We start from the raw sequence: 57,671 nt of genomic DNA on the forward strand, positions 1-57,671 counted from the left end.
AAAGCCAACAAGGCTTCCAAGCCTCCAGTTACCCACTTCATAATCGATGAACTATTCATAACCAATTCCCCCTTTCACCTGAATCCGGTGTGGGGCCTCCCTTCCAATCACCGGCCAGTGAACTCACGTGTGAAGCACCTAGCTTCACTTAGTATTCTACCATTATAATATGAATCATACATTCATTTTCTTTGTTCTTCTAGGGTAAAATATACAGTATAAGTAAGTAAATACTTATGAAAGGAATGGAACAATGCCTGAAGAACAACGACAGCAAGTAAAGGCATAGCCATTACTGCTCTTGTTTTGGGCACTATTAGTGTTGTCCTTCATTTCATTCCAGGCATTCCCTTTAGGTATTTTAGCTGTAATCTTTGGCATTGTTGGAATCATAAACAATCAAGATTGCAGGGGGTAGACTTGGAGGTGTTACACTTCTTCTAACATTTGCGTTTTGGTTATTTATTTTTGCCATAGGCGCAAGTGCTTAACACTGCCAGGAACACCAGTCCCGGCAGTGTTTTTCATCTTACAATTGTTGGATCGAGGCATTGAACCGAACATAGACAATCACATTTAACGAGAATACACTGCCCCGTTCTCGTTAAAATAAGGGGTGCTTTCGCACTGCCACTCACCTGCTCAAAGTGTACTTCTGAACTTCCTGAAGGTAAATGAATACCCCTCGAATGAACGGGTTTCAGAAGCTCTAGTGTTACACAATCCTTTCTTTCATCAACCTCCTCCACCCGAAAATAAATCGTTGTAAAACAATCCCGATCCTCAATATCCCCCAAAGCACAAAAAGGGGTCTGTAGATTCGTCGTAAAGACAACTGGAACTGTCTGGTATACTGGTTGCCTCGCGAGCATATGGTGATAACAGCTGTTTACGCAATTCCCTGCCTTATTTTGTTCCCGAACAATGTCAGCAAGTGTTGCGCAAATACAATCCAAATGTAGACGTGACGGTGATCTCGACCTTCTTCTTGTTGGTCCACAATTCATAGCAGTTCCCTCCCTTGCCAACAGTTTATGCTAAACAAGGAAGCATGTCTGGTTATTTATCTTGCTCTTCTAATAAATTGGGAATTTTATGTTTAATGAATGAATCATAGAGGTAAAGAATAAGTAAGTCAAAATGAAGAAAAGAGGAGATAACATGGCAGCTGAAATTGCTGCGATTATTGGTTTTTCCGGTTTAATGATCGGATTAAGTATCGTCATGGCACTTGCTTTCTTCGGATTTTCTTCTAAAAAAGATAGTTAAGATGTTTTTGTTTTGAACGTACCTTTTTTATTGAGGGTGCGTCTTTGCATGCAGAATGAGAACACTTGTCCCATAAGACTAAAAATCCGCTGTGATAACATCACAACGGATTTTTTATTCAAAGTACTGCTGAGCAATAGCCCGCATGTAGTTGCCTTTCATCTCTTTTTCGGTGTGCACACGATTATTCGGCGCTACGCGAATACATTCGGTGAAAATGGATTACTCTGGTATAAACATCAGATCCAGCTTTTGGAACAGCCCCTTCTATACTTATACTTTTTGAATATGGGTGTCATGTTTAACCTTTTCGTCCGTTAACGAGCTAAGAGCATCCAGAAACCGCTGCTGAAACGTACCGATCCCCTCTTTCATAGCAAGAGAATAGGCTTTTTCACTTGCTAATCCATAATGGGCGAGGGCAGCCGCTGATGCTTGCAATGCCCCTTCACGGGTTGAAGAAATGTAGGCGAGTAAAATAGCTCCTAACAAACATCCAGTTCCTACGACATTCGAAAGCCACTCATGACCGTTTTTTATCAGGTAGGTCGTTTTTCCATTGCTTACCGCATCAACTTCACCGGTGACACAGATGGCTGTCCCCAAGACGTTTGCAGCCTCTTTCGCAAGCGAACCTGGCTCTTGGTCACTTTTTCCTTCCACCCCTAACATTTCCGAATGAGCACCGATTAATGCCCCAATTTCTCCACCATTGCCACGAATGAGATTAGGTTTAACTTCCGATAACAGTTCCTTTACCACTTTGGTCCGGTAGGAAGTCGCACCGACAGCAACAGGATCCAGTACAATGGGAGTCCCGTTTTCGTTCGCTGCCCGTCCTGCAATGATCATTGCTTCATATTGTCCATCTGTTAATGTCCCTGTATTTAGCAGCAATCCGTGTGCGTTTTGCGCCATCTCCCCCACTTCTTTCGGATTGGCAGACATTACAGGTGCAGCCCCTATCGCTAGCAACCCATTAGCTGTAAAGTTCTGAACAACTCCATTTGTGATGCAATGAATTAAGGGATGCTTGGTTCTGACGTTATCAATCATATCAATTCTCCTTTCGTATCATTGTATAGCTCTCAGAATACAGAGTAAACCTAAAAAACGATCCAGTACAACCAAGCACTGGATCGCAGATCTCTAATGATTAAGAATTGTTAAACCTTCCTAAAAACGCTTGTAAGCGTTCCGTTTGCGGGTTTTCAATAACCTCACTAGGCGGGCCATGCTCTGCAATTTTCCCGTTATCTAGAAAAAGCACTCGATCCGCAACATCACGGGCAAATTCCATCTCGTGGGTAATGAGCATCATTGTCGTATCCCCTTCTGCTGCTATATCCTTAAGCACCTCAAGCACCTCTCCCACAAGCTCAGGGTCAAGGGCAGCCGTTACTTCGTCAAATAACATCACTTTCGGCTGCATGACAAGGGAACGGGCAATCGCCACACGTTGCTGCTGTCCCCCCGATAGCTGGGAGGGATAATTGTCGACTTTATCACCGAGACCAACTTTATCCAGCATTTCTTGTGCTCTTGTCTTCGCTTCATCCTTACTAATGCCGAGAACATTTACCGGCGCTGTCGTGCAATTCCGCATAATCGTCATATGAGGAAATAGGTTATATTGTTGGAAAACCATTCCAATCTTTCCCCGTACTTTACGCATATGCTTTTCATCTGCAGGGAGGAGTTCCCCATTGACTTCCTTATGCCAAAGCATTTCCCCATCGACTTCGATCGTCCCCTCCGTAGGCTGTTCCAGTGTCATCAGCATACGGATAATCGTTGTTTTTCCTGAACCAGAAGGCCCAATTAAGGCTACCTTTTCCCCCTGAGCTACATTCAGACTAAGATCGTTCAATACGACTGTGTCACCGAAAGCTTTCTTCACATCTTTATAGCTGACGACTATATTTTCATTCTCATTCTCTGATTCCTTTATTTCATTGTCTACAACTTCTTCAGTCATGTCTTCACTCCCTTTTCTGCACTTCCGTGTAACTTTCCAGACCGTTTTTCAAGATATCGAATGAATAATGCTGATGGATAACTGAGAACGAGGAATAAAAATCCAACAATAGCAATCGGCTCTAAAAAGCGATACGTATCTGCACCAATAATTCGTGCTACTTGCAACATTTCGGTAACAAAGATACCAGCCAGCAATGGTGTTTCTTTAAAAAGAACAATCAAATAATTGCCCAGCATCGGAATCACCGGCGGTATAGCCTGTGGCAGGATTACTTTCTGCCAAGTTTGCGCTTTGGAAAAATTCAATGCCTTGCTCGCTTCCCACTGACTCGTGGGGACAGCTTCAATACCAGAGCGATAAACTTCAGATACATACGTCGCATAATGAACCCCAAGTACAACAGCCCCCGTTGTAAATGGACTCATCGGAAAGGCGTAATATACAAAAAATAATTGGACAAGAGGAGGCGTTGTCCGGATAAATTCAATCACTCCTGCCATAAGGAGAGACAAAGGCTTAAAGCTAGACCTTCGTAAGAGGGTGAACACCAGACCTAAAACTAATGAAATGAGATAGGCAACTACGGTAGCACCGATCGTAACACCAATGGCTCCTACAATATCCGGAAACACTTCAAATGCAAACTCCCAATCCCAACTCATGCTGTACTCACCCCTTTAGAGGCTCGTTTTTCCAACCATCTCGTTAAGAAGATGAGCGGAAGTGCTAACACAAAATATGTGAACAATAAATACGTATAAATCTCAATCTGACTGCTCAAAGCCGTATTCGCCCCCCTCAATATATCAGCACGATATGTCATATCGGCGAGGGAAATAAAATAGACGAGCGACGTCCCTTTTAACAATTCAATGGAATTATTGCCGATCCCCGGAAGCATGATGCGAATCGCTTGTGGCAAAATGACAAACCGCATTCGTTGAACCTTGGACATGTTTAGGGATATTGCCGCTTCTTTTTGTCCTTCTGGGACAGACAGCACAGCCCCCCTCACAACCTCTGAAGCATAGGCACCATAATTAAATCCAAGGGCTAAACCGCCGGCTAAAAACAATGAAGGGGTGAACGGTGTAAGGGCTGGGAATACAAACGCAAAGAAAAACATTTGCACAAGTAAAGATGTCCCGCGGAAAAGCTCCACAAATATCGTAGCTACTATACGAACAACTGCGAGCTTGGATGTTCGCATAAGCCCTGCCACTATCGCGATAGAATAGGCGAGAACAGCGCCGAACAAGAAAGCTTGTACTGTGGTTGTTAATCCTCCCAATATGAAAGGCAAAAATTCTCCTATGTTCGTAAACACACGCATCTCTCCTAAGGTCTGACATAAAATCTCCTATGAAAAGAAGCACGGCGCTGACTGATCCCACCGTGCTCCTTTGTTCATCCCCTTTTAAGCTTCTTCTCCACAAAGTTCTTCAGTGGTCACGTCCACCTCTGCATTTTCCGGATCAAAACCAAACTCTTCTATAATTTCAGCAATTTCCCCTGATTCCCGTAATTCTTGTAACGATTCATTATAGGCTTCTCGTAATTCATCATCATCCTCACGAAAAACAGCGGCACCATAGGCGACTTGTTCTTCTCCGTCAATCACCGGATCTGTGAAGTCTTCAGGAAGTTCAATTGCATCCGTATCCGCGTTTTCATACGCTGCATTCATCGTTGCTCCTGTCATGACTGTTGCATCTACATCACCCGATTCAAGTGCTGCAATGTTACCTGGAATGTCATCGGCCAATTGAATGTTATCTTCATCAATTCCAAGTGCCTCAAACATATCTAACTGATTCGCCCCTGCCATTACAGATACGGAGGCATCTTGCTCTACAATATCTTCATAACTGTGTAAGTCCATCGGGTTTCCCGCTTGCACAGCCATTCCTTCACCGTAGCTGTACTCAACGTCTCCAAAAGCTGCATTTTCACAACGTTCTGGCTGTACATCCATTCCAGCTGTGACAACGTCATAGTTGCCCGCATTCAAGCTTGGAATCAGATTTCCAAATTCTGTTACTGTTGCTTCCACCTCTTCGATCCCCATGTTTTGAAACACCGCTCTGGCGACTTCAGCACTTGCCCCTGTAGCGGTTTCCCCATCAAGGTAACCGTATGGTTCTTCGTTCGCGACCCCTACTTGAACAACGCCATCATCCTGCAAGCTATCCACTGTAGTAGCACTTCCACATGCGGCAATCATCGCGGTTGTTCCTGCCAAAGCAGCAAAAAATCCTAACTTCTTCATAGATGTCCCCCCAAGATAATCTCTTTAATTAATATTAGTAATTATAAAAATTAGTAAAATACTACAGTACATAAATAATAATGAAGTACTGTAGTATTTTTATAATCATACCATACATCAAATCTAGTTCAAACTTACCGGAGATTGTAAAATTCTAATATTTGGACAGAATTGAAAATCTATACGCATGAGCTTCAATTAGATGTCTATTTCTTTTTATATAACTAATATTCTATCCATATCAGCTTATTGCAGGAAAATTTAACATTATTAATGGACATTCCCCCTCTCGTCCCCTGCTTCCATTCGTTTATGACGCGTGAAAACATTAATATTCACAACGATGAGAGCCAGCGGGTACACCATTGTAAAGGGAAACACTTCGGGTTCAGCGTCAATGATATGAACAAAGTCTAATAATCCGATGAGGACAAGGACCACACCAACGACCCATAAACTGCTTCTTAAACCTAAACGGTTCGATTCAAAAGTTTTAGGTGCTAAGTGCCTCTCTACCTTAAGCATCTTCCGGTAAAAAGGAAATAACCGTTCTACAACTGCCGGTTTTCCACGCCTTTCAATCAGCGCCCATACGATAAATAAAATTCCAAGGGCAGGTACAACAACGGAAAACGGAAAGTACACCGATACGTACATATAAGCAAAAAAGAGAATTGTAAAAAGAACACTAACGAGAAAGTGATCAATGAGTTTCATCTTGCGATATGTTGAATCGCCAGCTGCTGTCATTCTGTTATTCCCCATGATACCTGTACCAATCTTCTCGTAACAAACTAAATTGGACAAGGTCATGGTAATGGTCATACAACCATTCACCCTCCCGGACGATCCCTTCATATTGAAAACCTAGCCGTTTCGGTATTGCCTGACTATCATGATTATTGATTCCGCATTTAACCTCTACCCTGTTTAATTGATATTCCTCAAAGACAATCTTTAGTACAGTATAGACAGCTTTCGTCATAATCCCTTGTCCTGTAAAAGCATCTGACAGCCAATACCCCACTGATGTTTTCCGACTACCCCAGTCTATCTCATGGAGACCGACAACCCCTGCAAAAATATCATTTTTGCGAATAGCTGCCTGAAATCCCCTTCCATCCGCAAATTGCTGTAACCATGAATGGATGACAGGTTGATAATCCGTCACCGTCTGCATCGAATCCACCCAAGGCAGCCATAGTCTAAGATGGCCTCGTGCATGATGAACGGCTGTAAATAAATCATGGGCATGAGGCATTTCAATAAGATGTAAGTATAAACCTTCTTCAATGTCTACTTTAAACATACGTAATAACTCCTTTAAGTGTGTGTTCAAACAGGAGGACAAAAAGAGCCGTGAGGTCGAGGAGACGTAGCTTCGAGTACTGGAACACAAACTCGTCTCTACGTAAGCGATACCTCGCACGAAGAAAAAGTGGGTTTCTTTTTCGAGGATAGGTTTTCATACTGAGGAGCTTTAGAAGCAAGACGGCGAAGAGATAAAAAGCTATTTTTCCCGGACTTTTTGAACAACCTCTTTAATTTCACCTCGAGAAATTAGGTAAGGAGAGCTATATCCCACCCTCTTAATTAAAAAAGCGATCCCGTGGTAAAGTCAATACACGGAATCGCTCGTTTTGATAACGCTTTTCTATTTACGTACAACGTTAGCCGCTTGTGGGCCACGATCGCCTTCGACAATTTCAAATTCTACCGTTTCGCCGTCATCTAATGTTTTAAATCCTTCGGCTTGAATAGCAGAGAAATGTACGAACACATCGTCTCCATCTTCACGTTCGATAAAACCAAAACCTTTTTCTGCGTTAAACCATTTTACTGTGCCTTCCATTCTTTTAAAGGCCTCCTTAATCAAAAATACTAAAGTGATACACGATGAAACCATATTGGATCCACCACTTAAATGAAGCAGAGGCCTTGGTTCACTGGTCGTTCATCACTTTTACAATTTCAAGGTACCACGTTTAACAACCTATTGCAACTAAATTTCATTATGATATCGGAATTTTTTCAACGTTGGAATAACACACCTCTTTTATTTTTTGATTCATTTGAATTTTTTGTTGTTAAACCATTTGCCTGTCTATATAATATATAAGTACTATCATTTTAACGAAGGATGTGAAGGATGTATGCCAGGAATTGGTCTTGCTGTAATCGGAATTATCATATTTGCTTTAGGATACCTTTATTATTCCAAATTTATTGCTGAGCGTATTTACCGTCTCGATCCCAATTTCAGAACACCGGCCCACCAATTCAACGATGGTGTCGACTTTGTTCCAACGAAAAAAAGCGTCGTTTGGGCGCACCATTTCACTTCGATTGCGGGGGCAGCCCCCATATTAGGCCCTGCAATCGCTGTCTATTGGGGATGGCTGCCTGCATTTCTTTGGGTTGTACTTGGAACGGTATTTGCCGCCGGTGTCCATGATTTTGGAGCCCTTGTCTTATCGGTACGAAACAAAGGCCGATCCATAGGCACCCTTGCCGACCGTTTAATTGGACGGCGGGCGAAAATGTTGTTCTTATTCATTATCTTGATTCTTGTGTTAATGGTTAATGCTGTTTTCGCCTGGGTCATTGCTAATTTATTTGTCACCTTCCCCGCCAGTGTATTATCCATTTTTATTCAGATTCCTTTAGCGGTCATCATCGGAATATACTTTCTACGCCGGGGAAAAGGACTGCTTTTCCCTTCAATAATTGCCTTAGTCATCATGTACGGCACGGCTGTTCTTGCCAATGAAATACCAGCCCTGCAAATTGACCTTGTCAGCTACTTTGGCGGTGAAGGTGCTGAAGTCGCATTTGGACTCGATGCCGTATCAATGGCTTTTTTCGTTTGGATTGTTATCCTGATGGCTTACGTTTACATTGCTTCTACATTGCCCGTTTGGAAACTACTCCAGCCCCGGGACTATATCAATGCCCATCAGCTCGTCGTCGGGCTTGGCATTTTATATCTCGGGCTTTTGTTCACAAATCCGGAAGTAACAGCACCGGTCACACGATCCGTCGACGATGTTTCCTGGTTCCCGCTTCTATTTATCACGATAGCTTGTGGAGCCATTTCAGGATTTCACTCCCTCGTTTCTTCGGGGACAACTTCGAAGCAGTTAAATAAAGAAACAGACGCTCGCCAAGTTGGGTATTTAGGCGCTATCGGCGAAGGGACGTTAGCGATTATTGCGATTATTGCTGTCGTTACCTTGTTCTCGACACAAGATGAATTTTTGGCGAACTATTCAAGCTTTAATGCAGCCAATGAAATGGGTTTAAATAATTTCATTGAAGGGGCTGCTCAACTTTCGACAGGGCTCTTGATCCCAGAAACGATTGCGCAAACGATTGTTGCAGTCATTGTCGTTAGTTTTGCTGCAACCACCCTCGACACTGCCGTTCGGTTGATGCGCTACATTATCGCAGAGATTGCAACCGAGTATAAGGCTTATGCGATTACGAAAAAACATGTAGCTACTTCTATTGCTGTCGGTTCAAGTATGGCACTTGTCCTTATGCCTGGAGATGACAGAGGATTCGGGGCCGGCGGTTATCTACTATGGCCGCTATTTGGTACCTCCAATCAATTGCTGGCTGGGATTGCGCTTTTACTGATTACAATCTGGCTTCGTCGACAAGGACGTAATTTCTTGGTAACCTTTATCCCGATGATCTTTTTACTCTTCATGACATTGTGGGCAATGATCTCTCAAGTATGGCTCCAGTGGGCTTGGTATGGCGACCAAGCAAACCTGCTTCTCTTTACGCTCGGTGCAATTATTCTCGTCTTTGCGGTATGGATTTGTCTTGAAGCTTATCTCCTGTTTAAAAATGATCAGAATCAAGGACTTGAAGATGACAATGATAAGATCGGATAAGGAGGGTCAACATTGGGCTTGCAGGAAGCCATTTCACGTGCGCTTGCTTTCTATGATGAAGTGCTCAGCTTGCCGCACCGTGCCGAAATTAAACGGGAACTCAGGGATGAAGACGACATTTTCTACCTGCTCTGTTTTTCAGAAATGCTTGGGCTTCCAAACCCTGTATCCTATTACACGTTAGAATTATATCCTGAAATGATTGAACAGTTTCATGATTGGCACTTACGAATGGGAATGGAAAAATCACCCCTTGACGGTATTCGTTGCTGCTAATGTATTGAAATGAAAAGGGTTGTCCCAAAAGCTATAAGCAGTGGGCTTCATTCTAAAATAATCCCGTATCACTTTTAAAAGTGGTATGGGATTGCTTGTTGTGATGGGGTTTTAACGATCAAAGCGAATGTTGCAATTCCGAACAATGACTTTTAAATAATCTCCCTTTTCGTTCGATGAGAAGGATAGATTCTTATATTTTTCTATTTACATAAAATAATGTAGAACACTATAATAAAAACTATTAAAACGGTTTCAATATCTCGTAAAGGTGTGTACATATGCCAGGAATCATATTAGCCATAATCGGAATCATAACTCTAGCTTTTGGTTATTTTTACTATTCCAAGCTGATCGCTAAACGAATTTATCGTTTAGATCCTAATTTTCAAACGCCTGCTCATCAATTTAATGACGGGGTCGATTTTGTCCCTACGAAGAAAAGCGTTCTCTGGGCTCACCAGTTTACTTCGATTGCCGGGGCTGCACCGATTTTAGGACCAGCCATTGCCGTTTACTGGGGTTGGCTACCTGCTTTCCTCTGGGTTGTGCTCGGCACTGTTTTTGCTGCGGGCGTCCATGACTTCGGAGCCCTCGTTCTTTCCGTTCGAAACAAAGGGCAATCTATTGGCACACTTGCTGACCGCCTGATTGGACGACGGGCAAAGATGCTGTTTTTATTTATCATCCTCATTCTTGTTCTTATGGTTTCTGCAGTTTTTGCCTGGGTGATTTCCGATTTATTTATCAGTTATCCGGCAAGCATTATATCCATTTTTATCCTCTTGCCGTTCTTATCGGAGCCTACTTTCTTCGACGTGGAAAAGGATTGCTGATCCCGTCGATCATAGCATTAATCGTGATGTATGGCACTGCCGTGATCGCCAGTTACGTGCCGGCTTTACAAATTGATCTTGTGCAATATTTCGGTGGGGAAGACGCAACGACTGTTTTCGGTTTGGGTGCCGTATCTATGTCTTATCTCATTTGGATTATCATATTAATGGCCTATGTCTATATTGCTTCCACGCTTCCAGTGTGGAAATTACTTCAACCACGGGATTACATTAATGCTCACCAGCTTATTGTGGGGTTAGTGGTCCTCTATCTTGGCCTTTTGCTTACAAATCCTGAAGTAACGGCTCCAGCAACCCGTTCAGTAGATGATGTATCTTGGTTTCCCTTGCTGTTTATTACGATTGCCTGCGGGGCGGTATCAGGGTTTCACGCCCTCGTTTCCTCCGGAACGACTTCGAAGCAATTGAATAAAGAAACCGACGCTCGCCAAGTCGGGTATTTAGGTGCTGTTGGCGAAGGGGTATTAGCCCTTATTGCTATTATTGCTGTTGTTACCTTCTTTTCAACAACGGACGATTTTTTAGCTGCCTATTCAAGTTTTGATGTTGCAAACGCAGAAGGGCTTGGGAATTTTATTGAAGGCGCAGCGGCACTGGCGAGCGGCTTGCTTATACCAGAGGCAGCCGCTCAGACCCTTACATCCATCATCGTTATTAGCTTTGCTGCTACCACGTTGGACACTTCCGTTCGTCTCATGCGTTATATCATCTCCGAAATTGGCCGGGAATACAAAGCTTTCGCGCTGACGAAAAAACATGTGGCTACGTCCATTGCCGTAGGTGCAAGTTTAATGCTTGTCCTTTTACCCCAAGATGAAAGAGGTCTAGGAGCAGGCGGATACATTTTATGGCCGCTCTTTGGGACATCCAATCAACTACTCGCGGGAATTACCCTTTTACTCATTACGATTTGGGTGCAAAGACAGGGCAGGAACTTTCTCGTTCCACTCATCCCTATGGTATTCCTACTTGTGATGACGATGTGGGCTATGCTTTCACAACTTCGGAATGAATGGTGGATATTCGGTGAGACCGGCGGAGATGTACTTCTCTTTGTGCTCGGTTCGATTATTTTTGTGTTTGCCGTATGGATTTGCCTGGAAGCCTATCTGTTGTTTAAAAATGAGAGACAGCAACGATTAAATAACGACAAACGGGACGCAGGATAAGTCCGTTAAGGAAAGGTGAAATCATATGCACGATTATTCCATTTTATTTTTTGGGGGCAAAGGGGGGGTTGGCAAATCCACCTGCTCCTCTGCTTTTGCCCTTTCCGCTGCTCAGAAAGGAAAAAAAGTTTTGCTTGTCTCCACGGACCCAGCCCACAACCTTGAAGATTTGTTTGCCGTTACGATCGGCGATAAGATTTCTTGGTTACAGGAAAATCTATATGGACTGGAAATTGATTCCGAAAAAGAATCAAAACGTTACATTGCCGGAGTTAAAGAAAACCTGGATGGGCTTGTCCACTCCCATCGTATCAGCGAAGTGCATCGGCAAATTGATATGGCTGCCCACTCTCCGGGAGCCGAAGAATCTGCGCTTTTCGACGCTCTCGTTACGATTATTTTAGAAGAAACCGCCAACTTTGATCTGATCGTTTTTGATACTGCCCCCACCGGTCACACCCTCCGTCTCCTTTCACTGCCGGAGATGATGGAAGCATGGATCGACGGGATGTTGAAACGAAGGCGTACGGTGAATGAAAACTACAGTCAACTCTTAAACGATGGCGAACCTGTGGAAGACCCGATTTACCAAACCCTCATGAAAAGGAAACAAAAATTTTCAGAAGCCAGAAAATGGCTATTAGACAAGAAAAACACCGGCTTCATCTATGTACTTACTCCTGAGCGCTTACCTATTGAAGAAACCACACGTGCTGTAGAGCAGCTTTCTCAAGCAAAAATGAACGTCAATACACTCATCGTGAATAAATGCTTACCGCAAGAAACGGATCAATCTTCATTTTTTCAAAAAAGACGGCAACAAGAACAACAATATGTGCAAAGGATCCAGTATGATTTTAAAAAACAAAAGAAGGTGTTTCTCCCATTATTAGCTGAAGATATCTCTACACGTGAAAACCTCGAGGAAATCGCTTCTCACTTACAAGGATTATAGGTTCTTCATCAGGAAAAGACGGCTGCTTCATTGGGAGCGGCCGCCTTTTACGTTTAATGCATAGGTCCTTGATTGCTTTGTTGGATATTGGCTCGGGAAGGTGAAAACGCGTGCAGCAATTTATCCATATCTGCCTGTTGTAATTGTGGTACCTGATAATAGCCGTTTCGATTTTGATAAAGAAAAACCTCATATGCCATCTCAATAAAATCAGGAATACAATCAGCGATCACCCGGCGCAGTACTGGGTTCGTTACTTCTGGCGCTCCCATAGCAAACATGGAAGTCGCAGATTTTAACAACCCCTGCATTTGTGCGGACAGCCCTTCTTCAGACACTTCACTTAACGTACCGCTCGGCTTCTTTGGCTGCGAAGGCTTCATCCCATATGTGACATTATTGGACGCTGGCATCTCATAAGGCTGAATGGACATCGAAGGCTTTTGCCCTGTGCTTAACGCTTCAACCATACGGTTGTACTGAGTGGTCATGTAATCATATTGCCGATCCAAAATGCTAAGAAGCTCCTGATCATTCACATGGGGGCGAAAGATCATGTATTGGTCCAGTACATTAATGGTTGATGTTAACATTTCATGCGCATCAAACATTTCATGTCCGCCGTGGCTTTGCGCGGGCGGCATTTGTTCCGATTGCATCTGCTGTTGATTGTTGTTCGTTTGTCCTGGTTGCCTTGGTTGGTTTTGCACAAAAATGCCTCCTTCATTTTTCACTTCAATAGCTAGTATGAAAAAAGACTTTTTAAAAAATGCATGACCTTTTTAAAAAAGTCCTTAGGTCATTCAACAATTCAACCGTCCAAATCGATCACGAGTTTATCCTTTCCCTTCTATTTCAACTATAAGTTTAGCGATCAAGAATCATTATCTGGAACTTGATCGTTATTTATTTGTTGGTTCATTTTATCTATAAACTTTTTCAATCTTTTTTTCGCAATATTCGCAAGCACTCACTGTGTAATTATCAGTGCTTCTAAAACTTTATAAGCATAAGCTGTGCAACTTTCGACAAAAAACACTTAAAATTCCTACTTATTTATTACAAATTTTAATTTTTTTCTATTAAAGTCTTTTATAGAATGAATAAAAAGAATTGAAAGGAGCATTTATGATGGAAGACAAGCTTACTAAATTTGAAAGAATAGCAAAACGACGTACGGAGGAAACAGTGAAAAAAATTCGACTAATTGGAAACCTATCCAATAAAAATAACTATGAATATACTGAGGAACATTTAGATAAAATTTTTGCGGCATTGGAAGCTGAGCTTAAATCTGCTCGCCGTAAGTTTCAGGGACATAGCAGCTCACCTGAGTTTCAGATGAGTTTCGAGACACGCCGCGGCCGGAAGAAAACGAGTTAATATTAGAAGCACCCGTGCCATCTCAGCACGGGTGTTGTTTTACGTGGTTTTTCCTTTATACGTCCATTTTCTCCATAAGGCTTCCACTGGACCTTGGGTGAACGTTTGCAAATAAAGATTACTGAGAATCATCTGAGCAATGTAAATCCCAATCGCAATCAATAACCCCGTTCCACTTGACACGTGCCCAAATAATCCTAAACCGAAGCCATAAAAGATAAAGATCGCGACGATGGTTTGCAGTAAATAATTCGTCAGTGCCATTCTTCCTACTGCAGCGAATGGCATCAATAACCGCCGGCGATGATTTGAACGAAGGAAAAGAACAAGTCCCGAAACGTAGAAAAGCATCAGTAATGGACCAGCAGCAACGTTCACTCCCATCGACAATCCATACGTGATATAAGACGGGAAAGGAATAACATCGTAATGGAGAGCAGTCATGAGAATCGTTAATAACCCACCGCTCCACAAACTATGGATGCAAAGTTTTTTCCACCGTTTCAGATGACGGTCCACATGGTGAAACATTCCCGTTTTTCCCATATACAAGCCAATGAGAAACAATGGCAATACGATCGCTACGGTAAAAACGGATTCAAATAAGGTAGGGAGGACTTCATTGAAAAACCGATACGTTAATATTTCCCCATAACTTCCTTCAGACATAATTTGGGTCCCTGTTACGACCATCTCTTCGAAAGTAGCCATAGGTGTAAATTGATCATTAACATAGCCTGTTACGGCTAACAACACCGTCATAAATAATGAAGAAACCCCTAATAATACTACAATCCACAAGATTAATATTTGGGGTCTCCGATCAACGAAAAGTAAAAGTAAAAAGCCAGCAAGGGCGTATGTATGCAAAATATCTCCCGACCATAAGAAAATCAAATGGATGAGCCCAATGACTAATAAAAAGACGAGCCGGCGAACAAATACCCGGTTGGCATTCAAATCTTTCTCTACTAAACGGCTATAAAAGATAAAAAATCCAAGCCCAAAGAGCAGCGAAAACATCGGATAAAACTTGCCTTCAACAAAGATGGTATTAAACAAACTCGCGAATTGATTGAAAGCCCCGTCCGGCAGCGAACCACCTTCAACCGTTGGCCTGGCATCCCCAAGAACTAAAGATTTAAAAATAGCCATGTTCGCAATTAAAATTCCAAATACAGCAATACCCCGGATAATATCGAGTGAATGAATTCGCTCTTGGGTCACTGTTGCCGCTGCTTTCATATCAAAACTCCCTTCGTTTTCAGCCCCTTCTTATCATTCTACGTCTTAGTCAAATATTTTAAAAGTGAAATGCCCCCCTTTTATAATCTCCGCGTCGATATAAGGAGTGAAGGGAGGTGCTCACATGATGCCAGAATCCACAAGCCTAGAGCTAATCTTTGAAAATGGTGTAGATGAATTTGGCGAGCCCATCATCAGCCGCCGACGTTTTAATAACGTGAACGTCGAGGCCAGCGATGAAGACATTCATACCATCGCGAACGCTCTTGCTTCATTATCTTCACCATCATTAAGTGCAGCTACGCGAAGAAACGACTACAATCTATTATCAGCTGAAACTGAATAAGGGAGGGAATGGTAAACATGTCTCAAGTATTGGAATTACGCTTTCGTAATCAGGAATCAAGGATGTCCACAATTTCAGTGAACGAACCTGATGAAGAACTCGAAACTTCACAAGTTGAAAATGTCATGGATCAGATCCTCGATCACAACGTCTTTTTTACCGCAGGCGGTTCTCTTGCAGAAAAAGTAGACGCCAGGTTCGTATCGCGTACAGTGGATACGATCTACGAAGCGTAGAAACGGGGTTAAACGACCATGGATGAATGGGTATCGCTGCTTTTTAACCACGGTTTTGCAGCTGTAGTTGCTTTCTACCTCCTGCATCGAATGGAAAAAAAGCTCGACTTATTGATCACTGTTTGTGACCGTCCGACAAGTGAATGAAATAAAAAGAAGTAATCCGTTTCCTCAAACGGGTTACTTCTTTTTGCATTCTTTAAAATGATAATCCTTCCGGTGGATCTTGAACAACGACGATCACCGCGCCTTTATCCAATTCATTTTCCAATCCTCGTGCCTCTGATTCGCCGAATCCAAGCTCCTCGAATTTGGCTCGAAGTTCATCGCCTTTTTTACGGAAGACATTTTTTACCGAAACGCCGAAGCCTGTTTCATTCATACCGACGGTATTGGCATCGGCGCGTTCGGCTACGCGCTCTGTATGATCATCATCATGCGTGATAATATAAATGTTATTTTCATCTACTTTCTCTTTTAGTTGTTTTACAGCTGAAACAACTTCATCATCATTCATAAACTCTTTATAAATCGGTGCCATAGCTATCATCCTCCTTCAGTAAAGGTCATTCCCAATGCACTTTTCTTCTAAACATATGAACAATAAAATATGACCCAACCCTGGATAGAGGAGTTCCACACAGGGGGAACTTCCCCATCATAGGGCGGAACTTCCCAACCTGAGATGAAAAACTCCATACTTGTAACGGGAGCTTCATAGTCACGTGATTACCCTGTCAGCCATTTTTACCTACTTTATATATGATTTAGAGGGAATTGAATAGGTTTTGGAGAATATTGATCCTGTACGACTTTTTTATAAAGGAGAGGGTTTGCCATGCCAACGTTCCCTAAAGCAGATGTAACACAGTTTTTCCGAACCTTTTCAATTCAAAATTTCATTGTGGACCCCCATGAAGAACAACTTATTTGTTCTACGAATTTGAGCGGCCATTTTAATCTCTGGGCCTTAGACTTAAACCAACGTTTCCCTTACCCTTTGACCTCGATCAATCAAAGTAATCATGGGCTCGCTTATGACAAAAACGGGCATTTTCTCCTTTCGGCATTTGATCATGATGGGGATGAAAATGCGCAAATTTATGCCCTGCCTCCTGAAGGCGGAACACTTTTGCCTATTCAAGTTAACGAAGGCGAACGTCATATGCTTGGAGAACTTTCCGAAGATGGGCGTATGCTCTATTACACATCGACAAAAGAGAACTCTACCTATTTAAATATCTACCGCTATGATATCGAAAATGAAAAAGAAGAAGTCCTCATCGAAGGCAAAGAGGCAGCGACCTCGTTTGCAGCGCTAGGTCCTGATGAAAGGAGCTTTTTATTACGAAAACATTTTGCCAACACCCATAGCTGCATGTATGTACATAAAAACGGCCGAACTACGGCGATTACCCCCGACCCAACGATTCCGCATACCGTTGAAAGTGCTGCGTATACGACAAATAAGGACGTCTACCTTGCCACGACATATGAGGCGGATTTCTCGTATTTAGCACATTTTCATGTAGATCAACAAACCTTCACAAAAATATTGGACATCCCTGGAGAAAGTATTATCAATGTTCATTTTGATCAATCTAGCAACGGGCTATATCTCGTCACAAGTAAAGGGGTGACTGATCAGCTTTATTACTATCACCTAGTAGAAGAAAAACTAACTTCTATCGACCTGCCTGTAGAAGTAGTTGATAAGCTCATGGTAACAAATGGAGGTATTCCTTACATTCTCGGCCGGGGCTCGACCCTTCCGATGAACATTTTTAGACGAAAGGTGAAAACTTGGGAAACGATTACTGATCTCAGAGTTCCCGGTATAGCCCGAGAAGCGATGAGTGAACCGGAGACGATTCGTTATCCTTCCTACGACGAAACTGAGATTGAAGCCCTCTATTTTAAACCAAAACCTGAAGTTGATAATAGCCATTTGATTCTATGGCCGCACGGCGGACCACAAGCAGCGGAGCGTAAAATGTTCCGCGCCATGTTCCAAATGCTCGTTTACGAAGGGTATCGGATTCTAGCACCGAATTTCCGCGGTTCCTCTAACTATGGCCTCTCTTTTATGAAAGAAGTAGAAGGAGATTGGGGATATGGTCCACGCTTAGATAATGTTGCTGCTTTGGATTATATGATTGAAAACAACTTTGTAGACCGCGATAAAATTTTCTTGATAGGCGGAAGCTATGGAGGTTACATGGCTTTACTCCTGCATGGCCGGCATGGGGACTACTTTAAAGCGGTTGTTGATATTTTTGGCGTATCGAATTTGTTCAGCTTCGTAGAATCTGTCCCTGATTTTTGGAAACCGATCATGAAACAATGGGTGGGAGATCCACTTACAGATCAAGAACGTTTCAAGAGAGACTCCCCCATCACATACTTAGAGCAGATGTCCAAACCCATGTTTATCATTCAAGGAGCGAACGACCCTCGTGTCGTCAAAGCGGAGTCAGACCAGGTGGTTGATAAGCTCCGTGCAAATAACGTCGCGGTGAAATATCTTGTCCTTGATGACGAAGGCCATGGCTTTTCCAAGAAAGACAATGAAATTGAGGTGAACCGTCAGATCTTACAATTTTTCAATAACCATCAGTAAATGGCTGTCCTTTTTAACACTTTCATGAACAAATAAACATCAACAACCGTTCCGTGGATCACCATGTTATCCTTACTATTGTAGATGTGCAGAATTTTCTCTGAGTTGGAGGTTAGTTATGAAAAAAATCACTCTTTTATCCACGAGTTTATTATTGTTATCAGCGTGTAATGGTACAAATGAGGATGAACCCACTGAAAACCTCTCCTCCGAACCCATTGAAGTTGAAGTTTTAAATGATTCAGAAGCAACCGTCGATGAGGAATGGACATTGAAAGCAGAAGTGACGCAAGAAGAAGAACCGGTCGAAGATGCCGACGAAGTGGTCTTTGAAGTTTGGTATGATGAAGAGAAACAAAATAGTGCTATGATTTCTGCTGAACATGGACAAGACGGTGTCTATGAAGCGGATTATCAATTCCCGGAAGCTTCGAAGTACTATGTTCAACCACATGTCACTGCCAGAGGGATGCATCGCATGCCTGTACACGAAGTGGAAGTCAGTGAAGCGGAACAATGATGCCCATAGATATCATAAGCAAGAGATTATATGATAAAATAAATCAAGCATTTTTAGGCCACGAAACAAGAGAGGTCGACGTGAATGGGGAAGTTTGTAAAGAAAAGACAACGTAAAAAAAGCAGGTTTCTGCTAGGAATAGGGTCAATTCTCGCGCTTCTTTTTCTTACGATCGGCATAGTCATGATTATAAATACATTCAATGAGCAACAGATGGACCGTTACTTGAATGGAGGTTTGTCCGGTTATAACAATGATGAGATCCCAGAAGAATACATCCCCATTTATCAAGAGGCAGCAGATGAATTTGGGATTCCCTGGGAAGTATTAGCAGCTGTCCATCGAGTAGAAACCAAATTTTCAACCATGGACCCCATGGTCTCCCCCGTTGGTGCAGAAGGGCACATGCAATTTATGCCTTGTACATGGCATGGTTGGGATCACCCGACATGCGATAATGTTGGTGCCGGAGATATTCCAAACGATGAACTTACAGATCCTGATTTAATTGAAATCAATGGAGGTTACGGTATAGACGCAACGGGAAGTGGGACCGCAGACCCGTGGGATGAAAGAGACGCCATTTTTTCAACAGCGAATTACTTAGCGTCTTATGGCGCTGATCGCGGCGAATTGGAAGATGCCTTGTACGCCTATAACCGTGCAGACTGGTACGTAGAAGAAGTGGTTTTTTACATGGATATCTACAAGCGTGAAGGCTATCAAGTGAGCAAAGAAACATGAAAGGCAGCCCATTTCAAGATGGGCTGCCTTTTTACTATAGGAAGAAACCCTTATAGTACGAGGTGGGAAACAATGAGGATGGGAAGAAAAGCACAAATTATTAAACGTGTATATCCCGTAAAAAAAGAGTCTAGATATATCCGCTCAATCAATGGTGGTTCTCTAATTGTCTTATTCTCCTCTGTATATACCGTTAGGATTTCTCCCTGTGTAGACACAATTCGTGAACAGCCTACAAACGTATGATCTTCAGTTCGGTACTTGCCGGCGTTTGGTCCCTATGAAAAAGACCTACGTCAAATTTAGGTGATTATGGCTGATTTTCTGGATCATCTCTGTCGCCATTGTTTCTAAATCATATCGAGGACGAAAGCCAAATTCTGCTACTGCCGCACTTGTATCAATATGATCCGGCCAGCTTTCCGCAATTTTTTGGCGTTCAGGGTCCACATCATAATCCAGTTTAAAATCGGGGATGTGCGTCCTAATGGCATCAGCTAACATTTTCGGATCGATACTCATTGCCGTTATATTATAAGCATTGCGATTGATCAGCTTTGCTGGATTTGCCTCTAGTAAATCGATGGTAGCGGCAATTGCATCTGGCATATACATCATATCCAGAAATGTCCCCTCGGCAATATAGGAGCTGTAATGATGATCACTTATGGCTTTATAGAACATCTCTATAGCATAATCGGTCGTTCCGCCCCCAGGAGCAGTAAGGTACGAAATTAAGCCTGGATATCGTAATCCACGTGTATCTACCCCAAATTTTTCATGGTAATAATCGCACAATAATTCACTGGCGACTTTACTGACCCCGTACATTGTTGTGGGACGCTGTACTGTCACTTGAGGGGTTTTCTCTTTCACTGTTGACGGGCCAAAGGCACCAATCGAACTCGGTGTAAAAAATGTACAGGACTGTTCTCGTGCCACCTCAAGTGTATTCATCAAACCACCCATGTTTAAATTCCATGCATTTAGCGGTTGATTTTCAGCGTTTGCAGATAGTAAAGCCGCTAAGTGAATGATCGTATCCACTTGATGATCCCTGACAAGCTCTTGGATTCTGCCGCCCTCTGTCACATCCAGCGTGTGAAAAATACCACCTTTAGATACTTCATTGTTCATATCTCGTATGTCTGTAGCAATGACATTTTTTTCACCGTATTGTTTACGCAATTCCAATGTCAGTTCTGAACCAATTTGTCCAGATGCACCGGTAATTAAGATTTTTTTCATTTGCATACGGGCGCCTTACGGCTAGAAGCGCCCGTTCCCCCTAACCTTTTGATATTTCTACTTTAAGATCGTTCAAAAAGCCCGGGAAAAGCGCATTGTCGCATATAGTTATCGGGTTCTTTTTGAACATCTTTTTATATTACGTTTAATTCGCTTCCAATCTTCTTATACGCTAACAATGCTGCGTCAAGCATTTCTCTTGTGTGGGCAGCCGTTGGCATATTCCTCACTCTCCCGGTACCACGTGGAACTGTCGGGAAGACGATGGATTTTGCATAAATGCCTTCTTCCATCAGACGTTCGCTAAATTGTTGCGTTTTCTTTTCATCGCCGATAATACAAGGGGTAATCGGTGTCTCCGTTTTCCCTGTATCAAAACCGAACGCTTGTAAGCCCTCCTGCAAATAGCGCGCATTCTCCCATAATTGCGTTTGCAAGTCTTTGGACGCAGAAAGAATATCAACCGCTTCAATGGTGGCAGCTACATCTCCCGGCGGTAGTGCTGTTGAAAATAAGAACGGACGGGATCGCACTTTTAGCCATTCGATTAACGATTGACTGCCGGCCACGTACCCACCAACGATGCCAATCGCTTTTGAAAGGGTTCCCATTTGCATATCAATCCGATCAGACAGGTTAAAATGCTTCACTGTACCTGCCCCTTCTCCGAGCACCCCGGACCCATGGGCATCATCCACGTACGTGATTAAGTCAAATTCCTCGGCAATTTCTACGATTTCCGGAAGTTTGGCGACGTCCCCATCCATCGAAAATACACCATCGGTGATGACCATGACTTTGTGATATTCCTGGGTCGCTTGCTTTGCCTTTTCCCGTAAATCTTCCATATCAGAGTGTTTATAAGGAATGATTTTCGCACGTGAAAGCCGGCAGCCATCAATAATTGAGGCGTGATTCAGTTCATCAGACAAAATGGCATCATTTTTATTCATTACTGCCGGAATCGCTGCGACGTTACAGTTAAACCCTGATTGATAGGTAATCGCGGCTTCTGTATGTTTAAATGCTGCCAACTTCTCTTCCAATTCCAGATGCAGTTGAAGCGTCCCATTAATGGAACGTACGGCTCCTGCCCCTACACCATATGATTCAACCGCTTGAACTGCCTGGGCTTTTAAGCGATCATCCGTAGCTAAGCCTAAATAATTATTTGAGGAAAGGTTAATCACTTCTTTTCCATTTAATGTCACTTGTGGACCATTCGCACCTTCCAATGGGTCAATGACATTAAACAAACCTTGCTCTTTTAACTCTCCCAGCCCTTCCTGAAGAAACGCATCAAGGGTTTTACTACTCATCGTTTCGCTCCTTTCCGCATGAGCGTAATGCTTTATAAAACGTTGAATTACCCTTGTTTATAATACAGGAAATGAACATCTTTATCTACACATATCGGTCACAAAACAAAAAATCCCACTTACTGGAAGCGAGATTTGAGATTCATCAACGTTCTCTTTTTTATCTTTCGTCGTTCAGGAATCTTCAAACGCCTCTTCATACATTTTTTTCATAAGACGAATGCATCCTCCATGTATAATTGTGGCGTGATACCCCATTTCCTGAAGTTGGTTCATCGATAGCCATTGTTTGTTTTTTTCATTCATATCAGCAAGCAGAGGACCGTTCGTAAATTGAGACACATATAAATATTCCCCTTCTGTCGTTAATCCTTCAAAATAAATAAAATCTACACCTGATCGTAACGACTCATTGGCCTTTTTAATCGCTTCTTCAATTCCGGTGATCGAAGCGTCTGCTTGTATGGTCATAACAATACTTATATCCGGAAAGTAATGTTTCAGTTGAGTGATCACTTGTTTTAATTCTCCAGCTGAAAAACCTTTTTCATCATCGAATTGAATCACTTGAACCCCTATTTGACGAAGTTCATACACTTGCCGAATGATTTGTTGACAAGAACGAACGTCCATCGGCAATTGCACAATAAGGCCAAGGGATGTCACTTGTGTAATGGCCCGGGCAGCCGTAATCATTTCCGTTGCATTTACAGCATATGAGGTGGCGTAGCCACATATTTTCGCAACATCTTCAGTCGGAAGAACCGCCATTTGGAACCCCTTTTGTTCAACGGTCTGGGCACTTAATGGATCATGGACAGCCGGAATCATCGTTAATTCTCCATTTGAAAAATCTTGATAAGACTGATGCCGTTTATGTTCAGTTTGATTCCATTGCATATCTAATTACAACTCCTTATATACCTACGAATAAGTGTGAACAGGCTCGAATCTTGGTATATAGTACCTTATTGGGTCGACGAAGCGCAATCTTAATTTATGAGTTACAAACGTCTTGAGTGGCATTTTTGAACCCCCCTCTGTTATGATAGACAAGAACATTTATTCATTTAACAGTGACTTCTTTACACTGTTTTTCATATTGTAGAGGATAGCCTTTTCTCGGTTTTCCATAACCCGAGTGTTCTTACTGTACGAATAAAGGGGTGCCAATCTTTCATGGACGATTTACTATTCCGCCAAGCAATGGGAACTTTTTCTACAGGCGTCACCGTCATTTCCACGGAGGTTGATGCTAAAACACACGGAATGACAGCCAATGCGTTTATGTCCGTCTCCCTCGACCCTAAACTGGTGGCCGTTTCTGTAGACCATCAAGCTTCAATATATGAAGAAATTAGAACAGCAAGAAGGTACGCGGTCAGCATTTTAGATGATTCCCAAGAGGAAATATCAAAAACCTTCGCGAACCAAATTCGAGGTAAAGAACAGTTCGCCTTCGCTACCTTCCGGGATCTGCCAGTCATTCCTGATGCCCTCGTTCACCTTGCCTGTGACGTTGTTCAAGAAATAGCAGCAGGTGATCATACGATCTTTATCGGCGAGGTCAAAGATATTGAAGTCAATGAAGAAGAAGGGAGACCGCTCTTATACTACCGCGGCGCATACCAAGCCCTGCAGTAATGAATGTATATTCGTAAACACAGGGAGGACGAAAAAACCAGAACGTAACCGCCCAAGCTAGGGCGGTTATTTGTCATCCCGCAAGCGATTCTTCGATGGTTCCATACGTGGGGAGCACTGAATCAAGAGGACGAGGAGAGACAACGCTATTTTCCCAGACTTACTGAACGTCTTATGGACTGCTCTTTGCGTTCTCTTCTTCTCTTGTAAGTTTCTCCTCGTGAGGTTTACTGCGAATAAACAAGGCAAGGATAACACCGATAAGTGCAAGACCACTCGCCGCAATGTAAGACATATTGACCCCATGAACCAGTGCTTCATCTACACTGACGGAGGCTTCTTTAGGGTTTAAAGCGGTGGTTGTCATTACCGTTACGAGAAGGGCTGTGCCAATCGATGCCGAGACCTGGCGCATCGTATTGTTCATTGCCGTTCCGTGAGGAATGAGTTCTCTTGGTAACGAGTTGATTCCCGCTGTTGTCACCGGCATCATGGTCATTGCTGTCCCCATCAAGCGGAGCGCATATACAATGCTTAAGTACGCAACAGAGGTAGTGGACGATAGAAATGAAAACAACACTGAAGTGATGAGAATCAGCGTTAACCCCGGTATGGCCAAATAGCGTGCCCCGATGCGGTCAAAGATCCGTCCCATGATCGGAGACATGACCCCCATCAGTACTGCCCCAGGTAACATGATCAAGCCTGCTTCAAAAGCCGTAAATTGATTCATGTTTTGCATATATATCGGAAGAATCGTCGCTGTGCTAATCATGGAAACGAATACAATGACACCAATGACGGTTGATAAGGCAAACACGCGTGAATGAAAGACTCTGAATTCCAAGATCGGCTGCTTTAATTTTAATTGCCGGTTTATGAAGAAATATAAAGCGATGAAACCGACGATAATGGGCAGCCATACATCCATGCTGCTCCACCGGCCATCTCCAGCACTGCTAAAACCAAACAATAAACCGCCAAATCCGAATGTTGATAAAACGATCGAAAGAATATCAACGCTGGGCGCGCGCAATGTCGATATGTTTCTCAAGAACACAGAAGCAAATATGATATTAAAAACAGCAAGTGGAAAAATAACCCAAAAAAGAATAGACCAATGATACTGTTCAACTAGCCACCCCGAAAGTGTAGGGCCAATTGCTGGAGCAAAAGCAATGACAAGCCCGGCCATCCCCATTGCAGTGCCCCGTCTTTCCACCGGGAATAACAATAGCAGCGACGTTTGCATAAGCGGCATCATGATCCCTGCTCCACTCGCTTGAACAATGCGCCCCATAATTAAAGTAGAAAATGAAGGTGAGAGCGCACAAATCAGGGTACCGGCGGCAAAAAGAAGCATCGCTGTAAGAAAAAGGCCCCGCGTTGTGTATTTTTCAATTAAAAAAGCCGTAATCGGAATCATGATCCCATTAACAAGCATGAATATTGTTGTAACCCACTGAGCCGAATTTTCCGTAATATTGAGATCGCGCATTAAGTGCGGCAGTGCTGTCGTTAACAACGTTTGATTTAAAATCGCCATAAAAGCACCGATCAAAAGCACAGAAACGATCGGAGCCTTATGCAAGTCCTCTGGATGGTCTGTCATGAGCATACCTTCTTTTTCATTTGAAAATGAGAAAGTCTTCCTCTAGCGTAATCAAACGATAGTGGCAAGACAAGGGAATTGATAAAATCTATATTGCCCGTTAGAAAAACTTTGCCTACCGCTATCTCCTAATGGGGGGAGCCTTCGTTTTTAACGTTCGTATCGTATTCAATAAACCGCTACTGCAGCGGTTCATTTATCCTGACAAGATCTTTCACCTCTTTTAAGGAGGACCAAAAGAACCGAGTAGATCGAGGAGACGTAGCTTCGAGGATCCTGCTTGCATTCACTTCTCACGAAGGAGAAGAGGTTTTCTTTTCCGAGGAACGCAGAAGCAAGTTTTTCCGGACTTTTTGAACAACCTCTTATAGATACATAGTTTCGATGTACGGATCCTTACTCACCTTCTAAATCCTCTCGAGCATTCATATTATCGGGCGGCATTGCTTTTCCCCTAGGTATAAAAAAGGAAAGAATCAAACCGATAAACGTAAGAATTGCCGCTAACCAAAATGCCATATTGACACCATGAACCATTCCTTCGTTTATATTTCCATCGATTTCTTCAGGCGCAAGTGCCATGGTGGACATGACGGTGACCAGTAAGGCTGTACCAATAGCCCCTGCTACTTGACGCATCGTATTATTCATCGCTGTACCATGGGGGATTAATACGTTTGGAAGCGAATTTACAGCTGCTGTCGTTATCGGCATCATCACTAGTGACATACCAAAGAACCGAATGGCGTTTACAATGGCCAAGTAAGCTAAAGACGTCGTTGTCGATAGTTGCGTAAACATAAACGTTGTCACGCAAACGAGTAAAAGTCCGATGATCGATAGCTTACGGGCGCCAAACCGATCAAATATTCTTCCAGTAATGGGCGACATGAGACCCATGGCAACGGCTCCAGGCAGCAACATTAAGCCCGTCTCAAAAGCTGTAAAGTCATGCATATCCTGCATGTAAATCGGCAAGATCGTTTGCGATCCAATCATAGACATGAAAATAATCATCCCAATGATCGTAGCGAGTGTAAAAACCCCGTATTTGAACACACGAACCTCAAGGATCGGCTGCGGTAGAATCAGCTGTCTCCATACGAAAAGCCCCAATGTAATAACTCCGATGATCATTGGAAGAGTGACGTGAGGAGCCGCCCATCCGTAGGTACCTGCGGAACTAAAGCCATACAGCAGCCCGCCGAACCCTAAGGTGGAAAGAATGATTGATAAAAGATCCAGTCTCGGATTGCGAATGACTGAAACGTTCTTTAATACCCAAAAAGAAACAATCATATCAATAAGGGCTAACGGGAAGATGATCCAAAAAAGAATAGACCAATGATATTGTTCGACAAGCCACCCGGACAACGTGGGTCCAATCGCAGGAGCAAAGGCGATCACAAGTCCAACCATTCCCATCGCAAATCCCCGGCGTTCAATCGGAAACATCAACAGAAGAACCGTTTGCATAAGGGGAAGCATAATCCCTGCTCCCGCCGCCTGTATAATCCGTCCACCTATAAGGAATGCGAAATTAGGAGCCAACGCACATAATAATGTTCCTAACGTAAAAAGGCCCATGGCCGTAAAAAAGAGCTTACGAGTCGTAAATTTTTCAATCAAAAAGGCGGTGATGGGAATCATCACACCATTGACAAGCATAAATGCTGAATTTAACCATTGTCCCATATCAGCCGTAATACCAAGATCACTCATAATATGAGGCAATGCCGTCGTCAAGAGTGTCTGATTTAAGATCGCCATAAAGGCTCCCGTCAGTAGAACAACAACAATGGATTTGATGTTCTCTGGAGTTGAAGATTGTGTTGTACTCATCTATATACCTTCTTCTAAGGATCATTTATCCATCAAAAATAGCTAGAGTTGAGCGTAGGAAGCACGTACCTTCGAGTTATCTTTAATGATTTCTTCGCGTCGATAATAAAGCGTTGAGTGTTTTCAGTTCATCGTTGATACTCGCCATTTGTCCAAGATAAAGCCCGAGAGAATCAATCATATATCGTCGGGGCGAAATCGCATCGATTTCTTGATATAAAGCTTCGATTGCTCCTTCAATTTCATCCCGTTGTTCTGCATTTGCCTCTGTCATGACTTTCTCACGAATACGATAGCGAACATCTTCGATCTCTTCTTGAACCGCACCATTCTTCCCGTTCGGGTTAAAAGTCTCATAATCCTGCATGAGATCAGAAGTCAACACAGGAGGTAAATGAGGTTTGGACAATATGATTGTATCAAGATGAGAAATAATCAATGCTGCAACAGCATCGGCGGGGAATGATTTATGCTCATCACTCATAAGCACAACATATTCTCGCAATGTCCCTTGAAACAGAACGACCAAATCCCAAAGGAAAGGCTTTACTTCTTCCCCGTAGGCATGAATCAAACTATCACGGTGCCAGTTCATCAATGCCAATTTTGAACGTTTCAACACCCGCATCATTTCTGCGTTTTTCGTCGAAGGAACCGAGCGAATCAGTAAGTTTATAAAAGTACGGTTTTCTTTCGTCGCTTCCAATTCCAAGATGATTTTCTCTTTTAATTGTTCCTTCGGTGACAATGTCTGATTCAAGTTAACGCTCGTTGTCCGCTCAACCATTTGCTCAAGATTATACTCCAATGCTTCCAGTAGAAGTTCTTCCTTTGAGGAAAAATACTTATACAAACTTGCTTTTGAAATACCGCAAGTTTCCGCGATATGCTGCATCGATGTGGAAAAATATCCATCCTTCGCGAATCTTTGCAAAGCTGTTTTCAGGATGTTTTCTTTCATGCTTATCACTTCTTATTCCATAGTTACTAACTAGTTTAATTTAAAACTGAACAGTTTTCATCCTATATAAATATGCCCCTGCTGTCAATTCATTACGTTTTATAATATGATCAGGCGGAAATAGAACATTAAGGAAATAATACAAAGGAGGATCGTTGATGTTATTACGTACAAAAGAATTTCAATCATTTTCTCTTTCTGCTACCGACGAGGAATTTGGTTCAATCGCAGATGTCTATTTTGACTCAGCTGGTGAATGGAAAGTGCGGTTTATTGTTGCTGATACTCGTACTTGGTTTGTTGGGGGTAAGGTTTTATTAAGTCCCGAACTCATCACCCGCCTAGACATCGAAGCACAATTTATAAACGTTAGAGCGACCAAGGATCAGATTAAAGATAGTCCAAAACCTATCGAGCACGAACCTATTTCCCGAAGTTACGAATCCACCCTTCTTGACCATTACGGACTCGATCATTATTGGCTTGGCCCAGCAACCGGTCCTGGACCGGCTCCTATGTTACCAGGCGGGGGACCGATTCCGCCCGTCACTCCAGGGACAGATATCAGTAACACTAGATATGAAGTTCCTCCAGAAACCAAGCTTGATGAACAGGAGTATCACTTGCAAAGCACAAAAGACCTGCGGGGGTATTCCGTCGACGTAGCGGGAGAAAAAGTAGGTACGATTTCTGATGTATTATTTGATTCGAACAGTTGGCAAGTTCTCTTTATGGAAGTGGATACGGCTGGATTCCTTTCTAAGGATAAAACCATTGTTCCTGTAGAGTGGTTTGAAACATTCAATCCGGCAGACCAACACGCGATTACCCGCTTTTCTCAGAACATGTTAGAAACCGCGCCCAATTACGATGATTCTATCCCGTTGTCAGAGGAATATATCAATCAAATCCGCCGCCATTACGGTGAACCGAAATAAAATAGAAGTGAATAAGCATTGTAAAATCCGATGTGGTGATAAACCTCACATCGGATTTTTATTTCAAGTAAAACTGTAATTAATTCCGCCTGCACAGCATACATTTTTCCATCAACAATGCTTTATTCAACGCTTCTCCCCTCCTTTTTTCAGCGCAATCCTCCGTTATTCTGCGGTGCCCGCCGCCCCTGGCGTAACCTTTAATTTTTTAGTTGACAAAAGAGAGAATCATAGATGAAAATGAATAGGCTTAGTTTATTATTATTGAGGGGAAAAATATATGCTTAACGCTGTTTTAATATCAGTAATTGTGTTAGTCGTTTTAAGTTTATTAAAGGTGAACGTCATTGTATCCCTTATTATCGCAGCCCTTACGGCCGGTCTTTTGAGCGGGATTTCCCTTGTAGAGACCACGAATATGTTAATTGATGGAATGGGCGGTCAAGCCGAAACGGCCTTAAGTTATATTTTACTAGGAGCTTTCGCCGTCACCATCAGCTATTCAGGGGTCACACAGTTATTACTGCAAAATTTGATACGGTTTCTTAAAGGCAAAAAAAAGATGATCGTTTTGGTGATTGCCGGTATTGCTTGTTTATCACAAAATTTGGTCCCGGTGCATATCGCGTTTATTCCTATTTTAATTCCACCTCTTCTCCATCTTTTCAATAAGCTAAACGTTGACCGGAGGGGAGTAGCTACAGCATTAACATTTGGGTTGAAGGCTCCCTATATCATGCTCCCTTTTGGTTTCGGGTTTATTTTTCATACGACAATCGTAGAATCAATGAACGAAAATGGCATGGAGATTAGCATAGGAGAAACACCTTTAGCAACCATTATTCCCGGCTTAGGAATGGTTGTCGGGTTATTCGTAGCGGTATTGATCAGTTACCGTAAAGATCGAACATACCCCGATTCCTCTGAGGATATGGAGAATGTCAGTCAGGATGCGTCACCTGACCACTTTTCTCTTAAGCACGTCATTACGATTATAGCAATTGTACTTGCGCTAACCGTTCAAATCGCCACTGATTCCCTGGTGCTAGGCGCTTTAACCGGTATTTTCATTATGTTTATCGGTCGTGTGATCCGTTTTCATGACGGAGACACCGTTGTAAACCAAGGGATTCAAATGATGGGCATGATTGCGTTTGTCATGTTAATTTCGTCTGGCTATGCCAGCATCCTAACGGAGACAGGTGCCATTGAAGAATTGGTCGCCTATACGACGGACATGATTGGTAACAACCATCTCATGATCGCCATCATCTTACTTTTGGTAGGCCTTGTCATCACGATGGGAATTGGTACATCTTTTGGGACGATCCCCATTCTGGCAGCATTGTATGTACCAATATGCGCAGCAGCCGGGTTCTCACCATTGGCAACGGCTGCCCTGATCGGAACTGCTGGCGCTATTGGTGATGCAGGATCACCGGTTTCCGATAGCACATTGGGACCCACAGCAGGGTTAAATGTAGACGGAAACCACCATCATATCTGGGACACCTGCGTACCTACCTTTTTGCATTTTAATATTCCACTATTTATTTTCGGTGTGATCGCTGCATTAGTACTATAAAACGAAGAGAAGATCTCAAAAATATTTGCGCCGGTGAGAGCACTTTCGCCGAATAATCGTGCCGTGCGCTGAATTCTCGGGTGCCTCCGCCGAAAAACGAAGGATTGCGCCGAAATATTGTGTCCTCCCGCCGAAAAGGAGGAAAGAAGCGCCGAATGCAGGAGCTGCTCTTTTGAGGCAGCTCCTTTTTACATCATTTGGCTTTTTGCCATAACAAAACATCCGTTACATTTGACCTGTAACGGATGTTTCTCCCTGTTCATTTATCTTCATGGATCCAAATCGTTTTTTCACTCACGGGAATACGTTTTGCTTCCTTTTTCTTTTTTGACACCGGCCAGCCGAGATAAATAAAGCCGATCACCGCTCCCCGTTCGGATACATTATACAACCAGCGCATATCTTCATGATACGTTGGTGCACCGCTTCGCCAAATTGCACCCAGTCCAAGAGAATGAGCCGCTAATAGCATATTCTGTGCGGCAGCGTGGGCAGCAGCGTATTCTTCGATATCAATTACTTTCTCTTTTGTGCTCGGTTCTACGACGACCGTAATGACGACAGGGGCACGAAAAGGTTTCTGTTCCGTTTTTATTAATTTCTGCTCGTTTTCTTCAGAAGCGAGGTCATCCATTTTTTCAGCAGCAATTTTCCGTAATGTTCTTCCTAAAGGGCGGCGTCCTTCACCTTGTTGGACAAAAAACTTCCACGGCTGTGTATGATGGTGATTCGGTGCCCATGTTCCAGCCTCAAGGATCGTTTCAATCCATTGTTTGTCCACAGGCTCGTCAGGCTGGACTTTTCCGATGCTTCTTCTCGTTCGAATGGCTTCTAATACGTCCACATTGCTTCCCCCTTATGAATCGACAGATGCACCATACGTTTCCTTGATTTGCGGCCAGCGGTTTCGCGGGTGAACCCGGCATTCCTCACAGCAAGCTGCTTGCTGTTTTTGTTCACACTCTTCGCAGCAAACGTATTGAAGGTTGCATTCAGGATTGGAACAATTAATATAGCGGTCTTCTGTATTTCCGCAGTGATGGCACTGAGCGACGATGGTATCTTCATCAGTATGATTGGCTTTTACAGAAATACGCTCATCGAAGACATAACATTTTCCATCGAATAAGTGACCTTTCACGTCCTGATCTTGGCTGTAATTGACGATCCCGCCATGGAGTTGGTAAACGTCTTCAACCCCTTTTTGCATCAGGATCCCGGTCAGCTTTTCACAGCGAATGCCTCCCGTACAATAGGTCAGCACTTTCTTATCTTTGAGTTGATCAATGTTCTCTTCAATCCATTCGGGAAATTCTCGGGAGGTATTTACATCCGGTTTAATAGCGCCTCTAAAATGACCGATTTCATATTCGTAGTCATTCCGACCATCCAACACGATTGTGTCTTCATCTTGAAGTGCTTCGTGGAATTCCTTCGGCGTTAAATATGTGCCACCGACTTCATTTGGGTTGACGTCATCGTCCAAACGCCAAGTGACAAGCTCTTGCTTCGCTCTGACGAACATTTTTTTAAAGGCATGTTCTTCAGCTTCATCCACCTTGAACCACATATTGGCAAACCTAGGATCAGATTTGACGTATTCGATATAAGCATTGGTTTGTTCGACGGTTCCAGAAACAGTTCCATTCAAGCCTTCAGGAGCGACGATAATCCGTCCCCTAAGCCCCATATCCTTACAATATTGTAAATGCTCTTCCGCATACTCTTCGTAATCAGGCATATCTACATATTTATAATAAAGTAAAACTCGATAGTCCTTTTTATCGTTCATCAAGGGTCCCTCCGAAGATTATTCTTTCCGGAAACTATCGTAACAGATTTATGCGTATTTTTCACGAAGCGGGCTTGTCAAAAAAATGGCCCTCCGCTATTTCCTGTTATATTTAAGTGAAATTTCAGATAATTAAACGAACGCCTATTTCGCGCACCATCCAAGAGCAAAGCGGGGGAAGATCACCTTTAGGTTATATTTCGGTCAAACGCCTTGAGTGTATAACCTAAATTCATTTTCCTCTCCCCCTATCTATATAAGCGAGGTGATAGCACTTGCCTCCGGTAGACCTCCCAGACAGCAAACAATGGAACAGTCATCCATGTGTTTACTATTTCCTTGACACTGTACGTATGACCCATACTTAAGCAAGACATGATGGAAAGGGTCTTTGAGAAATCGTTCAGGGCTCTCCGCCAGGAAAGGGGATTTCATACTTTTAATGGCCCTACCGACTCTTCGATTCACTGCCACCCCATGATTTTAGCCTTTTCAAGGCTTTTCTAGTTCTTCCCGATCTGGGGATGGCGGCGGCTGTTCCAGCCAGCCATTGTCAATCATGAGATTAGCGCCATCCTTTGCCATTTGAGCCACCTCTAGCATCAAACGGCCATAATCCGCTCCCAGATCACGCCGCGGGCTGGCCGCAGTGGCCAATCCGTAATTGCCAATCCCACTATCGATTAACGTCGTGGTATGAAAGGTCATCAACTTATCAGAAAATGGAGAGACCGTTGAATCCGTAATTTGATCCTCCCAACTCTTTGGAGAAGGCAGATCTTCTTCTACTAGCAGCGAATGGAAAATTTCCATGTGTTTATGAGCAATCTCTTTTCCACGCACAAAAAATTTTTTTACTTTTGTATCCTTGGCCGCTTGAGCAAAGCCCATCATAAGCGCTTTTCCCATCCCATTTGTTTGAGCATTCATGAAAATATGCGAGATTTCGACGGCACTCAGCGGCCGGCGTTCTCTTAAAAATCCCGCAAGAAAGCTTTGTTTTTCTACAAAATCCACGTGATTCGGTGCTGGGATAGATGGAGGCCGATTATAAAGCCCTTTGGATAATAACGTCTCTTTCGCTTTCTCGTGTAGCTCTGTGCCTTGCTGGAGAACTGTATGACAGACCTTCGTCACATCAGAACGTGTAACGAAAGGGATAGCTGCCCCGGAAGTTGCGATAGAAACGACTGCAAGTTGCCGGACATACTCTAGCATGAACGCATCACTAAACAGACGTGGAGCGGAAGGCTGCACATCTTCATCCGTGAAACCAACCGGAATCGCCATTTGTTCGCTATGGTATACCTCTTCGGCCACGCTTAGATCTTTTTGCTGGTGATTTAGGGCTAATTGTATCACTTCACGGATATCCGGGTCTTCCACTTTTTCAAGAAAGTACCTCATCATACATAAAGCCAGACTATTTTTCGTATAAAAACCCCACAGCACGCTGATTTCAGACGACGTTAAAGGGGCGTGGTGATTCGTTTCCATCTTTTCACCTCTATTTCTGTTCTTTACATGTAGTATTTACCCTTCCTTCTCATTTATTCCATTAATTTCTCCGTAAAGTTCTTTAACCAATAAAGGCTCTCTTTTCCGTATATCACTTATTTCATTGATATTTAAACGATAAATGAAGTTAACAAATAGCCCCTGTAAAAAAAACAAGGGCAGGAACGGCAAAGGCCATATTAAGAAATACCCGCTTCATAAACCGCTTGCGATACCAATTGTTCGACGGCAGATCGACTAAGCTTTTCTTCATGATTTGCAATCGCAGCGAGTGTACCATGGGCAAGCATGAGCGGAATTTTGCAGAATATATGGATGTGGCCAGGGGGGATGCTTTCCAGATAAGCATCTGCGGAGGCGATGTTTGCTCTCGCATAAGCAAACATCTCTTCTTCTTTCCATTCATTTGGAAAGAAATCAACACCCCGATCCAGATCTTCCGAGCGATTACGAATTATATTGACGGATTGCAAGCCACGGCCAAAGGCGACAGCTAAGTCTCGATCTGTATTGAGATTGTCATACCATTCCCATAGATCGGAGAGCAGGAGACCCACAAGGCCGGCCACGTAGTAGGTGTAATCATCAAGATCCTCTTTGTTCTCGATATACCAATCTTTTTCCACCCACTTGGCCATCCCCTCTGCCATGGTGGAAGTATAATATAATATCCTCGGAGTGAGGGGTTCAGGAGTGAGCATGATCCAATCACTCAGACGCAACGTAACCTCCGGCAGCATGGCTTGATAGGACTTGGATAAGATGTGCAATTCCGTCTGCATTTCGGTGTGGTCGGTATGTTTTTTCAAGATTTCACTAACGGATCGAAGTAAATGAATCTTATTCTCGGGCGTCAGGTCGGGATGATCTTCGATTTCATCGATCGCTCTCATGGCTAAATAAGCCCCTGCCACTCCCTCTTGTAATCCCGGAGACAGGTAGCTGATCGGAATGAAGAACGTCCGACTAGTTGTCTTCAACATATTCATCGCATCCGTGTATAGATGACTCATTTAATTTCCTCCTCGTCATATTTCTTTGATAACCATTTCGATGTAAAGAGAATTCCTCTACTTCCTAAAAAAATAACTGTTAGTGATACTATATTATGAAGACATGTCCATCTTTTCCATATGATTAGATCTGTCTTTCTTTCCAAAACAAACTCGATGACGGTGTGTACACCACTATAAAGAAGGGCTTGTCCGATCATTCCTCCCATTTTCGATCGGGAAGTCGTTTGATTAAACCATACACAAAAAAGGGGAAGAATAAGGTGTTCATAAAGGACGTGCGTATTAAAATATTTTGGCAGAAAGCGTATGGGAAACGCCAACCTTTTTTGTTTAACCACGATTTTAGCAATTAAAGGGGCTAAAAACCCAGTAGAACAGAAAACGATGATCCAGTCTTTCACAGGCTTTTTACGAAGTGAAAAAGGCAAACAAACGAAACCGAACACTAGAAATGCACGTAATATGACTCGTTCTAACATGACATCCTCCTTCACTCAGCCCTCTAATTTAGCAACACCTAAGGCAAGGTGATCCCATAGTATCTTTTCCACCTTATCCACTCGTTCTGGGTGACATTCTATGACCAGTATGACTTCCGATTTTTTTCCTTTAAGCAGCCTTTTTCTTTTATAAATCACTTTATAAATCAGTACATCAATGCTAAAACCTAACAAAAATCCGCATGCACCAGCAATAAGCCCCCACCAGATGGGTCCCCATTCCAACGCGAACCCAATACTAGTCCCGGCGACTGATAAAGCCACAGCCAGAGCCGCACCCTTATCAAACAAACTCACCCCATCTGCACGATGGAGCGTGTCAAACAATCTTCGGTTTTCTATCCGATTTTCAAGCGAAACAGCTAAAATATTTCCCTTTTTAATGCCTATTTTATCTAACGTTGATAACGCTAACTCTACATACGTTGAATGTTCAAAAGTGGCAAAGATTTGCACGCTACTCACCTCGACCTAGAGGGATTTTCACACGACGTTCTCGATAATGCTGTTTCAAGAACTTTCGCTGCTCGTTCTCAAACAACTTATTATTTTCAACGGTGTTGACGTAGGCATCATATATAGCAAAGCCATACATAGACGGTAAGAAGAGGAGCCACTGAGGGTGTAAGACTTCTGTTGCTTGACTGATTTGCCCCAAAAAGAGTTGATGCACAGCGACCAGCAAACCCGAAAAATAGACAAATATAATAAACAACGATGTTACAAAAATAGCAGTGAGCACGCGGTGAATGTATAGTTGACCCAAACCAGGTGTGGCAAGGGACCAAAGGACTGCCATCATTGGATTCCTTTTATCTAGGTAATTAATTTCCATAGACCCAATGTTGTAAGTGGTAAAATCCGCATTCTCTTGTTCAGCCAACAAAAATACTTTATTTAAATCAACTGTCGTTCGATAACTATCCCAAATACCAAAAATATAAACCGGTAAATACATCAACAACCATCTTGGTTCCAGTACATCTTTCACCATCTCAAACTGACCTGTAAACGAATAAACGATACCAACGTTGAGACGAGCCATGACGTTTATGAGAATCTCCCATAAGATTAACGCGAATCCCCTCAGATATTTGGATAAAAGGAGATGTCCAAACCCCGGAAAGGCTGTAGACCACCAAGCAATAATATAAGGATTGCATAAATGTAATTGTGTAGTCCCTAAAGTACTCACATATGCTTTGAAGCGACGCTCTTGATTGGTTTGTGAAAAGTTCTGCATGGTGTTAACTCCTGTTATCAATGTTTTCAATCTCTATCAAGAGCCCGATAATACCGCAGTTCTACTACCCCTATAAAAATGCAATATTCGATAGTTACTACCAGCGCACCAACCCTTTACTGATCGTTATTTTCTGCAAATGCCGCTTTCTTATACATAGAAGGGGCCGTCCCCGCTCCCTTGAAAATGCAAAAACAGCTTAATGGGCGATTTCAAAAAGGACTAAGAATCATCAGAAAATATAATGTTATCTAAGAAAAGTTCCTCAAGCGCCGAATAAAATGCCAACGCGCCGAATTATCTAGGTCGTGCGCCGAATAAACGTATTGCTGCGCCGAAAAAAACAGCCTCTGCGCCGAATCCTGTTAGCGCACAATGACTGAATCAGCCACTTACGCCAATGATTGTATGATTCTGACGTCAATATATTGAAATTACAAGGGGCCCCACTTTCGATAGTGATCTTTTATTTCAAACGCTCTACACTAGCTGACAGCTCCGTTACCAATGCTTCGCACGATGACAAAGTGATTTTCTTTTTCGAAGAAGCATCCTCTTATAGCATAAAAACACTTCCTCGAGGCAGGCAGATGTTTTATGCCTTTCAGGGCGCATCTCTCACAGGTTCGTAAGTATTTTCGTTTTTCATGCTTCATTATTCGGTATAGTTTTACAACTTTGACAGTAATCCTGCGGTTTTCCGATGGAACGTTATCCCTTTCGTTTTCCAAGGGGGCGCCTACCCTAGGCTCCAAAATGCTTTTTATCCTCATTCGCTAACGTTCCCCTCTATTTTCCACTCCCCCTAAACGAGAAAAGGCTGCCCCGCTTCTGGGACAGCCTTCTCATTTACCGCCGTTCTTTGCCCTCTTCGGGCAAAATAGTTTTGGCTACTTGTTCATCGAGATTTTCATAGTCATAGTACTGAATCGTATCATACAGCTCTGCCCGTGATTGCATCTGATCCAAGTGATCTTTCTGTGTTCCCTTTTCCAGGATTTCCTGAAATACATCCGCGTAAGCTTTGGATGCGACACGCATGGAAGTGACTGGATAAATCACCATCTGAAAACCGAAAGAAGCAAACGTTTCAGCACTAAAGTACGGGGTTTTTCCAAATTCAGTCATATTCGCGAGTAATGGGGCATCGATTCGTTCTGCAAAATAACGAAAATCTTCTTCACTGGTCAATGCTTCCGGAAAAATTGCGTCTGCTCCGGCCTGTACATACTGACGAGCACGCTCAATAGCGGAATCGCTTCCTTCCACAGCTTTAGCATCGGTCCTTGCAACGACCGCGAGCGTCGGTGCAACCTTTTTAATCGTCTGGATTTTGGCGACCATTTCTTCAGTCGTCACGAGTTGTTTTCCATTTAAATGTCCACATTTTTTGGGTAGCGCCTGATCCTCCATTTGCACGGCAGCAACGCCTGCTTCCACCATTTCCTTAGCGGTGCGTGCGACGTTAATGACACCACCAAACCCTGTATCGATATCAACGAGCACCGGAAGGTCAGTGGCACGTATGAGATCTTGCGCCCGATCAGCGATTTCATTCGAGTAAATCAAGCCGACATCAGGCATACCGCGACTTGCCGTATATGCTCCGCCGGATAAATAGAGGGCTTTGAATCCCGTTTCTTTTGCGACGAGCGCGGACATACCATCATGCGCCCCAGGCATTTGCAAGATTTCATCCTGATCTTGTATCAAGTCTAAAAAAGATTGATAGCGTTCTTGTTGACTAGACTGTTCAGTTACGATCCAACTCATGTTTGATCCCCCTAAATCACAAAGCTTGCCATAAAATCAGTAACTGTCGTTCTTCGAAGCCGTTCGGCCTCCGTACATAAATGGAGGAGATCATCTGCTTGTAAGCGAGGAAATCTCGTTTTTAATGTATCGTAATATTTTTCCTCTAGCAATGGAATGCTCTCCGCACGGCGACGGCGATGTCCAATCGGATACTCAACCGCGACTTCGTTCGTTTTCGATCCGTCTTTAAAAGTGACTTGCACCGCATTGGCAATCGAACGTTTTTCCGGATCGAGGTAATCCTTTGTATACTGCTGGTTTTCTTCTGTATACATCTTCTCACGAAGTTCATCGATTATTGGGTTCTTAGCAATATCATCTTCATAATGATCGGCGGTCAATTCCCCGTAAATCAGCCCAATGGCCGTAATATACTGCAGAGAATGATCACGATCCGCCGGATTGTGAAGCGGGCCGGTTTTATCAATAATACGAATCGCCGACTCATGGGTCGTAATCTTCACTTCAGCGATCTCATCCAGCCTCCACGAAACTTCATCATGAAGCTCAATCGCCGCTTCTGCAGCTGTTTGTGCATGGAATTCCGCTGGGTAAGACACTTTGAATAAAATATTTTCCATGACATAGGAATCCAGGGGCCGGGCGAGGTTAATGTTCTTCCCGCCAACCAGTACGTCCTGGAAACCCCAGTTCGGTGCTGTGAGCGCGCTCGCGTATCCCATCTCCCCTTTCATTGTCATAAGAGCAAGACGAACGGCACGACTCGTCGCATCTCCGGCTGCCCACGATTTTCGTGAACCGGCATTCGGTGCCTGACGGTACGTACGCAAACTTGAATTATCAACCCAGGCCTGTGAAACAGCATCTGCTACCTGCTCCTCGTTTCCGCCAAGCATTGCGGTCACCACTGCCGTAGACGCTACCTTCACAAACAGTACATGATCCAACCCTTGCCGGTTCAAACTATTCTCAAGCGCAAGCACCCCTTGGATTTCATGAGCCTTAACCATTGCTATTAACACGTCATCCATCGTGAGCGGATCTTCACCGTTTGCCAGACGCTTACGACTGACATAATCGGCGGTTGCTAATATTCCTCCAAGATTGTCCGACGGATGCCCCCATTCGGCCGCTAACCACGTATCATTATAGTCAAGCCAGCGAATCATCGTACCAATATTAAAAGCTCCCTGTACAGGATCAAGCTCAAACTGCGTGCCTGGTACCCGAACGCCATTGGGCACAATCGTCCCTGGAACGATGGGACCGAGGTGTTTCGTACACTCCGGATAACGCAGCGCCAAAAGGCCACAGCCGATCGTATCCAGAAGAACATAGCGTGCGGTATCCAATGCTTCTTCACTGGTTATTTCGCTATTTACCGCGTAATCCGCGATTTGAGCCAATACTTCATCTGTGTCCGGTTTTACGTTTACTTTCGTATCCATATTTCACATCTCCCTTTGCTAGAAATCTGACGTGCGTTCTCTCCCCCCGGTATTTCCCCTTACGGGTGCAAACCGCGAGGTCCAGTATAATGCACGCGCGGACGATACAGGCGGTTGTTATCATGCTGTTCGATCACATGGGCACCTAGACCGACCACACGGGCAGCAAAGAAAATTGGGGTATAGAGCGGGATCGGAATGTTCAGTAAATAATAGACAGGGGCAGCGTAATAATCAAGATTTGGATAAAGCCCTTTTTCTTCACGGATAATATCTTCTCCGCGTTCACACATTTCATAGAGGTCTTCACGCCCTTGCTCAACCGCAAGCTTGTGAAGCGCTTTCTTCATTAACATCGCTCTTGGGTCCATTTTTTTCATATAGACGCGGTGCCCAAAGCCCATGATACGCTCTTTATTCCGCAATTTTTCATGCATGAGTGTGGTTAAGCCTTCAACCGTTTCGCCCTCAAGCAACATGTGCATGACCGCTTCATTCGCCCCGCCATGCAAAGGACCTTTCAAGGAAGCAATCGCGCCAGTCATCGCTCCATAAATATCGGAGTTTGTCGAAGCAATGACGCGAGCTGTAAATGTAGAATTCGGCATCTCATGCTCACTGTAGACCATCAACAATTGATCGAACGTTTCCGCTTCCAAATTGCTCGGTTCTTTTCCAGTAATCATATACAGGAAATTACTGCTATATGGTAAATCGGGATTAGCAGCTACAGGTTGATCACCTTGAAGCGTATGATAACTGTTCGCAACAATATTTGGAATTTTCGCTAATACCTTTAACGCTTTTTCCTTATTTGCAGCTGCAGAGCGGTCATCGATGTTCGGATCATAACCCGCCAAGGCCGAAATTCCAGTTCGCATGGCATCCATCGCATGCGTTTCTTTCGGAAGCTTGGAAAATAACTCAAAGAAATGTTCCGGCAATGCATATTCACGTTTTAAATCGCTTTCAATAGACAAACGACCTTGTTGATCAGGAAGTGAACCTTCATATAAAAGATGAACGAGATCAAGATAGTTTTTCTTTTCGGCTAATTCAATCAGATCGTAGCCCTTGATGACAATTTCTTCATTTTCAACATCCAAAAAAGATATGTCTGTTTCCGTTGCGATGACACCGTCAAGACCGGCTTTTACCTTCTGTTCTGCCATGACTTACACCTCTTATTTTGGTATTTCAGAACGCTATGGGCCACCATTTCTTCTTGCGTATTGAGCAATGGTTTCTTCAATGGTGACGAGGCTGCGCCTGATATGCGCGCGCATCGCTTCTTCCACTTCCATTCCTGTCTTTTTTTCTTTTAAAAGTTGCAAGATTTGTTCATGTTCATCTACAGGCATTTGTAGAGGATAGTCGGGGTTCTTATAACCGCTAATCCTTCGGTAACGATCAATTTTGTTTTGCAGCTGCTGTAAAAAGCGCTTATTCGTTTCATTCGAGCTCAACGTGTGCAAAATGTGATGAAAATGCTCACCATGTTTTACAATCTCGTCACTTCGCTTCGTGTCGACAGCTCTGCGCATGAGTGCAACGACGTCTTCCAGCCGATAGAGATGTTCTTTCGTCATATGTTCCGCCGCTTCACGAGCAACAAGACTTTCCAACCGTTCCCGAACCTGAAAGACTTCTCTTGCTTCCTGTAACGTGATCGGCGCAACGATCATCCGGCCATTTTGACGTTTCAAAACCAACCCTTCCAGCTCCAGACGGTACAGCGCCTGACGGAGCGGCGTACGGCTGATCTGTAAATCGTTGGATAAATGCTCCTCACGCAAAGGTAATGACGGCGGATACACCCACTCAACGATATTGTCTTTTAATTGTTCATACGCCAAATCAGCAGCAGACTTTCTTTTATGCACGATCGATTCTCCTTTTTCGTCCGTGTGCCTTTATCACCACACTTCCTCCGTATATATTTATAATTGTATACAAAAATAAGATTCTGTCAATATTTTCTCTACTCTTATAAAGGATTTATGTAGGACGTTCTCCGACCATTTATGATATCCTATTGATTACAGGTGTTCAAAAAGAATTGCTTCTTTTCGAACATAAAATAGATAGATTTTTCTTACATAAGAGAGGGATGAAATCGGATGTCAGAAAAAGATTTACGAATTCGCTCACATGTGATTAGTGAAAGCCCAAACCGGGCGCCAAACCGGGCGATGCTCCGTGCTGTCGGCTTTGGAGATGAGGATTTTAAAAAGCCGATGATCGGGATTGCCAGTGCCTGGAGTGAAGTGACCCCTTGTAACATGCACTTGGATCAGTTGGCAGTTAAAGCCAAGGATGGCGCCGCGACCAATAACGGTGCTCCGCTGATTTTTAACACCATTACAGTATCGGACGGGATTGGAATGGGCCATGAGGGAATGTTCTACTCGCTCCCGAGCCGGGAAGTCATCGCCGATTCTATTGAAACAGTAATGCAGGCCGAACGTCTGGATGGGCTTGTTGCGATCGGAAGCTGTGATAAAAATACTCCGGCATGCTTAATGGCCATGGCCCGTCTGAACGTGCCGTCCATCTACGTTTATGGTGGAACAATTCAGCCAGGAAAACTCCAAGGCGAAGATATTGATATTGTTTCTGCGTTCGAAGCGGTTGGCCAACATCAAGTCGGAAAAATTGACGATGACCGCTTGCATGAAGTCGAATGCAATGCTTGCCCAGGCGCAGGGGCATGCGGTGGCATGTACACCGCTAACACGATGGCTGCGGCGGTTGAGGCTATGGGGATGAGTCTTCCAGGATCGTCCTCGAACCCCGCAATTGCTGACGAGAAAAAAGCTGAGTGTGAACGCGCAGGGGAAATGGTCAATGAATTATTGAAAAAAGACATCTATCCCCGTGATATTATGACAAAAGAAGCATTTGAAAATGCCATTACCGTCGTTATGGCGCTTGGTGGCTCCACGAATGCATTTTTGCACCTCACCGCAATGGCGCACAGCGCGGAGGTTGACCTCTCCCTCGAGGATTTTGAAAACATTCGTTTACGTGTACCTCACCTTGCCGACTTAAAGCCGAGCGGCAAACACGTAATGCAAGACTTAAACAACGTCGGCGGCGTTCCCGCTGTGATGAAAATGCTGCTTGAAGAAGGGCTTCTCCACGGAGACACGTTAACGGTTACCGGCAAAACGCTTAGAGAAAATCTTGAAGAAGCTGAATCCCTGCATGAAGGTCAAAAGGTAATCCAACCTTTTTCAAACCCGAAAAAGGAAAACGGACCGCTTGTCGTTCTGCGCGGAAACCTTGCCCCTGAAGGTGCAGTCGCAAAGATGTCAGGACAAGAAGTCAGCCGTTACAGCGGACCAGCAAAAGTTTTTGATAATGAAGATGCTGCCACAAAAGCTATCATGAACGACGAAATTAAAAAAGGCGACGTCCTCGTAATCCGTTACGTCGGTCCGAAAGGTGGGCCGGGCATGCCGGAAATGCTCTCTGTCACCGCTATGCTCGTCGGCAAAGGGCTCGGTGGTGACGTAGCATTGCTCACCGACGGCCGTTTCTCCGGCGGATCGCACGGATTTGTAATTGGGCACGCCGCCCCAGAAGCTCAAGCCGGCGGCCCTCTCGCATATCTGCAAGAAGGCGATATTATTACGATTGATAGCGATGAACAATTACTCCAAGTCGAAGTCGACGAGGCAGAGATGCAAACACGCGCCAAAGATTGGCAAGCCCCTGGACTTCGGTTTACGACCGGGGTCCTTTCCAAATACGCGCGACTCGTTTCATCGGCCGCAAAAGGCGCGGTCACGGACGGACCAAAAGAATAAATGCACAGGAAACCTGGTTGGCCCACATTCTTGGCCCCAGGTTTTTTATTTTGCCCGGGGCATGCCCCAAGGAGCCGGATTACCCTCGGCGCGCCGAATCTGAACCCCGGGGCGCCGAATTCCTCCCTCGGCGCGCCGAATCTGAGCCCCAGGACGCCGAATTCCTCCCTCGGCGCGCCGAATCTGAACCCCGGGACGCCGAATTCCTCCCTCAGCGCGCCGAATCTGAACCCCAGGACGCCGAATTCCTCCCTTGGCGCGCCGAATCTGAGCCCCGGGACGCCGAATTCCTCCCTCGGCGCGCCGAATCTGAACCCCAGGACGCCGAATTCTTCCCTCGGCGCGCCGAATCTGAACCCCAGGACGCCGAATCTGAACCCCAGGACGCCGAATCTGAACCCCGGGACGCCGAATTCCTCCCTCAGCGCGCCGAATCTGAAAGTAGACTGGTTTTTCAATGGATGGTGAGAAGTAGTATGGTTATAAATATTACATTAATTAGCACATAAATAATGCGTAATTTTATAAATAATGATATTATAAGTGAGTGTTCAAAAAGGAGGACAAAAAGAGCCGAGTAGGTCGAGGAAACGTAACTTCGGGTACCGGAATGCAAGCTCATCTCTACGTAAGCGCTACCTCGCACGCAGAAAAAATGGGTTTCTCTTTCTAGGAGATACGTGGGAGCGCAGCAGCAAGGCGAGGAACGATACGAAAGCTACTTTCCTTGGACTTTTTGAACAACCTCTATCAACGATATTAATGAAAAATATAGGAGGGGTCTGTATGAAGCCTATCAAATGGTTAAGCATCCTTGGGGCAGCCATTTTTGTAAGCGGATGCAATGGAGAAACAGACACAACAGACGAAGCAGCAGACGAAAATGGTGTCGATGAAACAGCAGAAATGGATGATTTGTTCGTCGCGATTGCGGCCGGCGGCCAATCTGGAGCATATTATCCGATCGCAGGGGCTATTTCAAATGTATACGAAGCAGCGGGACATAGTTCAAGTGTTCAGGCGACGGGCGCATCCGTAGAAAATGTGAACTTGATTCAAAGTGATCAGGCTGAACTTGCGATCGTTATGGCCGATACCGTTGAACAGGCATATGAAGGCTTTGGCGCTTATGAAGATGAAGAGCCGCAGGACAATCTTGTTGGTATATCTGGCCTCTATCAAAATGTTGTCCAGATCATTACAACAACAGATTCTGGTATTGAAGCATTTTCTGATCTTGAAGGTGCTGATGTTGCGGTTGGGGATGCTAATTCAGGCGTTGAACTTAATGCGCGTATGATGTTTGAAGCACATGGAATGAGCTATGATGATATTTCTGAAGATTATTTGCCTTACGGTGAAGCCATTGATCAGATTCGCAATGGCCAAATTGATGCAGCTTTCGTTACAAGCGGATTACCCAACCCTGCAGCGATGGAGTTAGCGAGTACACATGATGTCACCGTTGTCCCTATTGAGGATGAAGGAATGGAATACTTAGATGAAAATTATCCTTTCTTCATCGAAGATGAGGTGCCTGCCGGTACTTACGATAATGAAGAAGATATTTCCACACCTTCAATCACCAATTTATTAATCCCCAATCCAGAATTATCAGAAGATGAGGTATATGAACTAACTCGCCTTTTCTATGAGAATTTAGAAGAGATTCAAGTTTCCCATGACGCGGCCGCCGACATTGATACTCAAAATGTAGCTGAAGGCATGAATATACCGATGCACCCAGGAGCCGAGCGCTATTTTGAAGAAGAAGGGTTGCTGGATTAAAAAATGAGGAAGCGTTCTTATGCTTCCTTTATTGTGATTCTGGCAGTTGTTTGTCTATGGTACTTTTTTTCTACTTCGTACCATTTGACGTTGTATTCCCCGCGAGATGGAACCGTATTTGCAGAATATGACATCACTCCCGGAGATGAACTTGAACTTTCCTGGATCCATTCGGTTGAACATACCCCTTGGACGGAGAAGTTGATCGTTACCACTGATGAACAATTCAAATTAACGGAAACTAAATTTCAATCATACGGAGCAGGCGTACCGAGTCATGATGAGGGAGTAACCACGATTGAAAATGACCATATCATTATTTCGGATATCGACCAGTTGCACGATACGTATAATTGGATCCATTCCCACGAGGCAAAATTTTCTTTAACCATTAACGGTGAAATGAAAATGAAACCTGAAGATCTCCCTCACCATACACATGTGGAGATGATCATTCAATAATGTCAGAGAGGTGAAACGACTTGCAGGGGGCCAATCATCTTGAATTAAATAATAATCAAAAAAAACTATTGGAGAAGTTGGATAACGAATCACGATTTCGCAGCTTTGATAACCGATTGCTCGTGTTACTTGTTACGATCATTGCTGTGAGCTTCTCTCTATATCATCTCATAACAGCCTATACAGGGACGCCCGTACCTGTTCTCGTTCACCGCGCCATCCATGTTGCTGTAGTTCTTGTTCTCGTCTTTTTGCTCTTTCCTCCAACGAAAAAAGCAAGGCGAGATCGATTGCCCTGGTATGACATGGTTCTTGCCGTACTCTCCGTTCCTTCCATGATCTATTTATTTGTTAACTACGAGGAAATCGTTACCCGTGGGGGACTTCCCAACACAAATGATATCATCTTCGGAACGTTGTTAATCCTTCTTGTCTTTGAAGCAGGAAGACGGGTCACCGGTTGGGCACTGCCGCTCCTTGCCTTTTTATTTTTACTTTACGCATTGTTCGGTCGTGATTTGCCAGGCATTTTCCAACATCGTGGTTTTGAATGGACGCAGATGACCAACCAACTGTTCATGACCACCGAAGGGATTTTTGGAACGGCCATCGGCGTGTCCGCCACCTATATTATCTTGTTCATTCTTTTCGGGGCTTTTCTTCAAAAATCAGGGATGGGTCAACTGTTCAATGATTTAGCGTTAGCGATCACCGGTAAAGGAAAAGGTGGACCGGCAAAAGTCTCAGTTGTCGCCAGTGGCTTTCTGGGAAGCATCAACGGTTCAGCAATTGCAAACGTCGTTACCACTGGAGCATTCACCATTCCACTCATGAAAAAAATCGGCTATAACAAAAATTTTGCCGGAGCCGTTGAATCGTCCGCGTCCGTCGGCGGACAAATCCTTCCGCCTATCATGGGCGCCGCCGCTTTTATTATGGCGGAAACGTTAGGGGTCCCATACACCGATATCGTACTCATCGCGATTTTGCCTGCACTGCTCTTTTATATCGGTATTCTTACACAAGTGCATTTAAGGGCATCTAAGGATAACCTTTCGGGCCTTCCCCGTCATGAATTACCGAAATTAAAAAATGTCCTCAAAGAACGCGGACATTTATTATTACCAATCTTTTTTCTGATATACATGTTGTTCTTTAGCGGCACGACCATCATCTATTCCGCATTCTGGACAATCATCGTAACGATCATTATTAGTTTTTTAAGAAAATCAACACGAATGGGAATCAAAGATATTATTGACGCGTTGGAATCGGGGGCACGTAATACTGTCAGTGTGGCTGTTGCCTGTGCTACTGTAGGTATTATTGTAGGTGTCGCCAGCCTAACCGGATTCGGTTTGAATCTAGCCAATGCCATCGTCGCCATTGGCGGTGAAAGCTTGTTCCTCACACTCTTATTTACGATGGTCGCCTGCATCGTCCTCGGTATGGGGATGCCAAGCATTCCCGCTTATATTATTACAGCAACCATGGCCGCACCTGCCCTTGTGCAATTAGGTATTGAACCAATCGTAGCCCATCTATTCGTCTTTTACTTCGGTATTTTCGCAAACATCACTCCTCCTGTTGCGCTTGCCGCCTTCGCTGCCGCCGGAGTTTCAGGGGGAACACCGATGAAAACGGGTTTTATCGCATTAAAATTAGCAGCGGCTGGATTTATCGTGCCGTTTATGTTCGTGTACAATAATGATTTACTGCTCATGGGGACCACATTTTTGGAAAGCATACTCGTGATTATCACTGCAGTAACCGGCATATTGATGATCGGCATTGCTGCTGAAGGTTTCCTTTTCGAACGACTGAATATCATTTTAGGCATCCTGATGGCAGGAGGTGCTTTGCTCTTCCTTCATCCAGAGTTGTATACTGACGCACTTGCCATCGCGATACTGGTCACCGTTTCGCTCATACAATGGGGAAAACGAAAGCGTAATATGAGGGTAAGAAACAACAAACAAATAACTGCGACATGAAAATAAATATTGATAAGGGAACGCAAGTTCTGTATAACCGGGAATAGAATGAACAAGTCATAACAGGAAGAGGTTTTGTTCATGAGTGAAGAGCGCTTAAAGACCTTGGAAGGTTATATGGAACAACTGAATCAAATGGTAGAAGAAAACAACAAAGACATCGTACAATTAAAAGAAACATTCAAAGAGGAAAGGCTACTTAATCAACAACGCCATGAAGAATTTAAAGAGGAAAAGATGCTCAATCAACAACGGCATGAAGTATTATTGAAGGAATTGAGAAATCAAAATGTAGACGTTGAATATCTTCGCGATCAAGGTTCAAAGCATGACATGAAGATCAACAGGCTGAAGACAGCGATTCAATAGTATAGGCTATGTGAAGGGTGCCGTGAGTAACGGCGCCTTTTTTTACATTTTCCAATCTACTGGGATCTGCTTCCCCCTAAGCTTAATATGGTTTTTACACCGACAGTGCCCGCTAAGCATGCTCAACATCATTCAAAGAAAAAAGGACTGCCCTAGTAAGGTCAGCCCCTCTTTTTCCTATTTTGCGGAAACATTCAAGTTGTTATCACGAACGTTCACTACGAGTTCTTTGACTTCATCATTTGCGAGCATAACATCAGCGATGCCGTCTTCAACATATTCCTCAATGACACGGCGTAGTGGACGCGCACCGAAAGTTGGATCGTAACCAAGATCGGCAATTTTCTGCTTCGCATCTCGTGTCACTTCAATCGTAAGGTCTTGTTCAGCTGCTGAATCACGTAGATCAGCCAACATAAGATCAACGATCGAGATAAGGTGTTCTCGTGAAAGTTCATTGAAGCGGACAATCCCATCGAAACGGTTCAGAAATTCTGGTTTAAAGTAATCGGTAAGGCCTTCAGTGGCGCTGGGTTCCTTCTCATCGGCACCAAACCCGACCGTCACTTTCTTTATTGAACTTCCTGCGTTGGACGTCATAATGAGTACTGTATCTTTAAAACTTACGGTACGACCTTGGCTATCAGTTAGACGGCCATCCTCCATAATCTGCAGGAACATGTGCTGCACGTCAGGGTGTGCTTTTTCAATTTCGTCTAGCAAGATAATGCTGTAAGGTTTTCTCCGCACACGCTCGGTCAACTGACCAGCTTCCTCGTGTCCGACATATCCAGGTGGTGAACCAATGAGCTTGGAAACTGTGTGTTTTTCCATATATTCACTCATGTCAAAACGAATCATCGCTTCACTATCACCGAACATCTCTTCTGCTAATGATTTTGATAGTTCAGTTTTACCAACACCTGTAGGTCCAATGAACAAGAATGAACCAATCGGTCTTGTTCCACGACGGAGTCCTGCGCGATTACGGCGAATGGATTTCGCGACTTTTTCTACGGCTGTTTCTTGCCCAATCACCTGGTTCTTCAAGCGTTCCGGCAAGTCGCGCATTTTTTGTTGTTCGTCTTTCTGTAGACGGCGAACCGGAATACCTGTTTTTGCCTCGACAAGAGATTGAATACGGGCAACGTCAACAGTGTTTTCCAATTTATTTTCTGATTGAGCCTTTTGCTGTTTTTCCTGTAATTGCAGCTCTTCAGTCCGAAGCTTGGCAGCACGTTCGTAATCTTCGTGACTTGTGGCTTCTTCTTTTTCGGTTTTTATTTCTTCAAGCCGTTGATTGATTTTATTATCACTTTGATCACTAACGATTAAATTCACTTTCGAACCGGATTCGTCCATAAGGTCGATCGCCTTATCCGGTAAGAAGCGGTCTTGAATATAGCGATCCGAGAGGTTAATGCAAGCTTCAATGGCTTCATCGGTATAGCTGACTTCGTGATACTGTTCATAGTTGGCACGAAGGCCTTCAAGAATTTTCTTCGCATCAGCCAATGTAGGCTCATCTACCATGACTGGTTGGAAACGGCGTTCAAGAGCCGCATCTTTTTCGATTTTACGATACTCCGCAAGTGTGGTAGCACCAATCAATTGAACTTCACCGCGGGCAAGGGCTGGTTTCATAATATTTCCAGCATCTGCTGAGCCTTCAGCTGATCCTGCACCCACGAGTTGGTGTACCTCATCAACGAAAATAATAACATCGTCACGCTCTTGCAGTTCTCCGATTAATTGCTTCATTCGTTCCTCAAATTGACCACGGACACCTGTGTTCGCTACAAGTGAAGACACATCAAGCAAATAAATCTGTTTGTTTCTCAATTTATTTGGTACTTGACCTTGAATGATACGGAGTGCCAAACCTTCAGCAATAGCAGTCTTACCGACACCTGGTTCACCGATTAAAACAGGATTATTTTTGTTCCTGCGGTTTAACGTTTCTATCACACGTTCAACTTCAGCATCACGGCCAATGACCGGGTCGATTTCACCATTGTGAGCACCATCCGTTAAGTTTTTACCAAGCTCTTCAAGTAAGCTTCCGCCTTGATTTGCTGCCCCTTGTTGTTGAGCTTGTTCATCCATGTTCGCATGACCTTGTTGACCCATCATATTCATCATATGATCAAATTGGGAACCTTGACCTTGTCCATGATGGCCGGAAGGCTGCCCCATTTGCTGACGAATTTGCCGATAGCAGTTTTCGCATAGGTGCATTTGTCGTTGTTGTCCGTTTAAATTGATTCTCATTTGAATACGCGCTTCATTTTGTTGACAATGATCGCATCTCATCATAAATGTCATCCTCCTTATTCGTTGTTTGTTCCTATATTGTTGTTTGTTATTTTTGACTTTGACTATTTTTGACCTTTTGCTTAATTCCTATTATAGTTTCTCGACCTTAGACTTTCAAGGGAAAAGCTTATCTTTATCGTTGACCTTGACTATATTTAACCTTTGTTAACTCTATTATAGTTTGACCTTCTTTGACTTTCAAGGGTTTTTTTAAATTTTTTTCTTATCCTTGCTATAACATGCCATTCCCAAGTTTCTGGCATAAAAAAACCTAAAATTCCCCCGAAGAAACACATATCCATGAGAGGAGTTTTGAATTATTTTCCTCTGTACGAACGCTATTCTAGCTTTTTAGTATTTCCCTGGAAATATATAATGGGACTATCCCAAAAGCCCTTTTAAAAAAACAATCCCGCACCACTTTTACAGTGATACGGGATTATTCTTTGGGATTAAGCCAACTGTTTATGCCTTTTGGGATAACTCTCTCATTATTTGGCTCCTGCTTTTTCCTTAAATGTCTTCTGTGGTTCCAACGGTTTGATATTTTCACGATTGGCGAGAAACTCAGGACGTGGTTTTGCGTTACCATAAGGTTCCACGAGTTGATTTTCGATGGAATTATATACGAAGAACGCATTACTTCTAGGTAAAGGTGAGATGTTTCCGGCTGAACCGTGCATTGTATTGCTTTCGAAAAACAACACCATTCCTTTCTTGCCGGTAGCCGTATCAATTTGTTTTCCTGCTTTTTCGAATAGTTTCGTTAAGTTTTCCGCATCCGGTACACCAAGCTCTTGTTTTTGCAAGGATTGTTCATAATTGGCATCCGGTGTTTCACCTGGGCAGGAAACATACCATTTATGTGAGCCTGGAATCAACATTAAGGGGCCATTATATTCATAATTATCCGTTAATATAATGGAGCAGCTTACCGCTCTTGGCTTCGGCATCCCGTCTTCAACATGCCATGTTTCGAAATCGGAGTGCCAATAGAATTCTTTGCCACTAAATCCAGGCTTAAAATTGATCCGCGATTGGGTAATATACACTTCACTTCCGAGCAATTGTTGAGCAGCTTTAACAAGATGCTCATTGGATGCAAGCCGGCTAAAGAAATCATTGTTCTTGTGAACTTCGAAGATGGAACGAACTTCTTCACTTTCCGGTTCAAGAACGACCGTATCAGATTTCTTACCTTTTTCCTTCGCTAACGTATCATTAAGTTGATCGGTCATAATGTTGACTTCTTCGTCGCTAAAAACATCATCTAGCATTAGAAAACCATTATCCTCATAAGAATCAAGATCCTTTGTAGATAACGGACCTTCCATCTTTCCACGATTGTAAATAACTGGATCCTTACGCTCTATTAATTCAGCATCATTTCCTAATCTTGAAGGATACAAATCGTTCCGCAACTTGAACACTCCTTATATTCAGAATTTGATGTCTACACTCCCCACTTTACCTGTTAATAAATTCACAAGCAAACGATTATTTGGTGCTTTTTTCATCCTCACACCTTCTGTGATTTAATCACGATTTATGTATAAATTTTGAGATCATGAATCCTCACTGTATCTTTTTCATTCACCAATTTTCTTATAAATACAAAAAAAGTGTTTAAAAACGCCAAGATTTTGGTATAATAAAAATGTGAATAATTCATGACAAAAAAGGAAGCGCTTACCTTTTAGGAGATGATAAGTATGGGAGTCTTCTTTTTATATTTATTCATTGCCAGCGCTACACCGATCTTTATGTGGATCGAAAAGCGTTGGTTAGCGGTTGCTAGCCTGCCACTCTTATTCGTAATGTGGATTATGTCTGGATTTTATGTGATGGATATGCTAACACCAATGACGCATACCATCTTCATGATTATCACTACGTTTAATGTACTCGTCGCCCACGTCGCTGCGTTTCTCCTTTATATAAGACCTGAATGGTGGAAACGGTACGCGGCCGGCTAAATGAACGTGAAATGGGGCCTCAATTTGCTGAGGCCCTGTTTTTTTATTTCTACATATGGTGATCAAGATGGATGCCGAACTCCATGACCCAGTACGATCCAAGGGCGATAATGATAGCGACAAACGCCGAAAACAGAATATGCCCGACTTGAATTCTTCCACTTCCGCTTTCTGCCATATGCATGAACATCAAAAGTTGTAAGCCGGCCTGGACGAAAGCAAGTGAAAATATGAGAATGACGATCGTACGCACGCTAAAGGCGGAGAAAAAAGCAATCCATAATGCCACTAACGTTAGAACAATAGACGTAAGGAATCCAACGACGTGCTTCCAAGGAAAATGTCTTTCTTTTTGTGAAAGCGTTTCGTTATTGTTCATGCTATCACCAGCCTTAACAAGTATACCCCTGTGAAAATAAACACCCAAATGACGTCGAGGAAATGCCAATATAGACTTGCGATAAACATTTTGTTTGCCGTGGCTGGAATTAAACCTCTTTGTTTCACCTGGATAATAATTAATATGAACCAAGCGATTCCGAGTGCCACGTGTAAACCGTGAGTTCCAAGTAAAACGAAAAACGCAGACCAGAATGCGCTGGATTCAAGTGTGGCACCTTCCTGTACAAAGTGAACAAATTCATAGATCTCAAAGCCCAGAAATCCAAGCCCAAGTAATAGGGTGACCCCCACCCAAATCATCATCCGTCTGGGGTAACCTAATCGCATTTCGTGGATAGCAAGCCCAGACGTAAAACTACTCGTGAGCAGCAGGAAGGTCATTGTTAATACCAAACCCATGTTAAAGACGTCCTCAGGCATGACCCCTGATGCCGTACGATGGATGAGAACAAAGTATGTCCCAAAAAGCGTCGCAAAAAGGGCGATTTCCGCACCAAGGAACATCCAGAAACCGAGGATGTTATATCGGCCGGTCTCTGTTTGGTATTCAAGGGGGGTCTCTTTATCTGGAAATTCCTCCCTTTCTTGAGGATCGATTTTCCTATCAATATCCATTCATGTGACCCTCCTTGATCTTTTCTTCCGTTTCTCTTACTTCTTCTGCAGGAATATGATGGCCATCATCACGTGAAAATGAACGCTGAATCATACAAGCAAAAATACCGATGGTTCCGATGATTGCGATGGTCCACCAATGAAACACAAGGCCAAATCCGGCAACGAACATGAACGATGACATAATAAACGGGTTCCCTGAGTTGTTTGGCATGTGGATCTCGTGATATTCATCGATATCATTGGGATCCACCCCTTTTTGTTTCATTTCCCAAAAGGCATCCTGACTTTCCACCTCAGGCAAGCGGGCAAAATTGTAATGAGGAGGTACTGCTGACGCAGTCGCCCACTCAAGGGTTCGGCCCACACCCCAAGGATCACCGGTCGTTTCCCTTTTCTCATAACGGTAACTGTAATAAACGCTATAAATGAGAATCACGAAGGCAAAGCCCATCATAAATGCCCCAACCGTCGACAAGAAATTTAAGCTAAACCAGCCATCTTCCGGGAAGTACGTATAGATCCGACGCGGCATTCCATCCAACCCCAGAAAATATTGGGGGAAGAAACAAATATTAAATCCAATCATAAAGATCCAGAAAACCCAGCGGCCGATCCGCTCATTGAGCTTATGTCCGAACATTTTCGGATACCAGTAGATAAAACCGGCAAAACAGCCGAACACGGTACCGGCAATCAGTACATAATGAAAGTGAGAGACAAGGAAATACGTATTGTGATACTGGTAGTCTGCTGCTGCCATGGCAAGCATAACACCGGTAACTCCACCAATCGTAAAATTCGGGATGAACCCAAGTGCCCAAATCATCGGCACTGAAAAGCGTATTCGTCCTTTATATAAGGTGGACAGCCAGTTAAAGATTTTGATCCCTGTCGGTACCGCAATCAGCATCGTTGTCACCGAGAAGAACGAGTTTACTGTCGCTCCTGCGCCCATCGTAAAGAAGTGGTGTACCCAAACAAGGAAGCTCAATCCAGAAATGAGTGCAACGGCAATAACCATTGTTGTATACCCAAACAATCGTTTTCGGGAGAAAGCAGAAATAATTTCCGAAAAGATCCCGAACACGGGCAAGATCACAATATAAACTTCCGGATGCCCCCAGAGCCAGAAAAGGTTGGCCCACATCATGGGCATTCCGCCGTCCTGAAGCGTGAAGAACGCCGTTCCCCACAGACGGTCAAACGTCTGCATAGCGAGTGCTACCGTTAAAATTGGAAAAGCACCGATGATAATTAGAGATGTAATGAGGGAGGTCCAAGTAAACATCGGCATCCTCATCAACTTCATGCCTTTTGTGCGCATCTTCAAGATCGTAACAATCAAATTAATTCCTGTCGCTAATGTACCAATCCCAGAAATCTGTATCCCAAGTAAGTAAAAGTTCTGCCCCGGTCCTGGACTCAAATCATTGGATGCGAGCGGCATATAAGCCGACCAACTTGCATCAGGAGCTCCCCCGATTACAAAGGAGACATTAAAAAGCATCGCTCCCATAAAGAATGTCCAAAAGCTCAAGTTATTTAAAAAAGGGAACGCAACATCACGGGCGCCAATCTGCAAAGGAACAGCAACGTTCATAAGACCGATCAAAAATGGCATCGCCATGAAAAGAATCATGATCGTTCCATGCGTCGTAAATATCTCATTATAATGTTGCGCGTCCAAAAACGGCATATTCGGTGCCGCTAATTGTGTCCGCATCATAAGGGCATCCACCCCCGCGCGGAACATCATCAGAAGGGCCGCAATAATGTAGAGAATACCAATTCGTTTGTGGTCCACCGATGTGATCCACTCATTCCAGAGCCATTTCCACTTTTTAAAATATGTCAATACAAATATAATCGCAACCGTTGTAAAAAGTATCGAAATTTGTCCAGCGAGGATAAAAGGATCCCCGGTAACAATAAATTCATCCCATGTTAAATCCAAGTAATGGACCCCCTTTGCGGTTCAATGTACGTATCATTAAGAGGAATTGTTGGTCCAAGCTTCCGGCACGAACGCCATCTGCTCTATTTTTCATCAGCTCATTAGTGATGTTCGTGAGGGTCACTCGCTTCAACAGGCTCAGTGTCTTCTGTTTCTGTAGAACCCACCTCGGCATCTTCAACAATATCAATATCCAGATCAAGGTCATGCTCTTCGTGAGGGGAATGTGGATTGACAGGAACATACCCTTGCTCCGCCCGCGCTTCTAAGGCATACTCTGCATCCATCGCATGATCTACCCAATCCAGATGTGTCGATGAAAAGGTGTATTCACCAACGTGACCCGGGACCATAAACTGATCATACGTTTCTTGCGTAAGCTCAGGGGCCTCTTCCTGGACCTCTGTTACCCATTCTTCAAACTCCGGTTTTTCAATGGCGTTAACATCAAAAGTCATTTCTGCAAAACCTTCACCGGTAAAATTCGCATTACGGCCATCATACGTCCCTTCTTCCCGGGCTTGAAGATACAATTCCGTCTGCATCCCTGCCATGTTGTATCTTTGACCTCCAAGTTGCGGAACCCAAAACGATGCCATGGAATCAGCTGATGTTAATTTAAATAAAACCGGACGTTCCACCGGAATGTTTAAATAGTTGATAGTTTCAATGTCCTCTTCCGGATAACTAAAAATCCACTTCCAATTGACAGAAGTTGCATGGACCACAAGAGGATCCTCATCAGATTCAGTCTCTGGAACTTCCTCAAGGTTATAAATGGTATACACCGTAGGAACAGAAAGGACCGTAACAATGATAATCGGAATTATCGTCCATATAATTTCCAACTTATGATTTCCATCCGCATCTGGCGTATATTCTTTATGCTCATTCGTTTCACGGTACTTCACTATAAAAACGGTTAATAGAATAAATACAACGAGAACGATAAGTAACATGAAAATGATAGAAAGAACAATTAAGTCACGTTGCTGCTCCCCCACCGCTCCCTGTGGATCAAGAACCGTCAAGTTACAACCGCTAAGAAGCATAACCACGAGTAAACTTCCAACTATATGTAAAACTCGCTTCACGATATCCCTGCTTTCATCAATCTTATGTATCCTTATAAAACATGATCCCCGAAGAGCCTTTCGTAGATTTCAAGGAAATACTACCATTATGGTACCAAATAATAATGAAGTTTAAATACATTATTTTAAAATGTAGCCATATAGACAAAGATTTGTCGTGAATTCCTCACATTTCACATTTACCAACCCTCAAGATTTTATAGTAACCAATTTTTTTGGAGTATATCCACAACTAGACCGGAGATCTATGATTTCGAACCGTTCCGCTTAATGATCCGTTCGTGAATTCCAGGAGTGGAACGCCGTATTTATTCACCTGTGCGCCGAATTCCAGGGGCGGGACGCCGAATTATTCATCTGGGCGCCGAATGATCTGCCCCGTTGCTGAATTTCAGGGCACGTCTGCTTCATCCCTGACCGCACAAAAAAAAAACGCCCCTTAAGAGGCGTTTGTAACATTAGCTGGAGCGGCGGCGCCGATTCCGCTGATTCGGGGAACCCTGTTTACGTCCCTGGTTTCGCCCACCGCCACGGCCTCGGCGGTTGTTAGAATGTTTACTAGATGGCTTTCCTTTTTTGTTGCTTACAATCGGACGCTCACCAGTGAGTGTTTTCGTTGGTTCTTTTTTATCCTTTTGCAGCAATGTTAGGGCTGCCGCGACAACGGTTGTG

The 57,671-nt window shown here is 43.6% G+C and carries 56 protein-coding genes and 1 pseudogene (2 of these 57 cut by a window edge); 20 read left to right on the top strand and 37 right to left on the bottom strand.

Annotation, left to right across the window (positions count from 1 at the left end):
* From HNR44_RS13080 to HNR44_RS13125, 10 genes are all read right to left on the bottom strand, one after another.
* Nucleotides 1-59, bottom strand: the start of a protein-coding gene (locus tag HNR44_RS13080; protein WP_184404763.1) for a hypothetical protein. It extends 247 nt beyond the left edge of the window; 59 of the gene's 306 nt are visible here — the first part of the coding sequence; it begins with the start codon at nucleotides 57-59; its stop codon lies off the left edge, out of view.
* Nucleotides 60-524: 465 nt separating this feature from the next.
* Nucleotides 525-1,007 carry a CotY/CotZ family spore coat protein gene (locus tag HNR44_RS18120; RefSeq protein WP_184404764.1) on the bottom strand — a complete coding sequence of 161 codons (483 nt, stop codon included), beginning with the start codon at nucleotides 1,005-1,007 and terminating at the stop codon, nucleotides 525-527.
* A 535-nt stretch (nucleotides 1,008-1,542) separates the two neighbouring features.
* A complete protein-coding gene (gene thiM, locus HNR44_RS13090) occupies nucleotides 1,543-2,325 on the bottom strand; it encodes a hydroxyethylthiazole kinase (protein ID WP_184404765.1) in 783 nt (260 codons plus the stop codon).
* A 100-nt stretch (nucleotides 2,326-2,425) separates the two neighbouring features.
* Nucleotides 2,426-3,247, bottom strand: coding sequence for an ectoine/hydroxyectoine ABC transporter ATP-binding protein EhuA (gene ehuA / locus HNR44_RS13095; protein WP_184404766.1), 822 nt, complete (start codon nucleotides 3,245-3,247; stop codon nucleotides 2,426-2,428).
* On the bottom strand, nucleotides 3,244-3,912 hold the full coding sequence (ehuD, locus tag HNR44_RS13100) for an ectoine/hydroxyectoine ABC transporter permease subunit EhuD (RefSeq protein ID WP_184404767.1): 669 nt from the start codon (nucleotides 3,910-3,912) through the stop codon (nucleotides 3,244-3,246). The genes ehuA and ehuD overlap by 4 nt, the downstream gene beginning before the upstream one ends.
* Complete coding sequence (gene ehuC, locus HNR44_RS13105) at nucleotides 3,909-4,583, bottom strand: ectoine/hydroxyectoine ABC transporter permease subunit EhuC (RefSeq protein WP_184404768.1); 675 nt, start codon at nucleotides 4,581-4,583, stop codon at nucleotides 3,909-3,911. Before ehuC ends, ehuD begins: the two co-directional genes overlap by 4 nt.
* 84 nt (nucleotides 4,584-4,667) lie before the next feature.
* Nucleotides 4,668-5,519, bottom strand: coding sequence for an ectoine/hydroxyectoine ABC transporter substrate-binding protein EhuB (gene ehuB, locus HNR44_RS13110; RefSeq protein ID WP_184404769.1), 852 nt, complete (start codon nucleotides 5,517-5,519; stop codon nucleotides 4,668-4,670).
* Between the two features lie 270 nt (nucleotides 5,520-5,789).
* Nucleotides 5,790-6,344 carry a hypothetical protein gene (locus tag HNR44_RS13115; protein WP_184404770.1) on the bottom strand — a complete coding sequence of 185 codons (555 nt, stop codon included), beginning with the start codon at nucleotides 6,342-6,344 and terminating at the stop codon, nucleotides 5,790-5,792.
* Entirely contained in the window at nucleotides 6,274-6,828 is a 555-nt protein-coding gene (locus tag HNR44_RS13120; RefSeq protein ID WP_184404771.1) for a GNAT family N-acetyltransferase, read from the bottom strand. Before HNR44_RS13120 ends, HNR44_RS13115 begins: the two co-directional genes overlap by 71 nt.
* Before the next feature lie 345 nt (nucleotides 6,829-7,173).
* Nucleotides 7,174-7,371, bottom strand: coding sequence for a cold shock domain-containing protein (locus HNR44_RS13125; protein WP_184404772.1), 198 nt, complete (start codon nucleotides 7,369-7,371; stop codon nucleotides 7,174-7,176).
* Between the two features lie 301 nt (nucleotides 7,372-7,672).
* On the opposite strand from HNR44_RS13125, the gene HNR44_RS13130 reads away from it, so the two are divergent.
* From HNR44_RS13130 to HNR44_RS13145, 4 genes and pseudogenes are all read left to right on the top strand, one after another.
* Nucleotides 7,673-9,421, top strand: coding sequence for a carbon starvation CstA family protein (locus HNR44_RS13130; RefSeq protein ID WP_184404773.1), 1,749 nt, complete (start codon nucleotides 7,673-7,675; stop codon nucleotides 9,419-9,421).
* An 18-nt stretch (nucleotides 9,422-9,439) separates the two neighbouring features.
* A complete protein-coding gene (locus HNR44_RS13135; RefSeq protein ID WP_184405075.1) occupies nucleotides 9,440-9,697 on the top strand; it encodes a cory-CC-star protein in 258 nt (85 codons plus the stop codon).
* A gap of 281 nt (nucleotides 9,698-9,978) precedes the next feature.
* Nucleotides 9,979-11,723 (top strand): annotated as a pseudogene (locus HNR44_RS13140) (carbon starvation CstA family protein).
* 25 nt (nucleotides 11,724-11,748) lie between these two features.
* Nucleotides 11,749-12,678, top strand: coding sequence for an ArsA family ATPase (locus HNR44_RS13145; protein ID WP_184404774.1), 930 nt, complete (start codon nucleotides 11,749-11,751; stop codon nucleotides 12,676-12,678).
* 53 nt (nucleotides 12,679-12,731) lie between these two features.
* Here HNR44_RS13145 and HNR44_RS13150 read toward each other — a convergent pair whose 3' ends face one another.
* Entirely contained in the window at nucleotides 12,732-13,337 is a 606-nt protein-coding gene (locus tag HNR44_RS13150) for a spore coat protein (RefSeq protein WP_184405076.1), read from the bottom strand.
* Between the two features lie 469 nt (nucleotides 13,338-13,806).
* Between HNR44_RS13150 and HNR44_RS13155 the strand changes: the two genes are divergently transcribed.
* Nucleotides 13,807-14,061: a hypothetical protein gene (locus HNR44_RS13155; RefSeq protein WP_184404775.1), complete on the top strand. Its 255-nt coding sequence runs from the start codon at nucleotides 13,807-13,809 to the stop codon at nucleotides 14,059-14,061.
* Nucleotides 14,062-14,100: 39 nt separating this feature from the next.
* Here HNR44_RS13155 and HNR44_RS13160 read toward each other — a convergent pair whose 3' ends face one another.
* Nucleotides 14,101-15,306 carry a DUF418 domain-containing protein gene (locus tag HNR44_RS13160; RefSeq protein ID WP_184404776.1) on the bottom strand — a complete coding sequence of 402 codons (1,206 nt, stop codon included), beginning with the start codon at nucleotides 15,304-15,306 and terminating at the stop codon, nucleotides 14,101-14,103.
* Nucleotides 15,307-15,430: 124 nt separating this feature from the next.
* On the opposite strand from HNR44_RS13160, the gene HNR44_RS13165 reads away from it, so the two are divergent.
* From HNR44_RS13165 to HNR44_RS13175, 3 genes are read left to right on the top strand one after another with little or no spacing between them, the layout of a single operon-like run.
* Complete coding sequence (locus HNR44_RS13165; RefSeq protein WP_184404777.1) at nucleotides 15,431-15,652, top strand: DUF1659 domain-containing protein; 222 nt, start codon at nucleotides 15,431-15,433, stop codon at nucleotides 15,650-15,652.
* 17 nt (nucleotides 15,653-15,669) lie between these two features.
* Nucleotides 15,670-15,888, top strand: coding sequence for a DUF2922 domain-containing protein (locus tag HNR44_RS13170; protein ID WP_184404778.1), 219 nt, complete (start codon nucleotides 15,670-15,672; stop codon nucleotides 15,886-15,888).
* Nucleotides 15,889-15,906: 18 nt separating this feature from the next.
* Complete coding sequence (locus HNR44_RS13175) at nucleotides 15,907-16,035, top strand: YvrJ family protein (RefSeq protein ID WP_184404779.1); 129 nt, start codon at nucleotides 15,907-15,909, stop codon at nucleotides 16,033-16,035.
* 52 nt (nucleotides 16,036-16,087) lie between these two features.
* Here HNR44_RS13175 and HNR44_RS13180 read toward each other — a convergent pair whose 3' ends face one another.
* Nucleotides 16,088-16,429: a YflT domain-containing protein gene (locus tag HNR44_RS13180; RefSeq protein WP_184404780.1), complete on the bottom strand. Its 342-nt coding sequence runs from the start codon at nucleotides 16,427-16,429 to the stop codon at nucleotides 16,088-16,090.
* 297 nt (nucleotides 16,430-16,726) lie between these two features.
* Here HNR44_RS13180 and HNR44_RS13185 point away from each other — a divergent pair, with 297 nt between their 5' ends.
* From HNR44_RS13185 to HNR44_RS13195, 3 genes are all read left to right on the top strand, one after another.
* The gene (locus HNR44_RS13185; RefSeq protein ID WP_184404781.1) at nucleotides 16,727-18,508 is read left to right on the top strand and encodes a S9 family peptidase; all 1,782 of its coding nucleotides are present in this window, start codon (nucleotides 16,727-16,729) and stop codon (nucleotides 18,506-18,508) included.
* 118 nt (nucleotides 18,509-18,626) lie between these two features.
* Complete coding sequence (locus HNR44_RS13190) at nucleotides 18,627-19,028, top strand: FixH family protein (RefSeq protein WP_184404782.1); 402 nt, start codon at nucleotides 18,627-18,629, stop codon at nucleotides 19,026-19,028.
* A gap of 84 nt (nucleotides 19,029-19,112) precedes the next feature.
* The gene (locus tag HNR44_RS13195; protein WP_184404783.1) at nucleotides 19,113-19,772 is read left to right on the top strand and encodes a lytic transglycosylase domain-containing protein; all 660 of its coding nucleotides are present in this window, start codon (nucleotides 19,113-19,115) and stop codon (nucleotides 19,770-19,772) included.
* A gap of 291 nt (nucleotides 19,773-20,063) precedes the next feature.
* On the opposite strand, the gene HNR44_RS13200 is transcribed toward HNR44_RS13195, so the two are convergent.
* From HNR44_RS13200 to HNR44_RS13210, 3 genes are all read right to left on the bottom strand, one after another.
* A complete protein-coding gene (locus tag HNR44_RS13200; RefSeq protein ID WP_184404784.1) occupies nucleotides 20,064-21,020 on the bottom strand; it encodes an NAD-dependent epimerase/dehydratase family protein in 957 nt (318 codons plus the stop codon).
* A 134-nt stretch (nucleotides 21,021-21,154) separates the two neighbouring features.
* Nucleotides 21,155-22,339, bottom strand: a complete 1,185-nt coding sequence (locus tag HNR44_RS13205; protein ID WP_184404785.1) for a glycine C-acetyltransferase — start codon at nucleotides 22,337-22,339, stop codon at nucleotides 21,155-21,157.
* 174 nt (nucleotides 22,340-22,513) lie between these two features.
* A complete protein-coding gene (locus tag HNR44_RS13210; RefSeq protein ID WP_184404786.1) occupies nucleotides 22,514-23,239 on the bottom strand; it encodes an isocitrate lyase/phosphoenolpyruvate mutase family protein in 726 nt (241 codons plus the stop codon).
* 279 nt (nucleotides 23,240-23,518) lie between these two features.
* On the opposite strand from HNR44_RS13210, the gene HNR44_RS13215 reads away from it, so the two are divergent.
* The gene (locus HNR44_RS13215) at nucleotides 23,519-23,983 is read left to right on the top strand and encodes a flavin reductase family protein (RefSeq protein WP_184404787.1); all 465 of its coding nucleotides are present in this window, start codon (nucleotides 23,519-23,521) and stop codon (nucleotides 23,981-23,983) included.
* 172 nt (nucleotides 23,984-24,155) lie between these two features.
* Here the strand turns inward: HNR44_RS13215 and HNR44_RS13220 are convergent, their stop codons facing one another.
* From HNR44_RS13220 to HNR44_RS13230, 3 genes are all read right to left on the bottom strand, one after another.
* A complete protein-coding gene (locus HNR44_RS13220; protein ID WP_184404788.1) occupies nucleotides 24,156-25,595 on the bottom strand; it encodes an MDR family MFS transporter in 1,440 nt (479 codons plus the stop codon).
* Nucleotides 25,596-25,991: 396 nt separating this feature from the next.
* Nucleotides 25,992-27,437, bottom strand: a complete 1,446-nt coding sequence (locus HNR44_RS13225) for an MDR family MFS transporter (RefSeq protein WP_184404789.1) — start codon at nucleotides 27,435-27,437, stop codon at nucleotides 25,992-25,994.
* A gap of 82 nt (nucleotides 27,438-27,519) precedes the next feature.
* Complete coding sequence (locus tag HNR44_RS13230) at nucleotides 27,520-28,398, bottom strand: TetR/AcrR family transcriptional regulator (protein WP_184404790.1); 879 nt, start codon at nucleotides 28,396-28,398, stop codon at nucleotides 27,520-27,522.
* Nucleotides 28,399-28,556: 158 nt separating this feature from the next.
* Here HNR44_RS13230 and HNR44_RS13235 point away from each other — a divergent pair, with 158 nt between their 5' ends.
* Nucleotides 28,557-29,336: a PRC-barrel domain-containing protein gene (locus HNR44_RS13235; RefSeq protein WP_184404791.1), complete on the top strand. Its 780-nt coding sequence runs from the start codon at nucleotides 28,557-28,559 to the stop codon at nucleotides 29,334-29,336.
* A 280-nt stretch (nucleotides 29,337-29,616) separates the two neighbouring features.
* Nucleotides 29,617-30,921 (top strand): Na+/H+ antiporter family protein, encoded by a 1,305-nt coding sequence (locus HNR44_RS13240; RefSeq protein WP_184404792.1) that lies wholly within the window; start codon nucleotides 29,617-29,619, stop codon nucleotides 30,919-30,921.
* 259 nt (nucleotides 30,922-31,180) lie between these two features.
* Here HNR44_RS13240 and HNR44_RS13245 read toward each other — a convergent pair whose 3' ends face one another.
* From HNR44_RS13245 to HNR44_RS13295, 11 genes are all read right to left on the bottom strand, one after another.
* Nucleotides 31,181-31,765 carry a nitroreductase family protein gene (locus HNR44_RS13245; protein ID WP_184404793.1) on the bottom strand — a complete coding sequence of 195 codons (585 nt, stop codon included), beginning with the start codon at nucleotides 31,763-31,765 and terminating at the stop codon, nucleotides 31,181-31,183.
* 12 nt (nucleotides 31,766-31,777) lie between these two features.
* Complete coding sequence (trhO, locus tag HNR44_RS13250) at nucleotides 31,778-32,713, bottom strand: oxygen-dependent tRNA uridine(34) hydroxylase TrhO (protein WP_184404794.1); 936 nt, start codon at nucleotides 32,711-32,713, stop codon at nucleotides 31,778-31,780.
* 492 nt (nucleotides 32,714-33,205) lie between these two features.
* Nucleotides 33,206-34,210, bottom strand: coding sequence for a DUF3231 family protein (locus HNR44_RS13255; RefSeq protein WP_184404795.1), 1,005 nt, complete (start codon nucleotides 34,208-34,210; stop codon nucleotides 33,206-33,208).
* A 200-nt stretch (nucleotides 34,211-34,410) separates the two neighbouring features.
* On the bottom strand, nucleotides 34,411-35,244 hold the full coding sequence (locus HNR44_RS13260; protein ID WP_184404796.1) for a squalene/phytoene synthase family protein: 834 nt from the start codon (nucleotides 35,242-35,244) through the stop codon (nucleotides 34,411-34,413).
* The gene (locus HNR44_RS13265) at nucleotides 35,241-35,726 is read right to left on the bottom strand and encodes a CBO0543 family protein (protein ID WP_184404797.1); all 486 of its coding nucleotides are present in this window, start codon (nucleotides 35,724-35,726) and stop codon (nucleotides 35,241-35,243) included. Before HNR44_RS13265 ends, HNR44_RS13260 begins: the two co-directional genes overlap by 4 nt.
* Nucleotides 35,727-35,741: 15 nt before the next feature.
* Entirely contained in the window at nucleotides 35,742-36,203 is a 462-nt protein-coding gene (locus tag HNR44_RS13270) for a hypothetical protein (RefSeq protein ID WP_184404798.1), read from the bottom strand.
* A 1-nt stretch (nucleotide 36,204) separates the two neighbouring features.
* On the bottom strand, nucleotides 36,205-36,990 hold the full coding sequence (locus HNR44_RS13275; protein ID WP_184404799.1) for a hypothetical protein: 786 nt from the start codon (nucleotides 36,988-36,990) through the stop codon (nucleotides 36,205-36,207).
* Between the two features lie 849 nt (nucleotides 36,991-37,839).
* Nucleotides 37,840-38,763 carry a methylisocitrate lyase gene (prpB, locus tag HNR44_RS13280; protein ID WP_184404800.1) on the bottom strand — a complete coding sequence of 308 codons (924 nt, stop codon included), beginning with the start codon at nucleotides 38,761-38,763 and terminating at the stop codon, nucleotides 37,840-37,842.
* Between the two features lie 11 nt (nucleotides 38,764-38,774).
* Nucleotides 38,775-40,214 carry a bifunctional 2-methylcitrate dehydratase/aconitate hydratase gene (locus HNR44_RS13285; RefSeq protein ID WP_184404801.1) on the bottom strand — a complete coding sequence of 480 codons (1,440 nt, stop codon included), beginning with the start codon at nucleotides 40,212-40,214 and terminating at the stop codon, nucleotides 38,775-38,777.
* A 59-nt stretch (nucleotides 40,215-40,273) separates the two neighbouring features.
* Nucleotides 40,274-41,386: a citrate synthase gene (gene mmgD, locus HNR44_RS13290; protein ID WP_184404802.1), complete on the bottom strand. Its 1,113-nt coding sequence runs from the start codon at nucleotides 41,384-41,386 to the stop codon at nucleotides 40,274-40,276.
* Between the two features lie 33 nt (nucleotides 41,387-41,419).
* Nucleotides 41,420-42,097 carry a GntR family transcriptional regulator gene (locus tag HNR44_RS13295; RefSeq protein ID WP_343069505.1) on the bottom strand — a complete coding sequence of 226 codons (678 nt, stop codon included), beginning with the start codon at nucleotides 42,095-42,097 and terminating at the stop codon, nucleotides 41,420-41,422.
* Between the two features lie 237 nt (nucleotides 42,098-42,334).
* Between HNR44_RS13295 and ilvD the strand changes: the two genes are divergently transcribed.
* The 5 genes from ilvD (at nucleotide 42,335) to HNR44_RS13320 (ending at nucleotide 48,639) form a co-directional block, all read left to right on the top strand.
* The gene (ilvD, locus tag HNR44_RS13300) at nucleotides 42,335-44,026 is read left to right on the top strand and encodes a dihydroxy-acid dehydratase (RefSeq protein WP_184404803.1); all 1,692 of its coding nucleotides are present in this window, start codon (nucleotides 42,335-42,337) and stop codon (nucleotides 44,024-44,026) included.
* A gap of 786 nt (nucleotides 44,027-44,812) precedes the next feature.
* Entirely contained in the window at nucleotides 44,813-45,814 is a 1,002-nt protein-coding gene (locus HNR44_RS13305) for a TAXI family TRAP transporter solute-binding subunit (protein ID WP_184404804.1), read from the top strand.
* Between the two features lie 3 nt (nucleotides 45,815-45,817).
* Complete coding sequence (locus tag HNR44_RS13310; protein WP_184404805.1) at nucleotides 45,818-46,276, top strand: DUF1850 domain-containing protein; 459 nt, start codon at nucleotides 45,818-45,820, stop codon at nucleotides 46,274-46,276.
* A 20-nt stretch (nucleotides 46,277-46,296) separates the two neighbouring features.
* Nucleotides 46,297-48,270 carry a TRAP transporter permease gene (locus HNR44_RS13315; protein WP_184404806.1) on the top strand — a complete coding sequence of 658 codons (1,974 nt, stop codon included), beginning with the start codon at nucleotides 46,297-46,299 and terminating at the stop codon, nucleotides 48,268-48,270.
* Nucleotides 48,271-48,351: 81 nt separating this feature from the next.
* A complete protein-coding gene (locus HNR44_RS13320; protein WP_184404807.1) occupies nucleotides 48,352-48,639 on the top strand; it encodes a hypothetical protein in 288 nt (95 codons plus the stop codon).
* A 177-nt stretch (nucleotides 48,640-48,816) separates the two neighbouring features.
* Here the strand turns inward: HNR44_RS13320 and HNR44_RS13325 are convergent, their stop codons facing one another.
* Nucleotides 48,817-50,952, bottom strand: a complete 2,136-nt coding sequence (locus HNR44_RS13325) for an ATP-dependent Clp protease ATP-binding subunit (protein ID WP_184405078.1) — start codon at nucleotides 50,950-50,952, stop codon at nucleotides 48,817-48,819.
* Between the two features lie 494 nt (nucleotides 50,953-51,446).
* Nucleotides 51,447-52,376: an ectoine hydroxylase gene (thpD, locus tag HNR44_RS13330; RefSeq protein ID WP_184404808.1), complete on the bottom strand. Its 930-nt coding sequence runs from the start codon at nucleotides 52,374-52,376 to the stop codon at nucleotides 51,447-51,449.
* A gap of 291 nt (nucleotides 52,377-52,667) precedes the next feature.
* Here thpD and HNR44_RS13335 point away from each other — a divergent pair, with 291 nt between their 5' ends.
* Nucleotides 52,668-52,931, top strand: coding sequence for a spore morphogenesis/germination protein YwcE (locus tag HNR44_RS13335; RefSeq protein WP_184404809.1), 264 nt, complete (start codon nucleotides 52,668-52,670; stop codon nucleotides 52,929-52,931).
* Between the two features lie 49 nt (nucleotides 52,932-52,980).
* Here the strand turns inward: HNR44_RS13335 and qoxD are convergent, their stop codons facing one another.
* The 5 genes from qoxD to cshA all read right to left on the bottom strand — a co-directional run.
* Nucleotides 52,981-53,310 (bottom strand): cytochrome aa3 quinol oxidase subunit IV, encoded by a 330-nt coding sequence (gene qoxD / locus HNR44_RS13340; protein ID WP_184404810.1) that lies wholly within the window; start codon nucleotides 53,308-53,310, stop codon nucleotides 52,981-52,983.
* Nucleotides 53,307-53,948: a cytochrome aa3 quinol oxidase subunit III gene (qoxC, locus tag HNR44_RS13345; protein WP_184404811.1), complete on the bottom strand. Its 642-nt coding sequence runs from the start codon at nucleotides 53,946-53,948 to the stop codon at nucleotides 53,307-53,309. The genes qoxD and qoxC overlap by 4 nt, the downstream gene beginning before the upstream one ends.
* The gene (gene qoxB, locus HNR44_RS13350; protein ID WP_184404812.1) at nucleotides 53,938-55,905 is read right to left on the bottom strand and encodes a cytochrome aa3 quinol oxidase subunit I; all 1,968 of its coding nucleotides are present in this window, start codon (nucleotides 55,903-55,905) and stop codon (nucleotides 53,938-53,940) included. The genes qoxC and qoxB overlap by 11 nt, the downstream gene beginning before the upstream one ends.
* 101 nt (nucleotides 55,906-56,006) lie before the next feature.
* Nucleotides 56,007-56,957: a cytochrome aa3 quinol oxidase subunit II gene (qoxA, locus tag HNR44_RS13355; RefSeq protein WP_184405079.1), complete on the bottom strand. Its 951-nt coding sequence runs from the start codon at nucleotides 56,955-56,957 to the stop codon at nucleotides 56,007-56,009.
* A gap of 500 nt (nucleotides 56,958-57,457) precedes the next feature.
* Nucleotides 57,458-57,671, bottom strand: partial view of a degradosome RNA helicase CshA gene (gene cshA / locus HNR44_RS13360; RefSeq protein WP_184404813.1) — the final stretch only. 1,229 nt of this gene lie beyond the right edge of the window; the window shows 214 of its 1,443 coding nt (coding positions 1,230-1,443); its start codon lies off the right edge, out of view — the gene reads right to left on this strand; its stop codon occupies nucleotides 57,458-57,460.

This window comes from Geomicrobium halophilum, from assembly GCF_014207655.1.
GTDB classification, from domain to species: domain Bacteria; phylum Bacillota; class Bacilli; order Bacillales; family Marinococcaceae; genus Geomicrobium; species Geomicrobium halophilum.

Excerpts from the sequence above, each read along its gene's own strand:
- HNR44_RS13215 (WP_184404787.1), top strand. The coding sequence starts at position 23,519 with ATGGACGATTTACTATTCCGCCAAGCAATGGGAACTTTTTCTACAGGC.
- HNR44_RS13220 (WP_184404788.1), bottom strand. The coding sequence starts at position 25,595 with ATGACAGACCATCCAGAGGACTTGCATAAGGCTCCGATCGTTTCTGTG.
- qoxD (WP_184404810.1), bottom strand. The coding sequence starts at position 53,310 with ATGAACAATAACGAAACGCTTTCACAAAAAGAAAGACATTTTCCTTGG.
- prpB (WP_184404800.1), bottom strand. The coding sequence starts at position 38,763 with ATGAGTTGGATCGTAACTGAACAGTCTAGTCAACAAGAACGCTATCAA.
- HNR44_RS13120 (WP_184404771.1), bottom strand. The coding sequence starts at position 6,828 with ATGTTTAAAGTAGACATTGAAGAAGGTTTATACTTACATCTTATTGAA.
- ehuB (WP_184404769.1), bottom strand. The coding sequence starts at position 5,519 with ATGAAGAAGTTAGGATTTTTTGCTGCTTTGGCAGGAACAACCGCGATG.
- thiM (WP_184404765.1), bottom strand. The coding sequence starts at position 2,325 with ATGATTGATAACGTCAGAACCAAGCATCCCTTAATTCATTGCATCACA.
- HNR44_RS13240 (WP_184404792.1), top strand. The coding sequence starts at position 29,617 with ATGCTTAACGCTGTTTTAATATCAGTAATTGTGTTAGTCGTTTTAAGT.
- HNR44_RS13225 (WP_184404789.1), bottom strand. The coding sequence starts at position 27,437 with ATGAGTACAACACAATCTTCAACTCCAGAGAACATCAAATCCATTGTT.
- ehuA (WP_184404766.1), bottom strand. The coding sequence starts at position 3,247 with ATGACTGAAGAAGTTGTAGACAATGAAATAAAGGAATCAGAGAATGAG.
- HNR44_RS13200 (WP_184404784.1), bottom strand. The coding sequence starts at position 21,020 with ATGAAAAAAATCTTAATTACCGGTGCATCTGGACAAATTGGTTCAGAA.
- HNR44_RS13265 (WP_184404797.1), bottom strand. The coding sequence starts at position 35,726 with ATGTTAGAACGAGTCATATTACGTGCATTTCTAGTGTTCGGTTTCGTT.
- qoxA (WP_184405079.1), bottom strand. The coding sequence starts at position 56,957 with ATGCTTCTTAGCGGTTGTAACTTGACGGTTCTTGATCCACAGGGAGCG.
- HNR44_RS13210 (WP_184404786.1), bottom strand. The coding sequence starts at position 23,239 with ATGCAATGGAATCAAACTGAACATAAACGGCATCAGTCTTATCAAGAT.
- HNR44_RS13320 (WP_184404807.1), top strand. The coding sequence starts at position 48,352 with ATGAGTGAAGAGCGCTTAAAGACCTTGGAAGGTTATATGGAACAACTG.
- HNR44_RS13170 (WP_184404778.1), top strand. The coding sequence starts at position 15,670 with ATGTCTCAAGTATTGGAATTACGCTTTCGTAATCAGGAATCAAGGATG.
- HNR44_RS13175 (WP_184404779.1), top strand. The coding sequence starts at position 15,907 with ATGGATGAATGGGTATCGCTGCTTTTTAACCACGGTTTTGCAGCTGTA.
- HNR44_RS13325 (WP_184405078.1), bottom strand. The coding sequence starts at position 50,952 with ATGAGATGCGATCATTGTCAACAAAATGAAGCGCGTATTCAAATGAGA.
- qoxC (WP_184404811.1), bottom strand. The coding sequence starts at position 53,948 with ATGGATATTGATAGGAAAATCGATCCTCAAGAAAGGGAGGAATTTCCA.
- HNR44_RS13160 (WP_184404776.1), bottom strand. The coding sequence starts at position 15,306 with ATGAAAGCAGCGGCAACAGTGACCCAAGAGCGAATTCATTCACTCGAT.
- HNR44_RS13180 (WP_184404780.1), bottom strand. The coding sequence starts at position 16,429 with ATGGCACCGATTTATAAAGAGTTTATGAATGATGATGAAGTTGTTTCA.
- ehuD (WP_184404767.1), bottom strand. The coding sequence starts at position 3,912 with ATGAGTTGGGATTGGGAGTTTGCATTTGAAGTGTTTCCGGATATTGTA.
- trhO (WP_184404794.1), bottom strand. The coding sequence starts at position 32,713 with ATGAACGATAAAAAGGACTATCGAGTTTTACTTTATTATAAATATGTA.
- HNR44_RS13230 (WP_184404790.1), bottom strand. The coding sequence starts at position 28,398 with ATGAAAGAAAACATCCTGAAAACAGCTTTGCAAAGATTCGCGAAGGAT.
- HNR44_RS18120 (WP_184404764.1), bottom strand. The coding sequence starts at position 1,007 with ATGAATTGTGGACCAACAAGAAGAAGGTCGAGATCACCGTCACGTCTA.
- HNR44_RS13190 (WP_184404782.1), top strand. The coding sequence starts at position 18,627 with ATGAAAAAAATCACTCTTTTATCCACGAGTTTATTATTGTTATCAGCG.
- HNR44_RS13150 (WP_184405076.1), bottom strand. The coding sequence starts at position 13,337 with ATGCAATCGGAACAAATGCCGCCCGCGCAAAGCCACGGCGGACATGAA.
- HNR44_RS13145 (WP_184404774.1), top strand. The coding sequence starts at position 11,749 with ATGCACGATTATTCCATTTTATTTTTTGGGGGCAAAGGGGGGGTTGGC.
- HNR44_RS13255 (WP_184404795.1), bottom strand. The coding sequence starts at position 34,210 with ATGGAAACGAATCACCACGCCCCTTTAACGTCGTCTGAAATCAGCGTG.
- ehuC (WP_184404768.1), bottom strand. The coding sequence starts at position 4,583 with ATGCGTGTGTTTACGAACATAGGAGAATTTTTGCCTTTCATATTGGGA.
- HNR44_RS13115 (WP_184404770.1), bottom strand. The coding sequence starts at position 6,344 with ATGACCATTACCATGACCTTGTCCAATTTAGTTTGTTACGAGAAGATT.
- HNR44_RS13310 (WP_184404805.1), top strand. The coding sequence starts at position 45,818 with ATGAGGAAGCGTTCTTATGCTTCCTTTATTGTGATTCTGGCAGTTGTT.
- HNR44_RS13185 (WP_184404781.1), top strand. The coding sequence starts at position 16,727 with ATGCCAACGTTCCCTAAAGCAGATGTAACACAGTTTTTCCGAACCTTT.
- HNR44_RS13155 (WP_184404775.1), top strand. The coding sequence starts at position 13,807 with ATGATGGAAGACAAGCTTACTAAATTTGAAAGAATAGCAAAACGACGT.
- mmgD (WP_184404802.1), bottom strand. The coding sequence starts at position 41,386 with ATGGCAGAACAGAAGGTAAAAGCCGGTCTTGACGGTGTCATCGCAACG.
- HNR44_RS13195 (WP_184404783.1), top strand. The coding sequence starts at position 19,113 with ATGGGGAAGTTTGTAAAGAAAAGACAACGTAAAAAAAGCAGGTTTCTG.
- HNR44_RS13165 (WP_184404777.1), top strand. The coding sequence starts at position 15,431 with ATGATGCCAGAATCCACAAGCCTAGAGCTAATCTTTGAAAATGGTGTA.
- HNR44_RS13130 (WP_184404773.1), top strand. The coding sequence starts at position 7,673 with ATGCCAGGAATTGGTCTTGCTGTAATCGGAATTATCATATTTGCTTTA.
- HNR44_RS13275 (WP_184404799.1), bottom strand. The coding sequence starts at position 36,990 with ATGCAGAACTTTTCACAAACCAATCAAGAGCGTCGCTTCAAAGCATAT.
- HNR44_RS13335 (WP_184404809.1), top strand. The coding sequence starts at position 52,668 with ATGGGAGTCTTCTTTTTATATTTATTCATTGCCAGCGCTACACCGATC.
- HNR44_RS13235 (WP_184404791.1), top strand. The coding sequence starts at position 28,557 with ATGTTATTACGTACAAAAGAATTTCAATCATTTTCTCTTTCTGCTACC.
- ilvD (WP_184404803.1), top strand. The coding sequence starts at position 42,335 with ATGTCAGAAAAAGATTTACGAATTCGCTCACATGTGATTAGTGAAAGC.
- HNR44_RS13125 (WP_184404772.1), bottom strand. The coding sequence starts at position 7,371 with ATGGAAGGCACAGTAAAATGGTTTAACGCAGAAAAAGGTTTTGGTTTT.
- HNR44_RS13305 (WP_184404804.1), top strand. The coding sequence starts at position 44,813 with ATGAAGCCTATCAAATGGTTAAGCATCCTTGGGGCAGCCATTTTTGTA.
- HNR44_RS13205 (WP_184404785.1), bottom strand. The coding sequence starts at position 22,339 with ATGAGTAGTAAAACCCTTGATGCGTTTCTTCAGGAAGGGCTGGGAGAG.
- HNR44_RS13260 (WP_184404796.1), bottom strand. The coding sequence starts at position 35,244 with ATGAGTCATCTATACACGGATGCGATGAATATGTTGAAGACAACTAGT.
- HNR44_RS13285 (WP_184404801.1), bottom strand. The coding sequence starts at position 40,214 with ATGGATACGAAAGTAAACGTAAAACCGGACACAGATGAAGTATTGGCT.